General features: G+C 59.1%; 44 protein-coding genes (2 of these 44 cut by a window edge). 19 read left to right on the top strand and 25 right to left on the bottom strand.

The genetic code is table 11. From position 1 onward, the window contains the following. Positions 1–551: the final stretch of an MFS transporter gene (locus AC6I79_RS21105; protein WP_058775064.1), read on the top strand. Its footprint begins 817 nt before the window's first position; 551 of the gene's 1368 nt are visible here — the last part of the coding sequence; its start codon lies off the left edge, out of view; the stop codon is at positions 549–551. Positions 552–674: 123 nt separating this feature from the next. Here the strand turns inward: AC6I79_RS21105 and AC6I79_RS21100 are convergent, their stop codons facing one another. Then, positions 675–2015 carry an MFS transporter gene (locus tag AC6I79_RS21100; protein WP_021509507.1) on the bottom strand — a complete coding sequence of 447 codons (1341 nt, stop codon included), beginning with the start codon at positions 2013–2015 and terminating at the stop codon, positions 675–677. A 335-nt stretch (positions 2016–2350) separates the two neighbouring features. Here AC6I79_RS21100 and AC6I79_RS21095 point away from each other — a divergent pair, with 335 nt between their 5' ends. Further along, positions 2351–2737: an acyl-CoA thioesterase gene (locus AC6I79_RS21095; protein WP_021509508.1), complete on the top strand. Its 387-nt coding sequence runs from the start codon at positions 2351–2353 to the stop codon at positions 2735–2737. A 29-nt stretch (positions 2738–2766) separates the two neighbouring features. On the opposite strand, the gene AC6I79_RS21090 is transcribed toward AC6I79_RS21095, so the two are convergent. Beyond that, positions 2767–3825 (bottom strand): NAD(P)H-dependent flavin oxidoreductase, encoded by a 1059-nt coding sequence (locus AC6I79_RS21090; protein ID WP_264444558.1) that lies wholly within the window; start codon positions 3823–3825, stop codon positions 2767–2769. Positions 3826–4234: 409 nt separating this feature from the next. Here AC6I79_RS21090 and AC6I79_RS21085 point away from each other — a divergent pair, with 409 nt between their 5' ends. Next, entirely contained in the window at positions 4235–5521 is a 1287-nt protein-coding gene (locus tag AC6I79_RS21085; RefSeq protein ID WP_498027863.1) for a methyl-accepting chemotaxis protein, read from the top strand. A gap of 32 nt (positions 5522–5553) precedes the next feature. On the opposite strand, the gene AC6I79_RS21080 is transcribed toward AC6I79_RS21085, so the two are convergent. Continuing rightward, positions 5554–6621 carry an acyltransferase family protein gene (locus AC6I79_RS21080; RefSeq protein WP_136545543.1) on the bottom strand — a complete coding sequence of 356 codons (1068 nt, stop codon included), beginning with the start codon at positions 6619–6621 and terminating at the stop codon, positions 5554–5556. A 449-nt stretch (positions 6622–7070) separates the two neighbouring features. On the opposite strand from AC6I79_RS21080, the gene AC6I79_RS21075 reads away from it, so the two are divergent. Continuing rightward, positions 7071–9665, top strand: coding sequence for a bifunctional diguanylate cyclase/phosphodiesterase (locus AC6I79_RS21075; RefSeq protein ID WP_498027862.1), 2595 nt, complete (start codon positions 7071–7073; stop codon positions 9663–9665). Between the two features lie 30 nt (positions 9666–9695). On the opposite strand, the gene AC6I79_RS21070 is transcribed toward AC6I79_RS21075, so the two are convergent. The 4 genes from AC6I79_RS21070 to AC6I79_RS21055 are packed head-to-tail and all read right to left on the bottom strand — an operon-like array spanning position 9696 to position 13674. Beyond that, positions 9696–11009 carry an MFS transporter gene (locus AC6I79_RS21070; protein WP_498027861.1) on the bottom strand — a complete coding sequence of 438 codons (1314 nt, stop codon included), beginning with the start codon at positions 11007–11009 and terminating at the stop codon, positions 9696–9698. Continuing rightward, entirely contained in the window at positions 10996–11637 is a 642-nt protein-coding gene (locus tag AC6I79_RS21065) for a hypothetical protein (RefSeq protein WP_498027860.1), read from the bottom strand. The genes AC6I79_RS21070 and AC6I79_RS21065 overlap by 14 nt, the downstream gene beginning before the upstream one ends. A 2-nt stretch (positions 11638–11639) precedes the next feature. After that, entirely contained in the window at positions 11640–12989 is a 1350-nt protein-coding gene (locus tag AC6I79_RS21060) for an amidase (protein ID WP_498027859.1), read from the bottom strand. A gap of 4 nt (positions 12990–12993) precedes the next feature. Next, on the bottom strand, positions 12994–13674 hold the full coding sequence (locus AC6I79_RS21055) for a DUF2848 domain-containing protein (RefSeq protein ID WP_127834846.1): 681 nt from the start codon (positions 13672–13674) through the stop codon (positions 12994–12996). Positions 13675–13788: 114 nt separating this feature from the next. On the opposite strand from AC6I79_RS21055, the gene AC6I79_RS21050 reads away from it, so the two are divergent. After that, positions 13789–14463, top strand: coding sequence for a GntR family transcriptional regulator (locus tag AC6I79_RS21050; protein ID WP_498027858.1), 675 nt, complete (start codon positions 13789–13791; stop codon positions 14461–14463). A gap of 2 nt (positions 14464–14465) precedes the next feature. On the opposite strand, the gene AC6I79_RS21045 is transcribed toward AC6I79_RS21050, so the two are convergent. Then, complete coding sequence (locus AC6I79_RS21045; RefSeq protein ID WP_021509518.1) at positions 14466–15485, bottom strand: LacI family DNA-binding transcriptional regulator; 1020 nt, start codon at positions 15483–15485, stop codon at positions 14466–14468. Between the two features lie 263 nt (positions 15486–15748). Between AC6I79_RS21045 and ascF the strand changes: the two genes are divergently transcribed. The 5 genes from ascF to yfiB all read left to right on the top strand — a co-directional run bounded on the left by ascF (position 15749) and on the right by yfiB (position 21222). Next, a complete protein-coding gene (gene ascF / locus AC6I79_RS21040) occupies positions 15749–17188 on the top strand; it encodes a PTS cellobiose/arbutin/salicin transporter subunit IIBC (RefSeq protein WP_498027857.1) in 1440 nt (479 codons plus the stop codon). Positions 17189–17213: 25 nt separating this feature from the next. After that, complete coding sequence (locus tag AC6I79_RS21035; protein ID WP_104187222.1) at positions 17214–18650, top strand: 6-phospho-beta-glucosidase; 1437 nt, start codon at positions 17214–17216, stop codon at positions 18648–18650. A 322-nt stretch (positions 18651–18972) separates the two neighbouring features. Then, the gene (gene yfiR, locus AC6I79_RS21030; RefSeq protein ID WP_021509521.1) at positions 18973–19536 is read left to right on the top strand and encodes a regulatory sequestration protein YfiR; all 564 of its coding nucleotides are present in this window, start codon (positions 18973–18975) and stop codon (positions 19534–19536) included. Position 19537: 1 nt separating this feature from the next. Continuing rightward, on the top strand, positions 19538–20752 hold the full coding sequence (gene dgcN / locus AC6I79_RS21025) for a diguanylate cyclase DgcN/YfiN (RefSeq protein ID WP_498027856.1): 1215 nt from the start codon (positions 19538–19540) through the stop codon (positions 20750–20752). After that, complete coding sequence (yfiB, locus tag AC6I79_RS21020) at positions 20749–21222, top strand: outer membrane lipoprotein YfiB (RefSeq protein WP_104093570.1); 474 nt, start codon at positions 20749–20751, stop codon at positions 21220–21222. Before dgcN ends, yfiB begins: the two co-directional genes overlap by 4 nt. 8 nt (positions 21223–21230) lie before the next feature. Here yfiB and AC6I79_RS21015 read toward each other — a convergent pair whose 3' ends face one another. Both AC6I79_RS21015 and AC6I79_RS21010 read right to left on the bottom strand, forming a co-directional pair. Beyond that, positions 21231–22187 carry an apurinic/apyrimidinic endonuclease family protein gene (locus AC6I79_RS21015; protein WP_498027855.1) on the bottom strand — a complete coding sequence of 319 codons (957 nt, stop codon included), beginning with the start codon at positions 22185–22187 and terminating at the stop codon, positions 21231–21233. A 105-nt stretch (positions 22188–22292) separates the two neighbouring features. Continuing rightward, the gene (locus AC6I79_RS21010) at positions 22293–24323 is read right to left on the bottom strand and encodes a choline transporter (protein WP_021509525.1); all 2031 of its coding nucleotides are present in this window, start codon (positions 24321–24323) and stop codon (positions 22293–22295) included. A gap of 241 nt (positions 24324–24564) precedes the next feature. On the opposite strand from AC6I79_RS21010, the gene betI reads away from it, so the two are divergent. From betI to betA, 3 genes are read left to right on the top strand one after another with little or no spacing between them, the layout of a single operon-like run. Continuing rightward, a complete protein-coding gene (betI, locus tag AC6I79_RS21005) occupies positions 24565–25161 on the top strand; it encodes a transcriptional regulator BetI (protein WP_058758824.1) in 597 nt (198 codons plus the stop codon). Positions 25162–25174: 13 nt separating this feature from the next. Further along, the gene (gene betB / locus AC6I79_RS21000; protein ID WP_498027854.1) at positions 25175–26647 is read left to right on the top strand and encodes a betaine-aldehyde dehydrogenase; all 1473 of its coding nucleotides are present in this window, start codon (positions 25175–25177) and stop codon (positions 26645–26647) included. A gap of 25 nt (positions 26648–26672) precedes the next feature. Next, positions 26673–28352: a choline dehydrogenase gene (gene betA / locus AC6I79_RS20995; RefSeq protein WP_104187213.1), complete on the top strand. Its 1680-nt coding sequence runs from the start codon at positions 26673–26675 to the stop codon at positions 28350–28352. Between the two features lie 174 nt (positions 28353–28526). Here betA and AC6I79_RS20990 read toward each other — a convergent pair whose 3' ends face one another. Continuing rightward, a complete protein-coding gene (locus tag AC6I79_RS20990) occupies positions 28527–29444 on the bottom strand; it encodes a LysR family transcriptional regulator (protein WP_104187211.1) in 918 nt (305 codons plus the stop codon). A gap of 99 nt (positions 29445–29543) precedes the next feature. Here AC6I79_RS20990 and aptA point away from each other — a divergent pair, with 99 nt between their 5' ends. Continuing rightward, positions 29544–30875, top strand: coding sequence for an omega-aminotransferase AptA (gene aptA, locus AC6I79_RS20985; protein ID WP_159377770.1), 1332 nt, complete (start codon positions 29544–29546; stop codon positions 30873–30875). Here aptA and AC6I79_RS20980 read toward each other — a convergent pair. The 4 genes from AC6I79_RS20980 to AC6I79_RS20965 are packed head-to-tail and all read right to left on the bottom strand — an operon-like array spanning position 30868 to position 35785. Next, positions 30868–33180 (bottom strand): molybdopterin-dependent oxidoreductase, encoded by a 2313-nt coding sequence (locus tag AC6I79_RS20980; protein WP_021509531.1) that lies wholly within the window; start codon positions 33178–33180, stop codon positions 30868–30870. The genes aptA and AC6I79_RS20980 overlap by 8 nt on opposite strands. 34 nt (positions 33181–33214) lie before the next feature. Next, the gene (locus AC6I79_RS20975) at positions 33215–33976 is read right to left on the bottom strand and encodes an amino acid ABC transporter ATP-binding protein (protein ID WP_058758829.1); all 762 of its coding nucleotides are present in this window, start codon (positions 33974–33976) and stop codon (positions 33215–33217) included. Next, on the bottom strand, positions 33969–34892 hold the full coding sequence (locus tag AC6I79_RS20970; RefSeq protein WP_021509533.1) for an amino acid ABC transporter permease: 924 nt from the start codon (positions 34890–34892) through the stop codon (positions 33969–33971). The genes AC6I79_RS20975 and AC6I79_RS20970 overlap by 8 nt, the downstream gene beginning before the upstream one ends. After that, positions 34889–35785 (bottom strand): ABC transporter substrate-binding protein, encoded by an 897-nt coding sequence (locus tag AC6I79_RS20965; protein ID WP_021509534.1) that lies wholly within the window; start codon positions 35783–35785, stop codon positions 34889–34891. Before AC6I79_RS20965 ends, AC6I79_RS20970 begins: the two co-directional genes overlap by 4 nt. A gap of 492 nt (positions 35786–36277) precedes the next feature. Here AC6I79_RS20965 and AC6I79_RS20960 point away from each other — a divergent pair, with 492 nt between their 5' ends. Further along, positions 36278–38458 carry a TonB-dependent siderophore receptor gene (locus AC6I79_RS20960; protein WP_104093564.1) on the top strand — a complete coding sequence of 727 codons (2181 nt, stop codon included), beginning with the start codon at positions 36278–36280 and terminating at the stop codon, positions 38456–38458. A gap of 32 nt (positions 38459–38490) precedes the next feature. Here AC6I79_RS20960 and AC6I79_RS20955 read toward each other — a convergent pair whose 3' ends face one another. The 4 genes from AC6I79_RS20955 to AC6I79_RS20940 form a co-directional block, all read right to left on the bottom strand. Then, positions 38491–39942, bottom strand: a complete 1452-nt coding sequence (locus AC6I79_RS20955) for an MFS transporter (RefSeq protein WP_201449155.1) — start codon at positions 39940–39942, stop codon at positions 38491–38493. Positions 39943–39990: 48 nt separating this feature from the next. After that, positions 39991–40587: a TetR/AcrR family transcriptional regulator gene (locus AC6I79_RS20950; RefSeq protein ID WP_136546562.1), complete on the bottom strand. Its 597-nt coding sequence runs from the start codon at positions 40585–40587 to the stop codon at positions 39991–39993. 132 nt (positions 40588–40719) lie between these two features. Continuing rightward, positions 40720–41634 (bottom strand): alpha/beta fold hydrolase, encoded by a 915-nt coding sequence (locus AC6I79_RS20945; protein ID WP_058775084.1) that lies wholly within the window; start codon positions 41632–41634, stop codon positions 40720–40722. Between the two features lie 208 nt (positions 41635–41842). Then, positions 41843–42736 (bottom strand): MurR/RpiR family transcriptional regulator, encoded by an 894-nt coding sequence (locus tag AC6I79_RS20940; protein WP_058770525.1) that lies wholly within the window; start codon positions 42734–42736, stop codon positions 41843–41845. A 408-nt stretch (positions 42737–43144) separates the two neighbouring features. Here AC6I79_RS20940 and AC6I79_RS20935 point away from each other — a divergent pair, with 408 nt between their 5' ends. After that, entirely contained in the window at positions 43145–45277 is a 2133-nt protein-coding gene (locus tag AC6I79_RS20935; protein WP_159377771.1) for a TonB-dependent siderophore receptor, read from the top strand. After that, positions 45267–46427, top strand: coding sequence for an ABC transporter substrate-binding protein (locus AC6I79_RS20930; RefSeq protein WP_413230757.1), 1161 nt, complete (start codon positions 45267–45269; stop codon positions 46425–46427). Before AC6I79_RS20935 ends, AC6I79_RS20930 begins: the two co-directional genes overlap by 11 nt. A 551-nt stretch (positions 46428–46978) precedes the next feature. Here the strand turns inward: AC6I79_RS20930 and AC6I79_RS20925 are convergent. The 4 genes from AC6I79_RS20925 to fdhF are packed head-to-tail and all read right to left on the bottom strand — an operon-like array spanning position 46979 to position 52755. Continuing rightward, positions 46979–47923 carry a cytochrome d ubiquinol oxidase subunit II gene (locus tag AC6I79_RS20925; RefSeq protein ID WP_498027853.1) on the bottom strand — a complete coding sequence of 315 codons (945 nt, stop codon included), beginning with the start codon at positions 47921–47923 and terminating at the stop codon, positions 46979–46981. 11 nt (positions 47924–47934) lie between these two features. Next, positions 47935–49305, bottom strand: a complete 1371-nt coding sequence (locus AC6I79_RS20920) for a cytochrome ubiquinol oxidase subunit I (RefSeq protein ID WP_159377499.1) — start codon at positions 49303–49305, stop codon at positions 47935–47937. Then, positions 49298–49783, bottom strand: coding sequence for a DUF1641 domain-containing protein (locus tag AC6I79_RS20915; protein WP_498027852.1), 486 nt, complete (start codon positions 49781–49783; stop codon positions 49298–49300). The genes AC6I79_RS20920 and AC6I79_RS20915 overlap by 8 nt, the downstream gene beginning before the upstream one ends. Beyond that, complete coding sequence (gene fdhF, locus AC6I79_RS20910) at positions 49783–52755, bottom strand: formate dehydrogenase subunit alpha (RefSeq protein ID WP_498027851.1); 2973 nt, start codon at positions 52753–52755, stop codon at positions 49783–49785. The genes AC6I79_RS20915 and fdhF overlap by 1 nt, the downstream gene beginning before the upstream one ends. A 303-nt stretch (positions 52756–53058) precedes the next feature. On the opposite strand from fdhF, the gene AC6I79_RS20905 reads away from it, so the two are divergent. Both AC6I79_RS20905 and AC6I79_RS20900 read left to right on the top strand, forming a co-directional pair. Next, positions 53059–53952: an SDR family oxidoreductase gene (locus AC6I79_RS20905; RefSeq protein ID WP_498027850.1), complete on the top strand. Its 894-nt coding sequence runs from the start codon at positions 53059–53061 to the stop codon at positions 53950–53952. 74 nt (positions 53953–54026) lie between these two features. After that, complete coding sequence (locus AC6I79_RS20900) at positions 54027–55841, top strand: glycoside hydrolase family 15 protein (RefSeq protein WP_498027849.1); 1815 nt, start codon at positions 54027–54029, stop codon at positions 55839–55841. A gap of 29 nt (positions 55842–55870) precedes the next feature. On the opposite strand, the gene AC6I79_RS20895 is transcribed toward AC6I79_RS20900, so the two are convergent. Then, positions 55871–56734: a DMT family transporter gene (locus tag AC6I79_RS20895; protein WP_021509548.1), complete on the bottom strand. Its 864-nt coding sequence runs from the start codon at positions 56732–56734 to the stop codon at positions 55871–55873. A gap of 213 nt (positions 56735–56947) precedes the next feature. Beyond that, positions 56948–57671, bottom strand: partial view of a LysR family transcriptional regulator gene (locus tag AC6I79_RS20890; RefSeq protein WP_104093558.1) — the 3' portion only. It continues 182 nt past the right edge of the window; 724 of the gene's 906 nt are visible here — the last part of the coding sequence; its start codon lies beyond the right edge, outside the window; the stop codon is at positions 56948–56950.

The raw sequence follows: 57671 nt of genomic DNA, 5'->3' as shown, positions 1-57671 counted from the left end.
CGTTTATTAACTTTTGCGGCATTGTGGGTTCGATCGGCGTGGGACTGTGGATGCCGCAGATCATTAAACAGCTCGGCGTGAGCCATACGGCAACCGGCTTTCTTGCCGCGCTGCCCTATGTCTGCGGTGCCGTGAGCATGCTGTTGTGGGCGCGCCGCGCTAATGCATCAGCGCACCGTATTCGCTGGATCAGCGGCGCGCTGGTGATCGCCGCCTTAGCCCTGATGTGCAGCGCGCTGAGCGATGCGCCGGTGATCAAAATGCTGGCACTGTGCTGCACCGTCAGCGGTATTCTGGCGTTTCAGGCCTCCTTCTGGGCGCTGCCTTCCGGCTTTTTGACCGGCAATGCCGCGGCAGGCGGCTTAGCTATGATTGTCTCGATTGGTAATCTCGGCGGCTTCTTCGGCCCGTCGCTGATCGGCTATGTGCGTCAGTCTACCGGCGGCTTTATGTGGGCGCTGCTGGCGGTGGCGGCAGTCCTGATGATTGGCGCACTGGCGGTCGCCATGGTGAAAGATCCGTGGCGCCAGCGCAGCGCTGAGCAGAGATAATAACGCCGCGTTTCCCGGTGTGCCTGTGGCGCATCGGGAAACGGCTGTTTTAAAGGATGAAAGCAGGATAACGTCAGACGTGATGAGCCAGATGCGTGCCCTCCCTGGCACAGGCTCATGAGATTATTTCCCGGTGCTGGCCACCGGCTGTTCCGCTTCAACGTGCAGCTTTTTGCTGCGTCCCATCAGCAATACCGCAATGCCGCCCGCCGCGCACAGCAGCGCCAGAGGAATCATCGCCATCGCATGGCTGCCGGTTTTCTCATTGATGATGCCGTAAACGTTCACCATCAGCCCACCACCAATCAGGTTGGCCATCGCGCCGATAGCAGCCAGACCGGCCGCAGCGGTGGTTGAGGACATCCAGCCCGAGGCCAGCGCCCAGAATGGCCCTTTCATCGAGTAGGCACCAATCAGCACCAGTGACAGAATCACCACGCTGCCCGCCAGCGTATCGGTCAGGAACGCCGCCAGCAGTCCACCGGCAATCAGGAACAGCGTCAGCGCGGTGTGCCAGCGACGCTCACCGCTGCGGTCAGAGCTGCGGCCCCAGACAATCATCAGAATCGATGCCAGACCGTACGGAATCGCATTCATCAAACCGGTGGTGAAGTTATCCAGACCAAATGATTTCAGCAGCTGCGGTGACCAGACGCTCAGCGTCGAACCCGCTGCCGACGCGCCGGCGTAAATCAGCGCCATCACCCAGATATGCTTGTGGCGCAGCAGCTGCCACAGGGTGATATGACCAATTGCTTTACGCTGGGCATTCTCTTCAGCCAGTTTGCCGCTCAGCCAGTTGCGCTGTTCGCTGGTCAGCCAGTGGGCATTTTCCGGACGGTTGCTGAGCAGGAAGAAAGCCAGCACCCCCAGCACAATCGCCGGGAATCCTTCGATGATAAATAGCCAGTGCCAGCCGCGCAGGCCGAACCAGCCGTCCATCGTCAGGATTGCGCCCGAGATCGGCGAGCCAATAAAGTTGGCTGCCGGGATCGCCACCATAAAGGTCGCAATCACGCGCGCGCGATATTTCGCCGGAATCCAGTAAGTCAAATATAGGATCACGCCGGGAAAGAAGCCGGCTTCGGCAGCGCCCAGCAGAAAGCGCAGCACGTACAGCATTTCCGCACTGCTGACGAACGCGGTGCACACCGAGACAATGCCCCAGGTCACCATGATGCGCGAAATCCAGATTTTGGCGCCAATCTTCTGCATCGCGAGGTTGCTTGGCACCTCAAACAGAAAATAGCCAACAAAAAACAGGCTGCTGGCCAGGCCAAACACCGCTTTGCTCAGCCCGAGGTCTTCATTCATTTGCAGGGACGCCATGCCGATGTTGCCGCGATCAATAATGGCGATCAGATAGCAGACGATCAGGAACGGCAGAATGCGCCAGATGACGCGTTTTACGGTCTGCTGCTCAATATCGGGCACAGCGGCCGCGCGGGTTATCTTGTCAGACATAGAGTTCCTCACAGAGTCATGGCTTAACGCAAATCGGCCAGTGTTGTTGTTTTACTCTGTACAACATGTGTGTACATAGTAAAACCATTATGTTTGGCCGCGCGACCCTGCGCAGAAAAATGTGTCCGGGCTGCGTGATTTGTCACAAAAAGGTAGCCAGTTGATTATGGATATGTGATGCAGCTGTCAGTTTCTGCTGCAGCACGGGAAAATACCAGCATTCATTCCGTCAGGCGACAGTGGAATTACTTTGCAACATCTTGCCGTTTTCCCGCGGCGTCATTCTGCGGTATACCCATTGCCTCACCGCATAACGCGCTTATCAGGATGCAAAAATGTTCGTAAAGCACTATGACGTAGATGAAAGCCATATCGATTTTCAGGGCGTGGTCGACGGGCTGTACTACCCGTTTTACATGGAGTGGACGCGCCACGCTTACATGCGCGAGGCGCTGGGTATCGACATTGAAGAAGAGTTCAGTCAGGGCAAGATTTACATGGTGCTGGAGTACACGCTGCGCTTCCGCAAGAGCCTGGTGAAAGGCGATAAGGTGGAAGTCACCTGCGCGCTGGAGCAGAATGAGAAGCGCAACCGCGTGAACTTCGTGCAGCAAATCAAGGTCGACGGCGTGGTGTATGCCGAGGCCACGTTTGTCGCCACCTGCCTCGCCAATGGGCGCCCGTCAATGCCGGAAGCGGTAACGCGCGCGCTCGGCCTGTAACGTTACACACTATGTGGCAGCAGCCTGCTTTATGCCTGCTGCCACTCTGCAATCAGCGTCTCCACCAGCTGTGCCGCCGGCAGCGCGCGCACCCGCGCCACGCCCTGACCGGCCCACTGGGCACCGAAGCCGTCCTCGCCGTGCGCAGCCGCCGCTGCCGCCAGGGCTTTTCCCAGCGCATAGGTCAGCGGATAGTCGGGAATCTCCTCCGGCGTTACGTCATGGCACAATTCACAAAATGCGTTGCGCACGCAGCGCGCCTGACGCCCGGAGATCGACGCCGTCATTACCGTGCCACGCTCGCCGGCCGCCAGCAGCGCGCGACGATAGGCCGCACTGGCCGCCGATTCGGGACACAGCACAAACGCCGTACCGAGCTGAACGCCGCTGGCACCCAGTTTCATCATCGTCGCGATGCCGGCACCGTCCATCACGCCGCCCGCTGCCACCACCGGCAGCGCGGTGTGCTGACGAATCGCCTGCACCAGCGCAACGGTCGAAAGCTGCTGGTCTGGCGCGCCCGGATCAAAATGGCCGCGATGGCCACCGGCTTCATAGCCCTGCGCCACAATGATATCGATACCGCTGCGCGCAACTGCCCGCGCTTCCTGCGGACTGGTGGCGGTCGCCAGCGTGACAATGTCACGTTGTTTAAGCCGGGCGATGGCCGTGGCATCGGGAATGCCGAAATGGAAACTGACCGCCGCCGGCCGCGCCTGCTCCAGCACCGTCAGCATCGCCTCATTGTGCAAAAAGCTCTGATAGATCTCCGTTAGTGCCGGCGGCAGCGCCGTCTGGTACTGCGCAAACTGCGGGCTGAACCGGCTGATCCACGCCGCCTCGCGCGCGGCATCCCGCCTTGCCGGCGCGTGACAAAATACGTTGACGTTGATCGGGCCACGCGTCAGCGCCTGGGTGTGGGCAATCATTTCTGCCGCCTGCTGCGGTGTCACCGCGCCAACGCTAATCGATCCCAGCGCCCCGGCATTGGATACCGCTGCGGCCAGCTGCGGCGTGGCGACACCGGCCATCGGTGCCTGAATCAGCGGATACTGCAGTTTTAACAGCTGGCACAGCGCGGTCGTCATGGTGATTTTTCTCCAACCCGTCATCGGGCGTTGATTGCGTCACGTCTCGGGCATTAACATACATTTAACATGCATCTTTTAACAAGTCCGCTGGACACTTTTCTTACCCGCGCGCGCGCCGTTGATCACTTTTTTCTCACATTTTTAACGCCACGGTCGATAATCAAAGTTGCATAGCAAAAACAGCTTTCAGCTTGCGCTGTAACAACATCAGGCAGGTAACACCATTACACACCCCACCTGCGCACATCGGTGCGCAGCGAGACAGCAGCCTGTGCCTGTGGCACGGCTGTAATGGACAACCGGGGAAATCATGCGGTGCCGTCCACTGGACGCGCCGAATGCGTTAGCACGCGCGCATCTGCGCCTGCATTTCGTTCAACAGCATACCAAGCGCCTGAGGTCTCTCATGTTCGGGGTGAAAAAATCGAGCCTTTCTCTGCCATTTGCCAAAAGTGGCGACATTGCTAAGGATATTGAAGCGATAAAGCAGCATGTTGCGTGGATTGAGTTTTCACCGGCCGGTGAAATCCTCAGCGCCAATGCGCAATTTTTACAGGTCACCGGCTATCAGCTGCATGAAATTCAGGGACAGCATCACCGGATTTTCTGCAGCCCTGCTTACAGCCAGTCTTCCGACTATTACGCCTTCTGGCAAACGCTGGCCGCCGGCGAATCGGTGAACGGCATTTTTGAGCGTTTCAACAAGCAGCATCAGCGCTTCTGGCTCAGCGCGACCTATTTTCCGGTGAGCGATGAGCGCGGCAAAGTGTACAAAGTGATCAAGGTCGCGAGCGACATCACTGCGCGTCATCAGGAGCTGGAACATAAAGAGGCGGTGATAACGGCGCTGGACCGTTCGATGGCGGTGATTGAATTCACGCCGGACGGTCACATCATTACCGCCAACGCCAACTTCCTCACCCACATGGGCTATACCCTGCCAGCCATTACCGGCCAGCATCATCGCCTGTTCTGCTTCGACAATTTTTACCGCGAGAATCCGGACTTCTGGCGCAAAATCGGCAACGGTCAGCATTTTGTCGGTCGCTTTGAGCGTAAGACCGCCAGCGGCGAGCGCATCTGGCTGGAGGCGAGCTACAACCCGGTGTTTGACGGCGATGGTAAGGTCTACAAAGTGATTAAGATCGCCTCGGATATCACCGCGCGCGTCGAGGCAGCAAAGCGCGTGGCGGATATCGCGCTAACCACCTCTGAGCAGACCTCACAAATTACCGATAACGCTAATGAAGTGCTGGACGAAACGGTGCGTAACTCCGGACTGGTGGCGCAGCAGGTGAATGCCGCCGCCGAAATTGGCGCGCAACTCACCGCCTCGGCCAGGAGCATCAGCGACGTGGTGGAAACCATCAACCTGATTGCTTCACAGACCAACATTCTGGCACTGAATGCCGCCATCGAATCCGCACGCGCTGGCGAGGCCGGACGTGGCTTCAGCGTGGTGGCAGGTGAAGTGCGCCGCCTGGCGGCCTCGACCGCCAGCGCCACCAAACAGATTTCCTTGGTCGTGGAGCAAAATGCCGACCTGATCCAGCAGATGTATCAGCAGCTGGATGAGGTCAGGCAATTTGTGGTGACCGAACAGGAGAAGATCAGCGTGCTGTCGCGCAGCCTGCGGGAAATCAACAGTGGCGTACACGAGTTTGTGAACGTCATTCACCGGCTGGATGTGTAACAGCGTACGCGGGAGCGCTGGCTCCCGCGCGATTACAGCCCGCTGCCCGCCTGCGGCGCGGGCTGCCGCTTCCACTTCAGCGCATTACGCAGCGCCGGTTCGGCATATTTGCTGATCAGCCAGGCAACATAATAGAGTACGCTGGCCACCACCACCGGCAGCATCGTCATCACCGCTTCATTTTTGATATAGCCATTAAGCTTTATCAATATCGCGATCATTAAATTTTCATGAATCAGATACAGGGCGTAACTGACAAATCCGATGGCGGTGAAAAAGCGCAGGGAAAGCCAGCGCTCAATCTGTCTGGAATAAAAGCTGGCGATAAAAAACAGCATTACCAGTAACAGCGGCACCACGGCGACCACGCCGCTGTTTTTAACGTAGTAGCTGAAATTAATCAGCAAGGCCAGCGCGGTCAGCGCGTAGTGATAACGTTTATCGCGCCCGTGCAGACGTTCATAAACCAGACAGCCGACCATAAACCAGGCATAGTGAATAAAACCGAATTTTGAAATTACATCGATTAATAATGGATGGCCGAGTGATTTCAATACCGATGAGGCGGAAAGTAATAACATCGGCACAATCAGCGCCGGCAGACAATATTTACGTCCAAAGGTAAAATAAACCGCGCCAATAATCAGATAAAACAGCGCTTCAACATAGAGAGACCAGAACGATCCGGCCATGGAGCGGAATTCAATGCCGGTCAGTTGCGTCAGCGTTTCAGGATTAACAAAGATCAGGCCGGGCAGCAGGTTGCGGCTTTCCGGTGTCATCAGCGACCACTCCGGAAAAAAGCCGCCGGCAACGTACAGCAGCAGACTGGCTATCAGCATCGCCGGAAACAGGCGCAGCCAGCGTTTTTTGAGAAAACTGAGGTAGCCGGACGATTTATCCAGCGTCATAAATATGACAAAGCCGGAGATCATAAAAAACAACTGCACGCCGACCCAGCCAAATGCCAGCAGCGGAATATGCTGGGTAGTGGCGGCATACGGCAACAGTTCGGGCCAGCGGGCATAGGCGTGATAAGCAATCACCAGCAGGATCGCTAATCCGCGCATGCCATCAAGATGCGTGATACGTGGTTGCATAAGTGGTCTCTGGAAAGAGGAGCAGATGGGTTTCAGCAAATTAGCACTGACAAAGATTTACACTCAACAAGAATAGTCCTGGATAACGCAGCATTAATTAAAGATAAAACTCTGCCAGCCTGAACGTTAAATCATGCTCTGATAAATTATGGCTGTAATATATTCACAGTCATAATTCTTAAATAAACACTAAGCTATTAGCGCAACGGGAAAAATTTACCGGCACTCGCCGAATTGCCCTGGTGCAAACGCAGCGGCAGGGCCTTTTATTAACAGACCTTATGCAGATCTGATTGCGCCACGGCATCGTCGGGCTTCTGGCCGAATATGCGATCTGTTTTTGCCGCTCCGCTCACGCTTTTTTTACTTTTTCGCCCAGGTTCGGCGCAGTCATGCCGATACTCATAACGTACTTATGAAATATCATTTTACTGGTTTGTGATAAGTCTATGATGGCGAAACGTTCACTGATGGATTTCCCGACCGATGATCGGATGCGCGGACTGATGCGCCAGCCGATGCTGCTGATGGTGCTGCTGATTTTTCTTTCCTTTATGGTGGCGCTGGTGACGCTGTGCTTTATCGCCAGCGATCTCAACCAGCAGGAGGCGCGGCAAAACCGCCTGCTGCTGGAGAAGGCGTTGCAGACGCGTCAGGAAGTGATGCAGTTTCACCTCTCCGATAATGCAGAATGGGGCGAAGCCTACCAAAACCTGCACCGCACGCTGAATACTGACTGGGCGTGGACGCGGCAGAATCTGGGTGAGTCGCTGTTCCAGACCTTTGCCTACGAGGGCGTGTTTGTCATCGCGCCGCGCGGCGATACGGTTTACAGCGTGATCGACGGTCAGCTGCAGCAACGCGATTTCACCGACTGGCTCGGTCGCCAGCAACTGCCCGCGCTGCGTCAGCAGTTACAGCACAATGACGGTAAGGCGCTGTCGCGCTTTGTGGTGGTAAACCAGCAACTGGTGCTGCTGTGCGCCGCATGGATCACCACCGGTGGCGATAACAGCGTGCCGCAGGAGCCCGGCCCGCCATCGCTGATGATCTTTGCCGATCGCCTGACGCCGGACAAGCTGCTGCAGCTGGGGCATGAATACGGCATCAACGCGCTGCGGGTGGAATTCGCTGCACCCCGCGCGCCAGTGGCGGAAAGCCTGCGCCTCGCCGCCGACGGCCATGACGCCACGCTGCGCTGGACCAGCAGCAACCCCGGCGGTAAATTGCTGACCGCCCTGCTGCCGCTGCTGGTGATCGCCATGCTAATCACGCTGTATGGCGCCATCATGCTGATGCGCAACGCGCTGCGTAAAGCGCAGCTCAATGATGAAAATACGCTGCTGCTGGCGCAAAGCCAGCGGGCGCTCAGCGCCAGCGAACGCCGCTTCCGTGATATCGCCGAAATTACCACCGACTGGATTTGGGAGATGGACGAACAGCTGCGCTTCAGCTGGGTTTCCGGCCGTTTCCCGGTAGTTACCGGGTTTACCAGCGAGGAGTGGCTGCAGCGCACGCTACTGGATTTCCTGCTGTGCGATGAACACCAGCGCGCCCGGCTTTTGCAGCTGGCAGACTCTGGCGGTCAGCTTACGCTGAACGGCTGCCGCTATCTCTCCGCTCAGCATCAGCCGCGCTACTGCAATCTGACCCTCAAGCGCGTCAGCCTGGCGCATGGCGTCAGCGGCTTTCGCGGCAGCGCCAGCGACGTAACGCTGGAAGTTGAAGCGCAGGCGCGCGCGCACTATCTGTCGCACTTCGATGAACTGACCGGACTGGCCAACCGCGTGCAGATGCGCGAATTCCTCACGGGGCAGCTGAGCCTGCCGCTGCCGGCGCAGCCGCTACTGGCGATGATTATGATCGACCTGGATAAATTCAAACCGGTCAATGATCTCTACGGTCATGCGGCGGGCGATCAGGTGCTGCATGCGGTATCAGATCGTATCCGGCGCACGCTCAACGGCAACGGCCTGGTGGCGCGGCTCGGCGGCGATGAGTTTGTGGTGATTCTGCCGGAGGCGGGCAGCCGCGAGCAGGTCGACGCGCTGTGTCAGCAGCTCATCGCCCAGCTCAATCTGCCGTTCCCGGTGTACGACAACGACATCCACATCGGCGGCAGTCTCGGCATCGCGCTGGCCCCGCAGGATGCCGACAACGCCAGCGATCTGCTGCGCTTCGCCGACATCGCGCTGTATAAAGCGAAAAACAGCGGCCGCAACCAGTGGATATTTTTCGACCGTGACATGGAAGAGAAAATTGTGCAGCGGCGCGAAATGGAGCATGAGCTGCGCGCAGCGCTGCAGGAGAACCAGCTGCGGCTGGTGTATCAGACGCGCTATGACCTGATCGCGCAGCACATCAGCGCGGTCGAGGCGCTGGTACGCTGGCAGCATCCGCGGCTGGGCTTACTGATGCCCGATCAGTTTATTCCGCTGGCCGAAGAGACCGGCCTGATCAGCGCACTGAGCGACTGGGTGCTGCTCAATGCCTGCGAGGATATCGCCCGTTACCGGCCGGAAATGGCGGTTTCAGTGAATATTTCCGCCAGCGAGTTGCAGGATAGCGCCTTAGCCGAACGCATCACCCGGGTGCTGCAGCTCAGCGGCTTGCCGAGCCAGCGGCTGGAAATTGAAGTCACGGAAAACGCGCTGCTGAGCGATCCGGATAAAACCCTGGCGGTGATGCAGGCGGTAAAAGCGCTGGGGGTGAGATTTCTGATTGATGATTTTGGCACCGGCTATGCGTCGCTGTGCTACCTGCGCGCCTTCCCGTTCGACGGCATCAAAATCGATAAATCCTTTATTTTTCCGCTGGCCGATTCGCCCCAGGCGCGCCAGGTGGTGGAAAACATGATTGGACTCGGCAAAGCCTATTCCCTCTCGGTAACCGCGGAAGGCGTGGAAACGCCGGTGCAAATGTCGCAGCTGCAGGAGCTGGCGTGCGATGCCATTCAGGGTTACTACATCGGACGACCGCTGCCGCTGCCGCAAATCTCGACCGAGCCGCCGCAGAGTGAACCGGCGCTGCACATGAATATTTGATAAAAGGTGGCGATCCTTCGCCAGAGGTGATTACAGCGACTGGTGCGCGGTTTCTTTGGCTTTCCATAAGGCAAACAGGGTGATCGCCAGCGCCAGCGTCACATATAGCGACACCCACAGCGTGCTGCCCACCTCTTTATACAGCGAGGTAATGATCAGCGGGGCAAAACCGCCGCCGATGATGCCGGCCAGCGTATAGGCCAGTGACGAACCGGCATAGCGCACGTGACTCGGGAACTGCTCGGTGACAAACGCCGCCTGCGGACCGTACATCATGGCGTGAATCAGCAGGCCAATCACCACCGCCAGCACAATCAGCCACGGCTGAGTGCTGTCGAGCAGGACAAAAAACACAAACGACCAGACAATAGCCAGCAGCGCGCCGGCAATGTACACCGGACGGCGGCCGAGGCGGTCGGACAGCGCGCCAAACAGCGGCACCGTCAACGCGTTGCCAATCGCGCCGACCATCGTCGCCATCAGCGCCAGCGGACGCGGCAGCTGTAACACGGTGGTGACGTATGTCAGGGTGAACACCACCACCAGCGCGTACAGCACGTCAGAGCCGATGCGCGAGCCGCCGGCGATCAGCAGTTCACGTGGATAGCGCAGGAACACCTCTTTCAGCGGGGTGTGGCTGGTTTTCTCCGCCTGCTGCATCGCCACGAAAGTCGGGGTTTCTTCCACGCCACGCCGCAGCCACAGGCCAAACATCACCAGCAGCAGACTGAGCAGGAACGGGATGCGCCAGCCCCATTCCTGAAACTGTTCGCCGCTGAGTGACAACGTCACTAAAGTGATAAAGCCGGTGCCAATCAGCGTACCGCAGGAAGGCCCGACCTGGGCGAACGAGGCGTTACGCCCGCGCTTACTGGCTTCGCCGTGCTCCATGGAGAGCAACACCGCGCCGGCCCATTCGCCGCCCAGCGCGATGCCCTGCACAAAGCGCAGCGTCACCAGCAGAATCGGGCTCCAGATGCCCCATAGCGCATAACCGGGCAGCATGCCCATCAGCGCCGTGGTCACGCCCATGATCACCAGCGTGGTGATCAAGACCGCCTTGCGTCCGGCGACATCCCCGAGATGGCCAAAGATAAAACCGCCCACCGGACGCGACACATAACCCACGGCGTAAGTTGAAAACGCCAGAATGGTCCCGACCAGCGGGTCGAAGCTGGGGAAAAACACATGGTTAAACACCAGCGCCGCCATGATGTTGTAAACGGTAAAGTCGTACCACTCCAGCGCGGTGCCGATGGAGCTGGCCGCGGCAAGACGTCCGGTGTGGGTTTTTCCTGCTGCGGCACGCGCGGCGTGCGGCAGAGTTGAATCAGTATTCGCCATGAGCCATCTCCTGTTTAGTGAGCTGCCAGCTGAGCGCATAAAATTCAGCGCGGGCATTGAGCGCCTGTGCCGCGGCGGCCGCCAGTGTCTGGCAGGCATCGGCGCACGAACAGCTGAGCAGCAGCATCGGCTGCATGGCGCGCTGCACCCGATCTTCCTGCGGCAGCGGCGTGCTCAGCGTGGTGTCCGGCGTGAGTAAGCGCGAGGCGATATAGCCCGGCACCGTGGCAACCTGCTGCTGCCAGGCGTTGAGCGTTGCAGTTTCAATGCCAGCCTGTAGCGTCAGCACCGCAAGGTGGCTGCCGCTGCCCTGACCGTGCTGCTGAGTGATGGCGCACACGCGGCGCATCGGTTCGATCATCCGCTCCAGGTTTTTAACCGACCACGGCGTCTGGCGCGTGAAGGCGGCGTAGTAATCGGCGCTGGTGAAGGTTTCCAGCGAGCGGGTTTCATACAATCCGAGGTACTTGCGTTCAGCATCCAGCGCCTGATAGCGCGTGCCGCTGAGAAAGCCGTCGATGGCGACGCGCTCGGCGACATGTTCATGGTCATACCATTGATTGAAATCAGCTTCGTTTTCAGCGGCGACGTTGGTGGCGACGAACAGCATGCCGTGAGGATGTGTCATTTTCAGAGACTCCGTTGCAGGATGGATTCAAGCGCCAGCGCCCAGCTGAGCAGCGCGGCATCGTGGCCATGGGTGGCGGCCAGCATCAGACCCACCGGCGCACTGCCGGGCTGATGACAAGGCAGGGAGATGGCGCAGCCGTCCAGCATGTTGATCACGCTGGTGTTGCGCAGCATCAGCAGGTTGACCTGGCGATAGCGCTCCGGGTCGTCGAGTTCGGCGATGGTCGGCGCAATCAGCGGCACGGTGGGCAGCAGCAGGCCATCGAACGGTGCCACCGCCTGCTCCACCCGCTGCCGCCAGTCGGCGCGCTGCTGATACAACAGTTGTGCGTCGGCCTCGTTCAGCAACGCGCCGCGCTCAATGCGCATCCGTACCTGCGGGTCATAACCCGTCGCGTGCGACTGCAGCAGCGACTGATGCCACTGCCAGGCTTCCCAGGCGGTGATGCCGCCACGGGCGTTCATGGTTTCCAGTTCTGCCAGTTCAGGCAGCGGCAGCTCGGTGAGCGTGGCACCCTGCGCGCGCAGCTGTGCCAGCGCGTGGTGCCACGCCTGGCTGACCGCGAGATCCAGCCCGTCCAGCACCCGGGTCTGTGGAATCGCAAAGTGCGCCCGCGTGTTATCACGCTCTGCCAGCTGCAAAGGCCGATCGGCGATGACGCTGTCGAGCAGCCAGCAGCTGCGCACGTCATGGGCAATTACGCCAATACTGTCGAGTGCCGCCGATAGCGGTAGCGTGCCAGCCTGATTGATGCGGCTGGCGCTGGGTTTGAAGCCGGTCAGCCCACACAGCGCCGCCGGTATCCGCACCGAGCCGCCGGTGTCCGTGCCGACCGCCGCGAGGCACATGCCGTCGGCCACCGCCACCGCCGCGCCGGATGAAGAACCGCCGGGAATGCGTTTTTCGCCGCGCTGCCATGGGTTAGCCGGCGTGCCGTAGTGCGGATTGATACCGAGCCCGGAAAAAGCGAACTCGGTCATGTTGGTTTTGCCGACGATAGCGGCACCAGCCTGTTTCAGCTGCTGCACGATATGCGCGTCGCGCGCGGCGGGCGGCGCATCCGCCAGCACGCGCGAGCCGGCGCAGGTGGGTTCGTCCGCCACATCAAACAGGTCTTTGATGCTGATTGGCAGTCCATCAATCGGGCTGTGCGGCTGCTGCTGTTGCCAGCGCGTATCAGCCTGCTGCGCCTGCTGAACGGCGCTGTCGGCGTAGGTCCGCGTAAACACGCGTGCGCCTTCGCCTGACGGCTGCTCAGCGGCGCGTAGTGCCTGTTGCGTCGCGGCGCTTGCGGTGAGGTCTCCGGCGCGCAGTTGCTGGCTCGCCTGCCATAAGGTGGTCATACGCATCTCCTCAGGCAATCACCGGCAGCGCGCCGGTGACATAGTGATGTTCCAGCGTGCGATTCAGCAGCGGATCGTGCAGCGCCATACGGAACTCGCTGGCCGGACGGATGCCGCCAATCGCGCTCAACGTGCCGCATGACATCGCAAAGCCTTCACTGACCGGGCGATCGCCAAAGTAGCGCGCCAGCAGATCCATCGGCGTGAGCAGAGATGCCAGCGTGCCCTGCTGATAAGTCACCCAGTCGCCGTTGACTTTGATCCACGCGCGCAGCTCCAGCCGATCCCAGTGCGGCTCAACCTCTGCCATACGCCACGCATGACCGGCGACCGGCTTAACGCAGGCCTGCTTCGACAGTGCCACGCTGAAGGTTTCCAGGTGACGGTCGGTGTGATCGGAAATCAGCGACACCCAGTATTCGCCGCGATGGAAAAACACAAACGGCTCGGCTTCGCCGGAGGTTTGCTCGCCCACCACTTCCAGCGGGCTGTGCTGCGCCAGCTGCTGGGTGGCTACGCGATAAAACAGCGGGACTGCACCAGGTGCGGGCACGCCCAGCGCCTCCAGCTCCCTGATATGGTGCAGCACCGCCGCCTGGTCGCGGCCTACCCACCCGGCAATGACCAGCTGCTTAATGTCGACATCCAGCACCGGGGCGGCTTGTGAGTCGGTTGTAAAGCGTAAATGCATGCGATGATCTCCTGATGAAAAATGCGTGTGAAATATCACTGCAATTTCAAGATAGCCATTTTCATGCCAGTTTTTTGTGTAAGATGTCTCAGTACCCAAATAAGGATCTGCGTGATGAGTGATTCAGTTGCTGAAAATGTGAAGTCACAGGCCGGACAAAAAAGCGTTTCATTGAATGAACAGGCCTATCTGGCGTTCAGGCATCGCCTGATTACGCTGCGCTATAAGCCAGGTGAATATCTCAATACCGCGCAGGTGATGGAGGATCTGGCAATGGGCCGCACGCCGGTTAATCAGGCGGTACACCGGCTGGCGACCGAAGGGTTACTGCAGATTATCCCGCGTAAAGGGGTGATGGTGGCACCGCTGTCGATTGACGATGCGCTGGAGCTGATTGAGGTGCGGCTGGTGAATGAAGCGCTGTGCCTGCGGCTGGCGACGCAGCGCGTGAATCCGGCGCAGGTTGCCCAGCTACGGGCGCTGAATCAGCGCATCGCCGACGCCAGCATGGCGCGCGATCGTGAGCAGATGATGCTGCTGGACCGCGAGTTTCATCAGGTGCTGGCTGACATCGCCGGCAACGGTCGTCTGTCAGATATTCTCAGCATCATTCACGCCCAGGCGCAGCGCTTCTGGGCAACCACTCTGTCGAGCGCGCAGCACATGCAGGAGGTGATTGCCGAGCATGACGCGATCATTGCGGCGCTGGCGCAGGGTGACGTAACACGGGCAGAAGACGCCGCGCGCGTGCACATCTATTCGTTCAAGCAGGCGCTGCTGAACGCCTGATTTTAGCCAGGGTAAAACGGGCCGGGACCGACGGATTCGCGCAGAATTAGTTCGCCGGCAAAGGTTTTGCGGTTACGCATTTCGCCGCCGTCGAGCATCGACACCAGGCGTTCAATGGTCTCCTCGATCATGCCGGTTACCGGCATGCGCACGCTGGCCAGCGCCGGAATGGTATAGGGCGCCAGCGGAATATCGTCGAAACCCAGCACCGCCACCTGCTGCGGCACGCGGATGTTATGCGCCGCCAGCGCTTTCAGCGCGCCTACCGCCATCTCATCGTTACTGGCGACCAGCGCGCTGAACGGTTTACCGCGCGCCAGCAGCGTTTCCACCGCCGCCGCCCCATGCTGCGCCTGCCATTTGCCTTCCACTACCAGCGCGTCATCTGCCACCAGCTGATGCTGCGCCAGTGCCGCGTGATAACCGGCCAGGCGCTCGCGCCCGGTCGGCGAGTCAAGCGATCCGGTGATAAAAGCGATATCGCGATGGCCGAGCGCAATCAGCTGCGCCACCGCCTCGGCGCTGGTGCGCTGCTGATCGGAGTAGATGCAGTAACTGTCGTGCTGACGCAGTCGCCGGTTGATCACCAGAATCGGATGGCGGTGCTGGGCAATGATGCTGTCCATCTCATCAATGGTGAGAAAACGCGGATAGATGATCACGCCATCGCAGCGCAGATCGAGCAGAAACTGAATCGCCGCACGCTCCTCTTCGGCGCTGTGTTTGCCATCCACCAGCAGTAGCTGACGGCCCTGCTGCTCAAGAATACGCGCCGAATGCTGCATCATTTCGCTGAAATAGCTGCCGGTATACAGCGTGTTGGTGATCACCAGGCCGATGGTCTGGCTGGATTTAGTCGCCAGATTGCGCGCCAGCAAATTCGGCCGGAAGCCGGTCTCGGCAATCGCCTGGTACACCCGATCGCGCTTCTCCTGGCTGACGTAGCCGTTGCCGGACAACACGCGCGACACCGTCGCTTTTGACACGCCGGCCTTTTTTGCCACCTCAAGTATGGTTGCCATGCTTCACTCTGCTTCGCTGCTCATCGCCTCAGTGTACCTAAGCGATGAATAAGACGGGGAATTTTCTTGTCGCCCTGCGCCTGCGGGTGAAGATCCCGCCGCACGTCAGCCGATCAACATCACAAAATTAAAACGAAGATAGCGATTTTTCTTGTCTGAATGAATGTGCCTGTTCATGATTTTGTGAAACCGGTTTCTCATGAACACATAACAGCCAGACGAAACCGACGTTTCCTCTACCCTACAATCAGAGACAAACATTCATGGCGACCAACTACGCTGACGCCGCACGAGCCATTGTGGCCTCGCTCGGCGGATTAGAGAATATTGAAGCCGTTACCCACTGCATGACACGTCTGCGCTTCGTGGTGAAAGACAGCGCGCGCGTCGACAACGCCACGCTGAAAGCCATTCCCGGCGTAATGGGCGTGGTGCACACCGACAGCCAGTGTCAGGTGATCATCGGCAACAACGTCAATCTCGCCTTTCAGGAAGTGATGAAACTCGGCACGCCGGGTAACAGCGGCAGCGCGCCGGTGAAACGGAAAATCACGCTGCGCAGTATCGGCGCGGGCATTCTCGATGCGCTGGTCGGCACCATGTCACCGCTAATCCCGGCGATCATTGGCGGATCAATGGTGAAACTGCTGGCGATGATGCTGGAGATGAGCGGCGTGCTGCCCAAAGGCTCGTCGACGTTAATCATCCTGAATGTGATTGGTGACGGCGCCTTCTTCTTCCTGCCGGTGATGGTGGCGGCTTCAGCAGCGCTGAAATTTAAAACCAACATGTCGCTGGCGATTGCCATTGCCGGCGTGCTGGTGCATCCCAATTTTATCGACCTGATGGCCAAAGCGGCGCAGGGTCAGGTGGTGGAATTCGCCTCGGTGCCGGTCACCGCAGTGAAATACACCTACACGGTGATCCCCGCGCTGGTGATGACATGGATTCTGTCGCACATCGAATACTGGGTTGATCGCTTTACCCCGGCGGTGGCCAAAAACTTCCTTAAACCGATGCTGATTGTGCTGATTGCCGCGCCTATCGCCATCGTCCTGATTGGCCCGCTCGGGATCTGGATCGGTAGCGGTATTTCGGCGCTGGTGTACACCATACATGGGTATCTCGGCTGGCTGTCGGTGGCGATCATGGGCGGTCTGTGGCCGCTGCTGGTAATGACTGGCATGCATCGCGTGTTTACCCCAACCATCATTCAGACCATCGCTGAGACCGGCAAAGAAGGCATGGTAATGCCGTCGGAAATTGGCGCCAACCTGTCACTGGGCGGCTCATCGCTGGCGGTGGCGTTCAAAACCAAAAATCCGGAACTGCGGCAGACGGCGTTCGCGGCGGCAGCTTCCGCTATCGTCGCCGGCATTTCCGAACCGGCGCTGTACGGCGTGGCGGTGCGCCTGAAGCGTCCGCTGATTGCCAGCCTGATCAGCGGCTTTATCTGTGGCGCGGTGGCCGGCATTGGCGGCCTCGCCAGCCACTCGATGGCCTCACCGGGCCTGTTTACCAGCGTCCAGTTTTTCGATCCCACCAACCCGATGAGCATCGTCTGGGTGGCTGGCGTGATGGTGCTGTCAGTGGTGCTGTCGTTCATTCTGACGCTGATTCTTGGCTTTGAAGATATTCCGGTGACGGAGACCGCGCCGCGCCCCGGTAAGCCGGAAGCGGCAAAGCCGGTCAGCGCGAATTAATAATGGACTGTGATTGAGGTGAGTGATGTCTGAAGTGACATTTCCTGCGGGATTTTTATGGGGCGGCGCATTAGCCGCCAACCAGTCAGAGGGGAGCTATCGCGCCGGCGGTAAAGGCTTAACCACGGTGGACATGATTCCCCACGGCGAGCACCGCATGGCGGTTAAGCTGGGGCTGGAGCCGCGCTATACACTGCGCGACGATGAGTTCTATCCGAGCCACGACGCCATCGATTTTTATCACCGCTATAAAGAAGATATCGCCCTGATGGCGGAAATGGGCTTCACGGTGTTTCGCACCTCCATCGCATGGAGCCGCATTTACCCCAACGGTGATGAGCTGACGCCGAATGCGGAAGGTATCGCCTTCTATCGCAGCGTATTTGAAGAGTGCCGCAAATACGGCATCGAACCGCTGGTCACGCTGTGTCACTTCGATGTGCCGATGCATCTGGTCACCGAATACGGCTCGTGGCGCAACCGTAAAATGATCGATTTCTTCGCCCGCTACGCCCGCACCTGCTTCGAAGCGTTTGATGGTCTGGTGAAATACTGGCTGACCTTCAATGAGATCAATATCCTATTGCACAGCCCGTTCTCCGGTGCCGGTCTGGTGTTCGCGCCGGATGAGCATCACGAACAGGTGAAATATCAGGCAGCGCATCATGAACTGGTCGCCAGCGCGCTGGTAACCAAAATCGCTCATGAGATCAATCCGCAGAATCAGATTGGCTGCATGCTGGCCGGCGGCAACTTTTATCCGTGGTCCTGCAAGCCGGAAGATGTGTGGGCCGCGTTACAGAAAGATCGCGAGAACTTATTCTTTATCGACGTCCAGGCGCGTGGCGCTTATCCCGCTTATGCCGCCCGGGTATTCCGCGAGAAAGGCGTGGAGATTGTCATGGCGGAAGGCGATAGCGAACTGCTGCGCCACACCGTCGATTTCATCTCCTTCAGCTATTACGCCTCGCGCTGCGCGTCGGCAGAGATGAATGAACAGAACAGCAGCGCCGCCAACGTGGTGAAGTCACTGACCAATCCGCATCTGGCGCGCAGCGCCTGGGGCTGGGGCATTGATCCCCTTGGCCTGCGCATCACCATGAATATGATGTACGACCGCTATCAGAAACCGCTGTTTCTGGTGGAAAACGGTCTCGGCGCGCACGATGAAATCAATGCCAGCGGGGAAATTGCAGACGATTACCGCATCAGCTACCTGCAACAGCACATTCGCGCCATGGGTGAAGCGATTGCTGACGGCGTGCCGGTGATGGGCTACACCACCTGGGGCTGCATCGATCTGGTCGCGGCGTCGACCGGTGAAATGAGTAAACGCTACGGATTTGTCTATGTCGATCGCGACGATCACGGCAACGGCACGCTCAACCGGCTGCGCAAAAAATCCTTCTGGTGGTATCAGCGGGTCATTGCCAGCAACGGCCGGGATTTGGATTTTAATTAAAAAAATGCGGTGAATGGCGCTGAATGATTGTTCAATTCAGGGCCATTGCGCCACAAAGGGAATATCCGGCGGCGCCGGGCAAATCATTTTACGAAAAATCGCGCCGCTGCGCTAATTTTGCTGCGGGCATATCCGGCAGAATTCAGCCTTAATAGGCTTATTATGCTGCGTTTTTATTCATTACTCTTTTAACTCTCTATTTAAATCCGGTCCTGACGAATTTATTCTACCCTGCCTGATCGCGGTATCAGCGCCTGTACGGCGGTACTCTTTTGTACAGCGCGATGGTACTATTTCCCGGTTGCTGTTCAGAGATAGCGCTATGTTACAACTACAATTAAAGGTGAAGGGCGACAGCCAGCTGCTCTATTTATTGCAGGGCTTACGCGCATTTCTTCCCGTATTTTCTCTCATTTATCTCCTCTGTTTTCCTGCTGCTCAGGCGGCAAACAGTGCGGTTCAGCGTGACGATCAGGCTAACCGCATCGTCAGCGGCATCATCAGTTTTAGCCACTGGCCACAGTTAACACAGCCGCCACAGCTGTGCGTATTCGCTTCAGCACAGCACCTTGCGCAGCCTCAGGGCCCGACGCCGTTCAGCGTGGTGTGGATTAACCAGACCAGCGAACTCAGCCGCCAGCGCTGCGATGCCATTTACTTCGGCGATCAGACGCCGCAGCAGCAAACTGAACTGCTGGCGATGCTACAGGGTAAAGCCGTCCTGTCCATCGCGGAAAACAACCCGGACTGTACGGTTGGCGCGGCCTTTTGTCTGATCTTTAACCGCGATCACACCGCATTTTCCGTCAACCTTGACTCGCTGGCGCGCAGCGGTGTCAGAGTGAGCCCGGACGTGTTGTTGCTGTCCCGCAAAGGAAGCAAATAAGATGAAGTTTGATAGCATAAAAAAAGATAAATCATCGATTCGCAATAAGTTGCGTCGTATCAGCACCGTCAATGCCGCCGTGATATTACTGCTGTGCTGGCTGCTGCTGACATCGACGTCTTTACTGTTTATTAAACGCTATGAGAAAAGAAACCTCGAACTCATTGCCGCCACACTCAGCACCAGCCTGACCGCCGCGACGGTATTTGAAGACAGCTATGATGCCCGCAACAAAATAGCCCTGCTCGGCAATGAAGGGATGTTTGCCTCCGCGAAGCTGGTCACGGCGGGCAATACCGTACTGGTGGACTGGCACGATCGCCAGCAAGAGAGCGGCTGGTATGAAACGCTACTGCGTCGCTGGATCTATCAGCAGCCGCTGACGGTGGAAATTAATCACGCCGAAACCCAGGTCGGCCGTTTAATGCTGGCCGGCACCGTCAGCGGTGCGGCCGATTTTATTCGCTATTCGGTGATGATTTTATCCATCGGTATGCTGTGCGTGCTGGTGATTTCCTGCCTGCTGAGTGAATTTCTGCATCGCGGTATTCTGCGCTCGCTGCGCAATATCACCAGCGCCATCCATTACGTGATTCGCTCTGGCGATTTCTCGACGCGCATACCGCAAAATCCGACCAAAGAGTTTCAGCTGTTTTCCGAAGATCTCAACTCGCTGCTGAGTGAAATGCAGACGCTAAAAGCCTCGCTGCTGCGCGATAACCGTTCACTGGCGGCCAAAGCGCTGGAGGATCCGTTAACCGGACTGGCCAACCGCTCGGCGTTTGTTGGCCGCCTGTCGCAGCTGCTGGATCAGCAGCTGGCGCATGAGAATTTTGTGCTGCTGTTTCTCGACGGCGATCGCTTCAAGAGCATTAACGACAACTGGGGCCATGCCGCCGGTGATGAAGTATTGAAGGCCATCGCGGCGCGCCTCAGCGCGCTGGCGTATCAGGACGATCTGGTGGCGCGGCTGGGCGGTGACGAGTTTGCCATGCTGATCACCAGCCGCACCTCAGAAGCCGATCTGCAGCAGCTGACGGAAGATATTCGTACCGCAATCGCGCAATCGATTGTGATTTCGGAAGGCACGCAGATCACCACATCGGTGACCATCGGCTACGCCTGGTCGCAGCATGGCGATTCGGTGGCGTCGATTCTGGAACGCGCCGATATGCACATGTATAAAAACAAAGGAATGAGTAAGGTACGCGTATGAAACTGAAATCATGTTTGCTGGTTATGGTGCTGGCCTGTGTCGGCTGTCAGTCAACCGGGCGTTTTAGCGACGCGCAGATTAAAGCGATGCGCGACGCCGGCTTCAGCGAAAACACTGAAGGCTGGGGACTGGGCCTGTCCGATAAGATCCTGTTTGGCATCAATGAATCTGACCTGACGCCCGCCAGCAAAGCCAGCATTGCGCAGATGGCGAAAAACCTGGCCGCCACCGGCATCGAACATCTGCGCATAGACGGCCACACCGATAACTACGGCAAAGCGGATTACAACCAGCAGCTGTCGCTGAAGCGCGCCAACGCGGTGGCCGATCAGTGGGCCACCGGCGCGGCGATTCCACGGCAAAACATCGTGACGCGCGGGCTGGGCATGAGCGCGCCGGTCGCCAGCAATAACACTGCGCAGGGCCGGGCGCAAAATCGCCGCGTCGCCATTGTGATCACGGCGCCGTAAGCGGTTAATCAGCGCGTCTGCGTATAGTCATACAGGCGATCGCGCGCGAGGTTCTTCATTTTGACTTCGCACATGATGTCGAAGCGATCAAACGACAGCGCCCAGTCATTCAGCGTCTGGTTGAAATAGTAGTCAGAATGGGCGCGCAGCTTCGGCTTTGAGGCGGTGAGTTGCTCCTGATCGGGAAAGCCGCTCTCCGGGATCAACCCTTCCTGGGCGATCGAATAGTGCAGCACCGGCCGCACGCCGCGCCACGACTCCAGAATCAGTGCCACGCGCGCATCGCTGGCCTGAATAAACTGATTCTCTTTCACCCAGTGATGGTGAATATCCAGTACCACCGGACACAGCGCACGCGCCTGCAAGACGTCATCCAGCGAGCAGGAAATTTCGTCATTTTCCACCGTCAGCATATTGCGGGCTTCCGGGCTGAGGCGCATAAACGCCGCGCGAAAACCCTCAATACCGCGTTTGCCGTTCATGTGGATGTTGATTTTGAAATCCTGAAACTGCCTGCCGTAGCCCATCAGCACCGCGCACAGCGTATGGTACTCGACATCCTCCAGCGCCCGATCCACCACGTCATCATTATCCGAAGCCAGCACCGTATACTGGCCGGGATGGAACGACAGGCGAATGTTGTGCGCGCGGGCCAATTCGCCGCAGCGGCTAAACAGCGGCTGCAGCTCGGGCAGAATATCGCCATACAGTTCAGTGGCCAGCGGCACGGTGTACAGCGGCAGCAGATCGCTGCCGATGCGCATCATGCGCAACGCATCCGGCTGCTGCGCCAGCTGTTCCAGCGTCAGAGAGAGGTTCTGCAGGTTATTTTGTGCCAGTGTCAGCAGCAGCGTGGCCGCCGCGTTACGCTCCATAGCGAGAAAGCGTGTGCGGGTGGTGGTTTTAAATGGAAATGGCTGTTTAGCCTCAGAATCAAAGTACTTACACGCAAAACCCAATTTCATTATGTTCCCCTTCAGGTCAGCTAGTGAGTCTAGCTGCCGCTGGCAATTATGCGAGGAACGCCGCGTGATTAAACGGGCAGCCGCCTTGCACGGCTGCCCGCACTGTTACACACTCGGGTAAGTGATATTGCTGCCCGGCGCTTCACGATGCAGATGGATAAAGTTCAGGTGTCGCTCGTACTGATCGAGAATGTCGATGATCACCTGCTCCTTGTTGTAGTCCATCAAATCGTTGCCCTGGCTGCCCTCCAGCAGGAAGGTTTCCAGCCGGTAATAGTGGGACTTACCGCTGCGGGCGCGATAGGTAAAGCCCGGCACCGAGTACTGCTGCGGCCACACCTGATAGACGAAATCCTGCTCCTCGCCGAGGTGCACGCGCAGATCAAGGTAGCCCAGCGGCTGGCCCTCTTCCGGCGCAACGCTCTCCAGCGATACGCGACCGCCGCGCAGCTCCAGCTCTTTGGCGACATCCTGCATCGCCGGATAGATCACGGTTTCCATCATCTGCTGGGTATAGCGCGTGCCCGGGTAGTTCATCAGGCGCGACAGCCGCTTTTTCCAGCTCAGACGATCATTGCTCGCCGGAATATAGGGCGCGGTATCACGGCTGGCGCTGGCGCGGCGGTGATCTTCCACTTTGAGTGATTTATACAGCCCGGCCATCACAAAGAAGATCACGAAGCTGAACGGCAGACCCATGATCACCGTGGTGTTTTGCAGCGCAGAGATGCCGTTGGTCATCAGCATGCCCATGGTCAGCACGCCAATCGCCACCGACCAGAAAATGCGCAGCCAGTTTGGCGCATCGCTGTTGATATCCTTCAGCTTCGAGGTGAAGTTCCCCAGCACCAGCGAGCCGGAATCCGCCGAGGTAACATAAAACAGCATGCCGGTAATGGTGGCGACCGAGGCGCTGAACTTAAACGCCGGATACTGCGCCAGCAGGCTGTAGAACCCGCGCTCGGCATGCGCCATCACTTCCTGGGCAAAACCGGCATCGCCGTGGATGATCTCGTACAGCGCCGCGTTACCGAACACCGACAGCCACAGCAGCGTGAAGGTGAACGGGATAATCAGCGTGCCGAGCACAAACTCACGGATGGTGCGGCCACGGGAAATACGGGCGAGGAACAGGCCGACAAACGGCGACCACGCCACCCACCACGCCCAGAAAAACAGCGTCCAGCTGTTCATCCACTGCGTCGGACGATCAAACGCAAAGGTGTTGAGCGTCATGCCCATAAAGCGGTTGATGTAATCACCGACGTTCAGCACCAGCGCGTTGAGCAGGAAATCCGTCTTGCCCATAAACAGCACAAACAGAATCAGACCGAGCGCCAGCGCGACATTCAGCTCCGACAGGATGCGGATGCCTTTATCCACGCCCGAGGTCACCGAAATGGTGGCAATCACCACCGACAGTACAATCAGCGCCATCTGCGCCGTCAGCCCTTCCGGCACATCAAATAACACTTTCAGCCCGTAGTTGAGCTGTACCACGCCGATACCCAGCGTGGTGGCGATACCAAAAATGGTACCGATCACCGCCGCGATATCCACCGTGTGGCCAATCGGGCCGTTAATGCGCTTGCCGAAGATCGGATAGAGCGCTGAGCGAATGGTGAGCGGCAGATTATAGCGGTAGCTGAAGTAGCCGAGCGCGATGCCCATCAGCGCATACATCGACCAGCCGGTCAGACCGTAGTGGAACAGCGTCCACACCATCGCCTGACGCGCCGCTTCCAGAGTCTGCCCGGCGCCTTCCGGCGGCTGCATATACTGCGTGACCGGTTCCGCCACCGAGAAGAACATCAAATCGATGCCGATGCCAGCGGCAAACAGCATCGCCGACCAGCTCAGCAGACTAAATTCGGGTTTGGATTGCTCCGGGCCCAGCTTGATGGCGCCGTAGCGTGAACAGGCCATATAGATGACAAAGACGATATACAGCGTAGCGGCCAGCATGTAGTACCAGCCAAAAGTGGACGATACCCAGTTGACGGCGCTCTGGATCCAGCCGGCAGCGAGATCGCTGTACAAAATGGTGACAAGTGAAAATGTCAGAATCAGTCCGGCAGAGGTGTAAAACACCACGGGATTGATTCTGTCTTTTTCACTGGCAGGTGGATTAATCATCGGTTACCTCTGGTTAATTTCCTGTAATTATTCAATGAAGTAGCAGGGCCGTAGCGATCGGCCTTATCGGTATCGTTCTCCTGTTTTCCCTCCTGATTGTTCGGCACGGTTCAGTATTCACCTTCCCGTTGCGCTTTCATAACAACCGAAGCACAGTATCCTAACAAGTTTCTTTTTTATATTGAACGTGCAATCAAAAAAAGTTTTAATAGGGGTCTTACATTGCGGTGGAGCTGGAGTCATGCCAAAGGTGGGAATGCAGCCGATACGTCGTCGGCAACTGATTGATGCGACCCTGAGTACCATTAACGAAGTCGGGATCAATGACGCGACCATTGCGCAGATTGCGCGGCGCGCCGGCGTCTCGACCGGCATCATCAGCCACTACTTCAAAGACAAAAACGGTTTGCTGGAAGCCACCATGCGCGACGTGACGCGTCAGCTGCGTGATGCGGTGGCGGCACGACTGAAACCGCTGGCGGGAGCTGGCACCGAAGCGCGCCTGCTGGCGATTGTCGAAGGTAACTTCGACGACACCCAGGTGCACAGCGCAGCGATGAAAGCGTGGCTGGACTTCTGGGCCAGCAGCATGCATCAGCCGCAGCTGGGTCGCCTGGAACGCGTCAGCAGCCGTCGCCTGTTTTCTACGCTCGCTGCCGAGTTTCGCCGCGAGCTGCCGCGTGAGCAGGCGCGGCTGGCCGCGCACGGTCTGGCCTCGCTGATTGATGGCCTGTGGCTGCGCGCTGCGCTGAGCGGCAAACCGTTTGATCTGGCGATTGCCAGAACGCTCACCACCCAATTCATTCGCCAGCAGCTGGCTGGTGCCGCGAATCACTGAGGAAGGAGCAACCATGTCCCGATTCACCGAGCAGCATTTATACATTGATGGTCAATACGTTGCCGCAGCAGCGGGCGACACATTCCAGACCATCAACCCGGCCAATGGCGAAGTGCTGGCCGAGGTCCATGAAGCCGCGCAGGCGGATGTCGATCGCGCGGTCGCCGCCGCGCAAAAAGGCCAGAAAATCTGGGCGGCCATGACGGCGATGGAGCGGTCACGCATCCTGCGCCGTGCGGTGGATATCCTGCGCGAGCGTAACGATGAGCTGGCGGCGCTGGAAACCCTCGACACCGGTAAACCGCTGAGTGAAACCCAGGCGGTGGACATTGTTACCGGTGCCGATGTGCTGGAGTACTACGCCGGCCTAATTCCGGCGCTGGAAGGCCAGCAGATCCCGCTGCGTGATACCTCCTTCGTCTATACGCGCCGCGAACCGCTTGGCGTGGTCGCCGGTATTGGCGCATGGAACTATCCGATTCAAATCGCGCTGTGGAAATCTGCGCCGGCGCTGGCGGCCGGTAACGCGATGATCTTTAAACCCAGCGAAGTGACGCCGCTGAGCGCGCTGAAGCTGGCAGAAATCTACAGCGAAGCCGGCGTACCGGATGGCGTGTTCAACGTGCTGAACGGGCGCGGCGCGGTGACCGGTCAGCTGCTGACCGACCATCCGGGCATCGACAAAATCTCCTTCACCGGAGGCGTGGCCAGCGGCAAAAAAGTGATGGCCAACGCGGCCGGCTCCACGCTGAAAGAGGTAACCATGGAGCTGGGCGGCAAATCGCCGCTGATCGTGTTTGACGACGCTGACCTCGATCTCGCCGCCGACATCGCCATGATGGCGAACTTCTACAGCTCCGGCCAGGTGTGCACCAACGGCACGCGCGTGTTTGTGCCGACAGCATTGCAGCAGGCGTTTGAAGCAAAAATCGCTGAACGCGTGGCGCGCATCAAAGCTGGCGATGTCAACGATCCGGCCACCAACTTCGGCCCGCTGGTCAGCTTCCCGCACCGTGACAATGTGTTGCGCTATATCGAATCCGGCATCAGCGAAGGCGCGCGCCTGCTGTGCGGCGGTAAACGTCTGAGCGGCGCAGCGTTTGATAACGGTGCCTGGGTAGAACCGACCGTGTTCACCGATTGCCGTGATGAGATGACCATCGTACGCGAAGAGATTTTCGGACCGGTGATGTCGATCCTGACCTACGACAGCGAGGAAGAAGTGGTGCGCCGCGCCAATGCCACCGAATACGGCCTGGCGGCAGGTCTGGTCACCCAGGATCTGAATCGCGCGCACCGCGTCATTCACCAGATTGAAGCGGGCATTTGCTGGATAAACACCTGGGGTGAATCCGCCGCTGAAATGCCGGTGGGCGGTTACAAGCACTCCGGTATCGGCCGCGAGAATGGCCTGATGACGCTGCAGAGCTATACCCAGGTGAAATCTGTGCAGGTCGAACTGACCCGTTTTCAGTCGGTATTTTAATCAAGCTTAACCTGAGGAGCGACTAATGGAATTTGATTACATCATCATCGGAGCCGGATCCGCAGGGAACGTTTTGGCAACAAGACTGACCGAAGACAGCAGCGTTAACGTCCTGCTGCTGGAGGCCGGCGGTCCCGATTACCGCTTTGATTTCCGCACGCAAATGCCGGCGGCGCTGGCCTGGCCGTTACAGGGCAAACGCTACAACTGGGCGTACGAAACCGAGCCTGAGCCACACATGAATAACCGCCGCATGGAGTGCGGACGCGGTAAAGGGCTGGGCGGTTCGTCGCTGATCAACGGCATGTGCTACATCCGCGGTAACGCCATGGATCTCGACAACTGGGCGCAGCAGCCGGGACTGGAAAACTGGACTTACCGCGACTGCCTGCCCTACTACCGCAAGTCGGAAACGCGCGATATCGGTGCTAATGATTATCACGGTGGCGAAGGCCCGGTGAGCATCACCACCTGTAAGCCTGGCAACAACCCGCTGTTCGCCGCGATGATTGAAGCCGGCGTGCAGGCGGGCTATCCGCGTACCGACGATCTCAACGGTTATCAGCAGGAAGGATTTGGTCCGATGGACCGTTTCGTGACGCCGCAGGGCCGCCGCTCCAGCACCGCGCGCGGTTATCTGGATACGGCAAAACAGCGTCCGAACCTGAAAATCATCACCCACGCCACCACCGATCGCATTTTGTTCGAGGGCAAACGCGCGGTCGGCGTGCAGTATCTGCACGGCGCCAGCGATACGTCGCACACCGTGCATGCGCGGCGTGAAGTGCTGCTGTGCGCTGGTGCTATCGCCTCGCCGCAGATTCTGCAGCGCTCCGGCGTTGGCGCGGCGGCATTGCTGAAGCAGCACGACATCCCGCTGGTGCATGATCTGCCGGGCGTCGGTGAAAACCTGCAGGATCATCTGGAGATGTACCTGCAGTACGAGTGCAAAGAGCCGGTATCGCTCTATCCGGCCCTTAAGTGGTGGAACCAGCCGAAAATTGGTGCCGAGTGGCTGTTCAAAGGCACCGGTATCGGCGCCAGCAACCAGTTTGAGGGCGGTGGCTTTATCCGCAGCCGGGAAGAGTTTGCCTGGCCCAACATTCAGTACCACTTCCTGCCGGTGGCGATTAACTACAACGGCTCGAATGCGGTAGAAGCGCACGGTTTCCAGTGTCACGTCGGTTCGATGCGTTCGCCAAGCCGCGGTCACGTGCGCATTAAGTCGCGCGATCCGCGCCGTCATCCGGCGATTCTGTTTAACTACATGGCGCACGAGCAGGACTGGCATGAGTTCCGCGATGCCATCCGCATCACGCGGCAAATCATCAACCAGCCGGCGCTGGATAAGTATCGCGGCAAAGAGATCAGTCCGGGGCTGGAGTGCCAGAGCGACGAGCAGCTGGATGAGTTTGTGCGCAACCATGCTGAGACCGCTTACCATCCGTGCGGCACCTGTAAAATGGGCAGCGATGAGATGGCGGTCGTGGATGGCGAAGGTCGCGTGCGCGGCCTGCAGGGGCTGCGCGTAGTCGACGCCTCAATTATGCCGCTGATCATCACCGGTAACCTGAACGCCACCACCATCATGATTGGTGAGAAGATCGCCGACAACATTCGTGGTCGCCAGCCGCTGCCGCGCAGCGAAGCAGACTACTTCGTGGCGGGCGATCGCCCGGTGCGCGGCGAGCCGCTGCGCGCATAAAGCAGTGATATCTCAGGGGGAGAACGTACGGTTCTCCCCTTTTTTTCGCCCTCTTCTCTCTCGTCACCCCGCCTGCCATCAAGGCCTGTCAGACTTTACGCCGCACGGTGCTGGCACCCGGGTTGATGTAGCAAACTAACAGTATGTTGTAACTAGATAGCCTTAGCACCTCCGCTAAGCGCCGTGCTCGTCCAGCGCCAGCGCCTGCAAAAAGCGTTGCAGGATGGCGTTGTGACGCGGGCCCTGGCGGGTGACGAGCGCGATTTGACTGTGGTAATGGAACTGCTGCGGCGCGAGGGCGCGCATCTGCTTTTTCTCCACCCACTGCGCGGCGTAGTGGTCCGGCAGGAAACCGATATAGCGCCCGGTGAGAATGAGAAATGCGATCCCTTCGCGATCGGAAGCGGTGGCGCTGCAGTTCAGCTGCTGATGCAGCGCAATCGCCTCCGCCGGCATGCGAAACAGCGGCGCTATCGCATCGCAGGCCGCCAGCGCGTGGTGTTCCGGCCGCTCCGCCTGGTTAAATAGCGGGTGCGCGTGGCTGCAATAGAGCTGCGCATGTTCATCATACAGCTGTGCGTACGCCAGCCCGGAGACCGGCGCCGCCATCGGCAGCGCGCCCACGTGCAGGCGTCCTTCCAGCAGGCCTCGCTCGATGTCCGCCGCGGTTAACATACTGATGTTGATCCGGATCCCTGCCCCGCTCTCCCGCAGCGCCGCCAGCGCATGGGTGAGACGCATGCGCGGCTGCGTCACCAGATTATTGATGATGCCGATGTTGAACTCCCCGCGCAGCTGCTGATGCATCTGGTTCACCTGCTGGCGAAAATCTTCCACCGCCGCCATCATGGTCTCGCTGTGTCGTAAAATTTCACGCCCTTCCTCGGTGAGCGCAAACCCGGCGCGACCGCGCTGGCACAGGCGCATGCCCAGCCGTTTTTCCAGATCGCTCATATGCAGGCTGATGGCCGAGCGCGTAATACCGAGCAGGCTTTCGGCGGCGGAAAAGCTGCCGCACTCGCTGACGGTTTTGAAAACGCGCAGCAGTCTGAGGTCGAAGTCGGTCACCTGGGCCAGCGTTTTCTTTTTCATTCAGGTGAGTAAATCCATAAGTGAAGACAAGTTAATTAGCATTTAACTTAACCGGCGGCGGATTGCAAACTCTGCTTAACACATGCCGGAGAAAACCCGATGTCACAGCCGATCAATACCGCCGACCTGAATTTACAGGCGCACTGGATGCCGTTCACTGCTAACCGCTATTTTCAGCAGGATCCCCGTTTTATTGTCGCCGCGCACGGCCACTGGCTGACCGATGGCGACGGCCGCCAGATTTTCGATAGTCTGTCCGGTTTATGGACCTGCGGCGCGGGCCACACGCGCCGTGAAATCCAGCAGGCGGTCGCGCAGCAACTCGGTACGCTGGATTACTCGCCGGGCTTTCAGTATGGCCATCCGCTGTCGTTTCAGCTGGCCGAGCGCATCGCCAGCCTGATGCCCGGCCATCTCAACCACGTGTTCTTTACCGGTTCGGGGTCGGAGTCGGCGGATACTGCGGTGAAAATGGCGCGCGCCTGGTGGCGGGCCAAAGGCCAGCCCAATAAAAACCGGCTGATTGGTCGCGCGCGCGGCTATCACGGCGTGAACATTGGCGGCACCAGCCTTGGAGGAATCGGCGGCAACCGTAAGGCCTTTGGTCAGCTGCTGGAGGTTGATCACCTGCCGCATACGCTGCAGCCAGAGCTGGCGTTCACCCCCGGTCAGCCCGCCACGGGGGGCGAGGAGCTGGCGGACGAGATGCTGAAGCTGATTGAACTGCATGATGCTTCGACTATTGCCGCGCTGATTGTTGAACCGCTGTCCGGATCTGCCGGCGCGATTATTCCGCCGCACGGCTACCTGCAGCGCCTGCGTGAGATCTGTACGCAGCACGATATTTTGCTGATATTTGACGAGGTGATCACCGGCTTTGGCCGCATGGGACGCTGGAGCGGCGCGGAGTATTTTGGCGTCACACCGGATCTGCTCAACTTCGCCAAACAGATTACCAACGGTGCCATTCCGCTGGGCGGCGTGGTGGCCAGCAGCGAAATCTATCACACCTTTATGTCTCAGCCGCTGCCGCAGCACGCGGTTGAGTTTGCGCACGGCTACACCTATTCGGCGCATCCGGTGGCCTGCGCGGCCGCGCTGGCGACGCTGGACGTGCTGGAAAACGAGGCGCTGATTAGCCAGTCGGCCGAACTGGCACCGCATTTTGAACGCGCGCTGCACGGGCTGCGCGATTGTCCGCAGGTGGTGGATATCCGCAACTGCGGGCTGGTCGGTGCCATTCAGCTGGCACCCCGTGAAGGCGACGCGACCGTGCGGCCGTTTGAAGCGGGCATGGCGCTGTGGAAAGCCGGCTTTTACGTTCGCTTTGGTGGCGATACGCTGCAGTTCGGCCCGATGTTTGATACCCAGCCGGCCGAACTGGACCGGCTATTTGATGCGGTAGGCGAAGCCCTGCACGGCCTCAGATAATCTCAGTGCTGTAGCTGACCGGCTGCGGCGGAATAAATGCCTGCACCGGCGTCAGTTCGCCGCGGTATTTGCGCAGCTGCACCACGGTGATTTGTCCGCTACAGCCCTGCGCCAGCGATGAAGTGCCGATATCCAGCGTCAGCACATTCGGATTGCCGTGGCGGCACAGCGGTCGCAGCGCGGTGGGATCGACCGGATCGTACCAGGCGCCGGTCGGCAACTGCACCACACCCGGCATAATGCTTTCGGTAACGCGAGCGCTGGCCAGCACGTGACCGCGCTGATTGTACAACTCGATAATGTCGCCGTCGGTAATGCCGCGCGCGGCGGCATCGTGTGGATGCAGGCTGCACACCTCACGTCCTTCGCGTTTGCCGCTCAGGCTGTAGTCACCAAAATCCAACTGGCTGTGCAGACGCGTGGCCGGCTGATTCGCGATCAACCACAGCGGATGTTCCGCATCCGGCTGCTGCTGCGGCGCGCGCCACACCGGATGGCCGGGGCAATTTTCATAGCCAAAGCTGGCGATGGTGGCGGAAAAGATTTCGATTTTGCCGCTCGGCGTCGGTAGCGGTGCCGCCGCCGGATCGGCCCGAAACGCATTGATCATCCGCCCGCCATCTTTCAGCTGCGGCAGTTCAATCACGCCCTGCAGCCAGAACTGGTCGAAGTCAGGAATCGTCACCTGATGCGCGGCCAGTTTTTCCTGCAGCTGCGCATAGTGATGGCGCAGCCAGCCGCGGGCGTCGCGTCCTTCGGTGAACGCCTCTTCACGGCCTAAACGACGCGCCAGTTCAGCAAAAATGGTGTAGTCATCCTGCGCCTGCGCGTAAGGTTGCGCCACCGGCTGCATGGCAAACAGATGACGATCGGTCGGCGCACCGCCGATATCTTCACGCTCCAGCGTCATGGTGGCAGGCAGCACGATATCCGCATGGCGCGCGCTGGCGGTCCATGCGGTCTCGTGCACAATCAGCGTATCCAGCTGGCAAAACGCCTGCCGCAGCCGCGCCAGATCCTGATGATGATGGAACGGATTGCCGCCCGCCCAGTAGGCCAGACGGATGTGCGGATAGGTCAGACGCCGGCCGTTGTAATCAAACTGCGTGCCGGGATGCAGCAGCATATCGGCGATGCGCGCCACCGGAATCAGCCGGTCAATACCGTTCCTGCCCTGCGGCAGCGCCGGGAAACTCACCAGATTATGATGCTTACCGTAATGGCCGAGTGCGCCGAGCGCATAGGTGTATCCACCGCCCGGCAGCCCCGGCTGTCCCAGCGCGGCCGCCAGCACCAGCCCCAGCCATACCGGTTGCTCACCGTGTTCCGCGCGCTGCAACGCGTGCGCCACGGTAACCAGCACGCGCTTGCCGTGCAGCTGGCGGGCAAAATCGGTGATTGTTGCCGCGCTGACGCCACAAATCTCAGCCGCCCACTGCGCGTCGCGTCGCGTACCGTCCTCTTCGCCGCGAATATAGGCGACCATTTGCTGCCAGCCGACGGTGTAACGCGCGAGGAAAGCCTCATCGGTGCGCTGCTCGTCAATCAGCACCGACAGCAGACCGAGAATGAAGGCCGCATCGGTACCGGGGCGCAGCGCCAGCCACTCTCCCTGCGCCTCATCGGGCAGATCGCTCTGCAACGGGCTCACCGAAATAAAGCGTGCGCCGCGTTCTGCCGCCTGCTGCATAAAGCCGCGTTCGGTATGTTCGCTCAGACCACCGCTTGCTACCTGCGAGTTTTTCAGCGCCAGGCCGCCGAACGCCAGCACGATCTCGCTATGCCGGGCGATCTCTTCCCAGCTGACGCCGCGACGGGCGATCTCATTCATGTCGCCAACGATATGCGGTAACAGCACCGAAGCCGAACCGGAACTGTAGCTGTTCACCGAGCGCACATAGCCGCCCATCACCGTGTTAAGAAAGCGGTGCACCTGGCTCTGCGCGTGGTGAAAGCGGCCGGCACTTGACCAGCCATATGAGCCACCAAAAATGCCTTCCGGCCCATACGCGTCACCGACGCGCTGCAGTTCTCGCGCTACCAGCGTGTAAGCCTGCTCCCAGCTCACCGCCACATAGTCGTCATTACCGCGACGAGGATCCGCGCCGGGCCCGTTTTCCAGCCAGCCACGGCGCACCATCGGTTGCGCCACGCGCGCCGGATGATGCAGGACGTTGTGAAAGTTTTGCAGCAACGGGCTGGGATCGGGATCGCCGTGAAACGGTTCGATGGTCAGCCGATCGCCCTGCTGGCGGGCAGTAAAAGCACCCCAGTGGGCGCTGTGCATCACCGGTTTTTGCGTCATCATGCTTCCTGGAGTCAAAAATGAAAAACGGTGCTTACAGCACCGTTGCAATAAAGTTTCTTACCCGTCCGTTTTCCGGATCGTCGAGCACCTGCTGCGTCGGCCCCGCCGCCACAATCCGCCCGCCTTCCATAAACACGATGTTATCGGCCACCTCGCGCGCAAAACCGATCTCGTGTGTCACGATCACCATGGTGATGCCGGAGTGCGCCAGCTGTTTGATCACCTGCAGCACTTCACCCACCAGTTCCGGATCGAGCGCAGACGTGGGCTCATCAAACAGCATCACGCCGGGATCCATCGCCAGCGCACGGGCGATCGCCACGCGCTGCTGCTGACCACCGGAAAGATTTTGCGGCCACTCTTCTTCGCGCCCGGCCAGCCCCACCTGCTTAAGCAGCGACAGCGCTTTGCTGGTCGCCTGCTGGCGGCTCTGTTTTTTCACCCGCATCGGCGCATCGACAATGTTTTGCAGTACGGTGCGGTGCGGGAACAGGTTGAACTGCTGAAACACCATGCCGATTTCGGCACGCTGACGCGCAATCTCGCTGCTGCTCAGCTCGTGCAGCGCCTGGCCTTTCTGTTTGTAACCGATGATCTCGCCACCGATACGAATCGTGCCGCCATCCAGTTTTTCCAGATGGTTGATGCAGCGCAGCAGCGTCGATTTGCCTGAGCCGGACGGTCCTAGGATCACCGTCACCGAGCCGGCCGGGATATCAAGATTAACTTCATCCAGAATGGTGACGCCGGAAAAACGTTTGGTCACCTTACGTAAGGCGATCGCTTCAGCCATTGCTTACGCTCCTTTCGGCTTTAGGCGCGGAGAAACCGGGCAGCGACTTGAGTAAACTGCGCTTTTCTCGGCGCGTGACGCCACGGCCAAAGTAGCGCTCGACATAGAACTGACCAACCGACAGTACCGAGGTCATCAGCAGATACCACAGCGTCGCCACCAGCAGCAGCGGGATCACTTCATAGGTGCGCTGATAGATGATCTGCGCCGAAAACAGCACATCCTGCAGGGAGATCACCGATACCACCGCCGTGGTTTTCAGCTGGCCGATGATTTCGTTACCGGCCGGCGGCATGATGGCACGCATCGCCTGCGGTAGTACGGTATGACGGAAAATCTGCGCCGGACGGTAACCCAGCGCACGGGCGGCTTCCAGCTGGCCGTTGCCAACGCTCTGAATCCCGGCGCGCACGATCTCAGCCGCATAGGCAGACTGATGCATTACCAGCGCGATCACCGCCGCGCTGAACGGACTGACCAGCGCATTAGACTGAGTACTCCATATTTCACCCAGACCCGGCAGCGACAGCGAAATGGTCGGGTACAGCGCCGCGATGTTGTACCACAGGAACAGCTGTACCAGCATTGGCACGCCGCGGAAAAACCAGGTATAGAACCAGCTGACGCCGACCAGCACCGGGTTGGATGACAGGCGCATCAGCGCCAGCACCGTGCCAAAGGCGAAGCCCAGCACCACCGAAATCGCTGTCAGCTGCAGCGTCATCAGCACGCCCTGCAGGATCGACTCGCCGGTGAAGTTTTCCGCAATCACGCCCCATTCGAAGCGCGGATTGTTGATCATCGAATGCGCCATCGCCACCACGCACAACAGCACCACCAGCGCACTGAGCCAGCGTCCGTAGTAGCGTTTACCGACGATTTTCAGATCGTCGGTGTGGTCGTGAAAGTCACTCATTGAAAGATATCCTGATTACGTTTTGACTCTTTAACCGCGCCAAAGCCGATGCCCCAGTTATCCAGGATCTTCTGGTAGCTGCCATCTTTAATCAGCGAGTTCAGCGCTGCCTGTACCGCAGGTTCAAGCGCGGAATCTTTCGGGAAGGCGACCGATACCGGCGCATCATGCACGGTGATTTCGCCGCTCATGGTCAGCGGTTTGATCACTTTCACCTGCCACAACAGGCCTTCGTACGGACCGAGGAACATCGGCACACGCCCGCTGACCACGGCCTGAACACCCGCCGGGCGATCCGGGAACACTGACACTTTAATCGGTTTTTTCCCGGCCGCTTCACAGGCTTTGCTGGCCTCTTCCAGACGGGTCACCTGAGTGGTGCCGGAACCGGCGCCGACTTCTTTACCGCACACCTCGTCGAGGGTTTTGAACGGCGCGACGTTGGCGTCTTTCCGCGAAATAATGCCGAGACGGCTGGCGTCGTAGTAACTCACAAAGTCGATAATTTTGGCGCGCGCCGGCGTGGCGTTGATGTTGGACAAGGCCACATCGTAGCGGCCGGTTTTCAGTCCCGGAATGATGTTGTCGAAGCCGCCGGTATCGCGCCATTGCACCTGAATGCCGAGACGCTCACCGACCGCGTTCATGATGTCAATTTCACGACCAGCCAGCGTTTTGTTGTCTTCTTTATAGAAGGTGGTGGGCGGCGTGTTGGGGTTGGTTCCTGCCACAATATAGCCGCGCTTCGCCACGTCGGCGGGCACCAGGCTTTTCAGCGCGGCATCAGCCTGAACATGCAGTGAGCTGTCGGTTGGGACGGATTGTTCGGCGGCAAACGCGGTGTGCGCACTGAGAGCGAGTGCGAAAAGGGTGATACCTTTTGCGAATTTCACTGGAACCTTTCTCCTGATATTTAAAATGTTTCCCGGCAGGGAAAAGGCGTCGAGGTAGCGATGTATTTTTCCCTTTGCTCATGTCGCGTAAAGCCGCGCGGCGCAAAGGATTGTCATCCTCAAAACGTCCCGCAGCCATTCTCAGGAAGATAGGCAGCGATCACAAATGCGAAAAACAGATATCTATTGCCGAAATCCGGCAATAGGTTTCTTTGCTGGCCTGAATGCGGCCCTGTCGTCGCGCAAAAATCAGATTGTTGCCGCAAATCAGGCACCTCCTTATCCTGCCACGCTGAATGATTTGCTTATTAGCCATAACGTTCCTGTCTAAGCCAGCGTATCGCCCTGCTGACAAAAACTGACAAAAAAGCGGCCCGTCGAGGCGATTTGCGCAGGAATGTAAAGAAGTTGCACACCAATATACAATGCAAACCATTCTCATTATCATGCGCATTTGCTTACAAATGTTAACGCATCAGGGAGATGATATAAGTGAATGTAACTGTATGTAGCAAAAAGCATCCGGTCGCACTGTGCCTGGCGGGCCTGTTAACCTCACCGGTGTTTGCCGCTGAACCCACGGAGAAGCTGGCCGACGATGAGTCGATGATTGTGACGGCAGAGCAGGAGCTGAAGCAGCAGCCGGGAGTCTCCACCATTACCGCTGAAGACATCAAAAAAAGTCCGCCCGTTAACGACCTCGCGGACATCATCCGCAAAATGCCCGGCGTTAACCTCACCGGTAACGGCGCCAGCGGCAGCCGCGGTAACAACCGTCAGATCGACATTCGCGGCATGGGCCCGGAAAACACTTTGGTGCTGATCGATGGCGTGCCGGTCACCTCCCGTAACTCGGTGCGTTACAGCTGGCGCGGTGAGCGCGACTCACGCGGGGATACCAACTGGGTACCGCCGGAAATGGTGGAACGCATTGAGGTGATACGCGGTCCGGCCGCTGCCCGTTATGGCTCCGGTGCCGCCGGCGGTGTGGTCAACATTATTACCAAACGCCCGACCAATGACTGGCACGGTTCGCTGTCGCTGTTCACTAACCAGCCAGAAGATGACAAGGAAGGCGCCACCCGCCGCGCGAACTTCAACCTCAGCGGTCCGCTGGCCGGTGAGGCACTCACCATGCGGCTGTACGGCAACCTGAACAAAACGGATGCCGACGCATTCGACATCAATACCGCGCAAAATGGCGCTTACGCCGCCGGACGCGAAGGGGTGCGTAACAAAGACATCAACGGCGTGCTGTCGTGGAAAATCACCCCGACGCAGATTATCGATTTCAGCTATGGCTATAGTCGCCAGGGCAATATTTATGCCGGCGACACGCAAAACAGCAACAGCAATGCCAGCGCCAACGGGCTGGTGGAAGCGCTGTACGGCAGCGAAACCAACCGCCTGTATCGCCAGAACTATGGAGTGGTGCACAACGGCATCTGGGACTGGGGCACCTCTAAGCTCAACTTTAGCTATGAGAAAACCAATAACACCCGCCTGAAAGAAGGCTCCGGCGGCAGCACCGAAGGGATGATCAACAGCGATACGTACGCTACCAGCCGGCTGGAGAGCTATCGCGCCGGCGGCGAGATCAATTTCCCGCTGCAGCTGCTGGTCGATCAAACCGTTACGCTGGGTGCTGAGTGGAATCGCGATGAGCTTAACGATCCGGCATCGGTACAGGCCACCAGCGCACCGGGCGTCGATTTCGGCGGCGTTTCCAGCGACGGTTCGCAGCGTGACAGTAAAAACAGCGCCACCATCAGCTCGCTCTATTTCGAAGACAACATCGCCGCCACCGACTCCACCGAAGTGATTCCCGGCCTGCGCTTCGACTATCACGATCAGTTTGGCGCTAACTGGAGCCCGAGCCTCAATCTATCGCAGGGCCTCGGTGATTACTTCACGCTGAAAGCCGGTATTGCGCGCGCCTTTAAAGCGCCAAACCTGTATCAGTCCACTGAGGGCTATATCCTGTCGACGCGCGGCAACGGTTGTCCGATTGGCCTGTCACGCTGTTACCTGCTGGGCAGCAAAGACCTCGATCCCGAGATCAGTGTGAATAAAGAAGTAGGCATTGAGTTCAGTCATCAGGGCTATGTGGCGGGCATCACCTGGTTCCGCAATGATTACAAAAACAAAATCATCTCCGGCACCACGCCGGTGGCTTCAACCGGCTCGTATAACCTGCTGCGCTGGGAAAATGGCGGCAAAGCGATCGTCGAAGGGCTGGAAGGCAATCTGAGCATCCCGCTGATTGCCGACACGCTGGAGTGGCGCACCAATGCCACCTATATGTTCCGCTCGGAGAGCAAAAAAACCGGCAACCCGCTGACGGTAATTCCGGAATTCACCATCAATTCGCAGCTGGAGTGGCAGGCGACCGAGGCGCTCAGCGCCAACATCAACTGGACGCAATACGGCCGGCAGAAGCCACGCCAGTATGCGGAAACCAGCCTCGAGGCCAGCCGTGGTCTGTCGCAGCGTGAAATCAGCCCGTATTCCATTGTCGGGCTGAACCTCAACTATGACATCACTAAAAACCTGAGCGCCAACGCCGGTATCAATAACCTGTTTGATAAGCGCGTTTATCGCGAAAATGCCGGGGCATCGACCTATAACGAACCGGGCCGCGCCTGGTACGCCGGTGTCACGATGTCGTTCTGAGGAATGGACGCGATTGATTTGAGCGACCGAACTTAGCTGAGGGATTTAAGCACCGCCGCCTGTGCGGCAGGCCTGCGCGCTAGCCGGATGCTCAGCAGCGCGCCGGCCGCCAGACAAATCGACATACACACTATCGCCACGATGAAGGCATGGGTAATCTCTCCCGGCCCCTTGCCCGTGCCCAGCACGGCATAAAAGATCCCGCCGATAATGGCCACGCTCAGTGCCGTGCTCAGTTGCAAGGTGGAGCTGGCGATACCGGCAATCATCCCGGCCCAGGCGGGTGCCACGCGTCCGGTGACGATGTGCATCAACGTCGGCAGCGCCAGCCCCTGACCAAACCCCACCACAAACAACCCCAGGGCCAGCGGCAGCGCCGCCGGTGACACCCCGACCGGCGTGCTGGCCATCAGCCACGCCAGGCCCAGCAGGCCGACCACTTCCAGCACCATCCCAGTGGCGTTAACGTAAGGCCCAATCAGCCGTCGCGCAGCGGGCGTGGATAATGGCCCCAGCAGAAAACCCGCACCAAAGGGCAGGAAGATCAGCCCGGCGCTCAGTACGCCCTGATGCAGCGCGCCCTGTAAATAGATCGAGAACAGCAGGAAGAATACGCCAATCGAGTAGAACAGCAGCGCCAGCAGCAGGGACAGCCCAAGACCCGGCACGCTAAAAATCGCCGGATCGATCAGCGGATCGCCGCCCTGCTTTGCCAGCCGGCTTTCATAGCGCCAGAACAGAGTGCCTAGCACCGGCACCAGCAGCAGCGATAGCCAGGCCCACAGCGGCCAGCCCGCTTCCCGTCCTTCAATCAGCGGCACGATCAGCAGACCCAGCGTCATCATCGACAGTCCCATTCCGCCAAAATCCAGCTTGCGCGCGTGCTGAGCACGCGTCTCTTTAATCAACGGGATGCCAAACAGCACCACCAGCAGCGCTACCGGCAGATTGACCAGGAAAATGGCGCGCCAGCCGCTATTGAACAGGTTGAGTGAGATCAGGATGCCGCCCAGCGCCTGGCCAATCACCGAGGCCAGGCCAAATACCGCGCCGTACAGGCTCAGCGCGCGCGATTTCTCCGCCTCCGGGAAAATCGCCTGAATCGAGGCCAGCGCCTGCGGTGCCATAATCGCTGCAGTGATGCCCTGCAGCACGCGACCAGCGATCAGCGCGCCCGGTGACCAGGCAAAGCCACACAGCGCAGAAGCCGCTGCAAAACCGGTCAGTCCAGCGAAGAACATGCGCCCGCGGCCAAACAGATCGCCGAGGCGACCGCCGGTGATCAGCGTGACGGCATAAAACCCGGCATAGGACGAGATGACAAATTGCTCCGCCGAGCCGGACGTGGCCAAATCGCTCTGAATCGACGGCAGCGCCACATTGACAATAAAGAAGTCCAGCGGGGGTAAAAATGCGCCTGTCAGCAGGACGATAAACATCGCCCAGCGGCGTGGCTCGGGATTTAACGCGTGCGGATCGGACATCACAACACCTCACTAAGGAACCGATCAGTTCCAATATGGATAAAAAAATTAGTCGAGCAGACGCATCGTGCAGTCCACTACTGCGTTCATTTCTGCTACCGTTGCCCCGGTTTTACCGAGGATACGCATCCCTTCAATCTGGCAAACCAGTAAGCGGGCCAGCACCTGCTCATCACGCTCGGGCAGTTCTCCGCTCAGCTGACCGCGCACCAGTGTTGCCGCATACAGCTGCTGCAAACGCCGGAACATGCGTCCCGTGCGTTCGGCAATCTGTTCATCATGCGCGGCCATCTCGGTGGTGAGTGACACCACCAGACAACCGCGCCGCCCTTTCTCGCCGCTGGAGAGCGCGGCATAACGCAGCAGCGAGGCGCGAATCGCCGCTTTAACCGCGCCGGGCTGCGCCAGAATATCCGAGGTGGCTTTCAGACCTTCGGTCATGTAGATATCCAGCGCGGCCAGCAGCAGCCCTTTTTTATCGCCGAACGCCTTGTAGAGACTGCCGCGCGATAAACCGGTTCCGGCGATCAAATCCGGTAGCGACGCCGCTTCATAGCCGCGATCCCAGAAAACGTGCATGGCGCTGCGGGCGGCCTCTTCCAGCTCGAACTCGCGCGGGCGACCGATGACGGTCAGGTTCTTCATCACTGCCCTCCCCTTTAATTATAAACCAACTGGTTCCTATCTTAGCCGCAATGCAGTGGCTATTGCAAGTCAGCCGCCCCCCCCTTCACGGCTCGGCCGCTTACACATGGATAATCAGGGTTAAGTGATGCGTCACACAAAGAACTGACGTAACGCGTCGGCCAGCGCCTGCGGTTGCTCATCCGGGATAAAGTGACCACAGTGCGCGAGGCGAATCCCGCTGACGTCGGCCGCAAAAGTGCGCAGCGGCTGTGCCATATCGGCAATTGAGCCCTGATCGGCGCTCACCGCCAGCAGCGGGATCGCCAGTTTTCCCCGGGTTTGCAACAACTGACGATTCTGCTCCGCTGAGGTGCTGACTTCACGGTACGCCGCCATGCCGGCGCGCAGCGCGCCGTTTTGCTGCAGCAGCCGCACATATTCCGCCATCTCTTCGTCACCAAACACCATCGGGCTGGCTGCTTTGCGCTGCAAAAACCACTGCAGATAGAGCGCTTCACGACCGGCGATCAGCGCTTCCGGCAGATCCGGCAACAGGTGAAAAGCAAAGTGCCAGGTTTTCCAGGCTTTGTCCGGCGTCGCAGGCAGCGCATCCGGCAGCGTCACTCCGGGAATGCCGGCATCCAGCAGCGCCAGTTTGCTGATGGCATCACCGTGCAGCATCGCCAGCGGCCAGGCAACCCAGGCACCCACGTCATGCGCGGCCAGGTAGTAACGCTCAACACCCAACTGCTGCAACAATCCCTGCACGCTGTGCGCCAGTGAGGTGGTGTCATAACCGCTGGCAGGCTTGTCGGAGTCGCCCTGGCCGGGCAGATCCGGCGCAATGATGAAATAGTCTGCCGCCAGCTGCGCCATCACCTTACGCCAGGCAAACCAGCTCTGCGGAAAGCCCGCCAGCAGTACCAGCACTGGTCCCTGCGCATTGCCGCCGCTGACATAGTGCAGCCGCACGCCCGCGACCGTGGCGTAAGCATGGTTAAATTGCGGCAGGTGATCGACGGGCTGTGACCAGCGCGGCGCGGCGTCCAGGGCAGGCAGTGACATAAGCGTTCTCCGGTTATTTTGGTAAAGAGTGTTTCCTTATTGGATGCGATTCTGCGCTACCGCGCCGTTAACGCGGACTCATTAAGGAAATGTTTATTTCCTTAATGTTAACGACAGCCACGCGCGCCTTGCAAGCGAGTCTGTGAAATAGATCCGGAAGCGAACGGCGGAGTGAATCGCCCCGCCGCCGCGCCTGAGCGATGCGCGGTTATCCCGCCTTCTTCGACGTGGGTTTCAGCGATCGATTGAGATCCTGAATGCGTTTCATGGTTTTAACCGTGCGTGCCGAACTGGCGGAGGCCACCGCCAGAATCAGCATTTCGAGGCACACCAGCACCGTGCCGTGCAGCGGCATGCGACCATTTTCACCGCCGCGCGGCACGTTAATCACCACATCCGCCTGCTGCGCAAACGCCGAATCCAGCGCGTGGGTCAGCAGAATCACCGGCATACCCAGCCGCTGCGCCTCTTTCAGCGTCGTCATGCCCTCACGGTGCGCCGATTTCTGCGCCATCATGATCAGTACATCGCCGCGCTGTAGCGTTATCAGCTGTTCCGCCAGCGCAATCCCGGCACGGTTAAGCGTCACCGCCGGCAGGCCGATGCGCCGGAACAGTCGCGCGCTGTACTCCGCCAGAATGCCGGAAGCGTTGATGCCAAACAGCGCCACCTGACGCGCTTCCAGCAGCAGTGTCACCGCAGCCGCTACCGCCTGGCGGTTGACCGGTTCTGCCAGTACTTCGCAGGCGCGCTGATGGCCGCCCAGCACAAAATCGATGCCGGAGTTGATGTCACACGACAGTTCGCTGATGGTCGCGCTCATCTTCTCTTCCGAGTTTTGCGCCGGGCCAAACCACGCGGCCAGCGTGGTTTTCAGATCGCGCAAACCGGCAAAGCCCAGCGCCTGCACGGTGCGCACCACGGTGGCGTCAGAAGTTTGGGTGGCCTGGGCGATATCCAATGCAGTCGCGTCTAATATAGCCTCACGATGTTCGTGGATATATCGCGCCACCGTTTGCAGGCTGGCCGATAATGTCGTGACGCGCGCACGGTAGCGTTCACCGAATACATCCACCCGATTTTTAATGTTATTTGCCGCCATTATGTTGCCTGTTAGTAATACCGCATCGTTGTGAACCGCGTCGGCAGGCCGGCTTGTAGTAAAAATTTGCGCCGCTACCGCTGCCCACTCCCTTCACGCCTGGCTTAACCCGGCCAGCCTCAAACTACAAAAAAAAGCATAATCGACTGATTGTAAATAAATTTTCTGACAATCCCGGTTCAAAATTTTCTACCGCGTTCTGCTGTAGTATCCACACCATCATTTACGTTTACTACTACATTTTTTCATGTTTGAATGATTCTCAATTACATCTCAGCCGCCTTTTTCCGCTGACTGATGGCATAACAATGCCGGGCCGCGAATGTCCTGTTCGTCAACGGCAGTATTTTACTGATAGCTTCGTTGCGCGGAATAAATAATCCCGCAATTACACCAGGTTTATATTCGATGCAGAACAACTCACCGCGGGCGGTTAAATTACTGTGCCATCCGGCTATCCTTGCCGCTATTTACGGCGTAACGGCACTCAGCAGTACTGACAGCCTTGCCGCTGAACAAAACAGCACCCTCACCGTGACGGCGCAGCAGCAAAACAGTGACGACGGCTATAGCGCCACCAGCAGTTCGGTCGCCAGTAAAACGCCGGTGTCGCGCCTCAATGAAGCACAATCGGTGAGCGTGGTGACGCAACAGCAGCTGGAGGATTATCAGGCCGCCAGCCTCGTCGACGCGCTGCGCTTTGTCAGCGGCGTAAGCGAAGGCAATACGCTGGCAGGTACCGAAGATGGCTTTGTACGCCGCGGCTTTGGCAGCAACTCGGATGGTTCCATCTATCGTGATGGCGTGCGCAGCAGCCAGGGGTTGAATTTTGATGCCACCACCGAACGTGTCGAGGTGCTGAAGGGCTCGGCTTCGCTGCTGTACGGTATCCAGAATCCCGGTGGCGTGATCAATATTGTGAGCAAAAAGCCGCAATACACCTGGCACACCAAAGTCAGCGGTCGCGCAGCCAGCGAGGGCGGCGGCGCCGGCACGCTGGACGTCACCGGCCCGCTCGGCAACGGTTTTGCTTTCCGCCTGATTGCCGAAAAGCAGAATCAGGATTACTGGCGCAATTTCGGCAGCGATAAACACACCTTAATCGCCCCCTCGCTACAGTGGTATGGCGAGCAGGCCAGCTTCCTCATCAGCTACGAAGATTATCAATACGATATTCCCTACGATCGCGGCACGGCGTTTGTTAACGGTAAGCCGGTAGCGATTGGCTATAAAGATCGCCTGGACGATAAAGCTAACCATGCGTGGGGCCACAATAAAACCCTGAACGCGCACTACGACTGGCAGTTCAATGAGGCGTGGAGCACGCGCCTGACTTTTGGCTGGAACCAGCGTCAGTACGACAACAACGAAGTGCGGGTTACGGCGATCAACCCCACCACCGGCGTGGTGACGCGCCGCGCCGACGCCAACCGTGGCTTCAACCATAAAACCAAATACGTGGCGTGGGATGTGATCGGTTCACCGCAGCTGTTTGGCATGACGCACGATGTGGTGTTCGGCACTGATTATGAAATGAACCAGACTTACCGTGCGCACCAGTATCAGGGTAAAGCGAACACCGGCTTCAACCTGTACGATCCGCAATACGATATGCTGGCACCGATCACCAACAGCAGCAGTGAAAACAGCGCCAACGCCAACCTGCTTAACCGCCTGCACAGTCGCTCGGTATACGCCAAAGACAGCATTTCGCTAACCGACGACTGGATTGCGGTGCTGGGCGGACGCTATCAGCACTATGAACAGCGCGCGTCAAAGGGCTTCGATCCGGTGGTGCAAACGCTGGACAGCGAGGGCAACAAGTTCCTGCCGCAGGCCGGGCTGATTTACAAACTGACGCCGGATGTCTCACTGTACAGCAGCGTGAGCAAATCCTTTACGCCGTCGACTGACGTCGACGATGACGGCAACGTCGGCAAGCCGGAACAGGGCACCACATGGGAAGTGGGCAGCAAGTGGCAGATTTCGCCCCGGCTGTTTGCCAGCGTAGCGCTGTACCGCATCGACGAACGCGATATGTCCCTTAATATCAACGGCACCACGCGCGCCATCAATAAAGCGCGTTCGAGCGGCGCTGAATTTGAGCTCAATGGTGAAGTGCTGCCGGGCTGGGATCTGAGCGCCAACTACAGCTACGATAAGGCCGAAATCGTCGACGATGGCGTCAACCCGGCGAACAAGGGCAACCGCCTGCAGAACGCACCGCGTCACGCCGGGGCGCTTTACCTGAGCCATAATCTGACGCTGAACGGCATTCCCGGTGACTTCCGCGTCGGCGGCGGTGCGCGCTACGTTGGCTCACGCGCCGGCGATCCGGAGAACAGCTTTACGCTGCCGGATTATGTGGTCGCCGACAGCTTTATCGCCTGGAATAATCAGCTGTTTGGCGAGAAAACCCAGCTGAAGCTTAACCTGAATAACCTGTTCAATAAGCACTATTACACCTCCAGCGGCGGCAACCTGCGCGTGCGCGAAGGGGAAACCCGTAACCTGATGGTCGAGGCCAGCGTTGAATTCTGATCGAGCGAAAAAGCCGCTGACGTGGCGTGCCTGGCTGGCAGCCCTCCTGCTGCTGGCGTTCAGCACCAGCGCGCTGGCCAGGGTGATCACCGATATTGACGGCAATCGGGTGGAGATTCCCGATAATCCGCAGCGCATCGTGCTGGGTGAAAGCCGCATGCTGTATACCCTGGCACTGCTGGCGCCGGATGACCCGTTCCGCCACATCGTCGGCTGGCCGCGCGATCTGCAAAAGTATGACAGCCAGACGTGGAACAGTTTTGCGCAGCGGTTTCCGCAGATGCTGAACATCCCGACGCTCGGATCGGGCGGCCCTCAGGCGATCAATCCGGAGCAGATTCTCGCCCTGCGGCCGGACGTGGTCATTCTGCCCAGCCTGGCGCGCTACGATGATGCCGATCTGAGGCTGGTCAGCATCCTGAATGCTGCGCATATTCCGGTAGTGAAGATCGATCTGCGCGTACATCTGTTAAAGAACACCCGGCGCAGCGTAGAGATTTTTGGTGAGGTGCTGAATCAGCAGGCGCGCGCGGCGGCGTTCAACCGCTTTTACAGTGCGCATCTGCAGGTGATCGAGGAACGGCTGGCGCGCTATCACGGGCCGAAACCCACGGTGCTGTTGCAGTTGCATCTGGGACGGCGCAACGAGTGCTGCGTGACGGCGATTAACGGCAGTCTGGGCGAGCTGCTCAACGCCGCCGGCGGCGACAATATTGCAGGCAAAACCCAGCACGGCGTGTTTGGCCGTTTGGGTGAGGAGCAGGTGATCGCAGCCCAGCCTGAGTATTACTTTGCCACCGGCTTTGGCGATAACGCCAGCGCAGGCCTGCTGCGCCTCGGGCCGGACGTCGCGCCCGACGCGGTGCTGAGCAGTTTTCGTCAGCTCACCGCGCAGCAGAACGGCTTGCGTGAGCTGAAGGCGATTCGCAACGGCCATGCGGCGGCAATCTGGATGAATTTTTATCTCAGCCCGTGGCATATTGCGGTGACCGAGTTCATGGCAAAAACGCTGTACCCGCAGCTGTTCGCCGACATCGATCCGCAGCAGACGCTGGAAACCCTGTTCCGTGATTTCCTGCCGATCCCCTATCGCGGCACGCTGTTTATGCGGATTCCGGCGGTGGATTCATCCAGCCAGCACAAGCCATAGCGGCGCAGCGGTTGGATCAGCGCGATAAATCGCGCCGCTACAAAGCGTGCCAGCGAATAATTCCGTTATTACATACTGCACCAATCGTAGCGGCGCAATTTATTGCGCAAAAACACAGCGGCGCAGCGTTTAGATCAGCGCGATAAATCGCGCCGCTACGAAACGTGCCAGCGACCCGTACCGTTATCAAATTCTGCACCAATTGCAGCGGCGCAATTTATTGCGCGAAAACACAGCGGCGCAGCGGTTGGATCAGCGCGATAAATCGCGCCGCTACAAAGCGTGCCAGTGACCAGTACCGTTATCACATTCTGCACCAATCGTAGCGGCGCAATTTATTGCGCAAAAACACAGCGGCGCAGCGGTTGGATCAGCGCGATAAATCGCGCCGCTATGAAACGTGCCAGCGACCAGTACCGTCATCACATTCTGCACCAATCGTAGCGGCGCAATTTATTGCGCAAAAACACAGCGGCGCAGAGGTTTGATCAGCGTGATAAATCGCGCCGCTACGAAACGTGCCAGCGAATAATACCGTTATAAACACTTATTTATGCCTGCGGCTGGCGCTTAAACACCCAGAACGCCCAACTGTGGTACAGCAGCGTCAGCGGCAACACAATCAGCAGCCCCGTCACCACGACCCCCTGTGTCACCGGCGAGGAGGCCTGCTGGTGCATCTCCAGCTGCCACGGCAGCAACCACGGATAAAGCCCGCACGCCAGCGCCGCGACCACCACGCCCGTCTGTACCAACGTGATCATCAATAACGCCACCATCGCTTCCCGCCACAGCGTGAGCAACTGCAGCAGCCACAGCGCAGGCAACAGGCTCAGCAACACTTTTCCCGGCCAGCACTGCCAGCTCTGCTGCCACAGCGCCGGCTCCAGCAGCAGCACGGCAATAAAGCAGGCCAGCGTCACCACCCACCACAGCATGGCCAGCGCCCGCGCCCGCTCCACCACCGGCTCGCCAATGCGCCAGCACAGCCAGCAGCAGCCCAGCAGCAGATCAACCGCCACCAGCCCGAGGCCGCACAGCAGCGGCACCAGCGAAAAATCAATCACAATCCCGCTGGGCGGACGCGACACCAGCATCAATCCGCTCATCCAGCCTGGCAGAAACGCCGCCAGCAGCGAGCTGACCATCAGCAGCCGGTCCAGCCAGCGTCGTCCGGTCTCGCCAGGCTGACCGCGATACGCCAGCGCCAGCCCGCGCAAAAACAGCGCCAGCAGGAAGAGAAACAGCGGCACCTTCAACGTTTGTAACAGCAGACTGTACAGCGGCGGAAACAGCGCCAGCATGCCGCCCGCCAGCAACACCAGCCAGGTTTCATTGGCATCCCACAGCGGCAGCAGGCTGTGCACCATCCACTGCCGTTCTTGTGGCTGGTCGAAACTGTACAGCAGCATCCCCACGCCGCTATCCGTGCCATCCAGCGCCAGATACATCAGCAGGGCAAACAGCAGGAGCACCGCAGAAAGTTCGACCAACATTCTCACCCTCCTCAGGCTGGCGTCTGTATGGTTTCCGCTACCGCCGTCGCCTGCGGATCCGGCAGCGGTGCCGCCAGGTGGCGCAGCAGATAACACAGGCCAAAGGCAAAACTCAGTGCGTAAATCACCACCACCGACACGAAAATGGCGACGCTGCTGCCGAGGGACATTGGCGCCAGGCTGTCGGCGGTACGTAGCATGCCGTATACCGTCCACGGCTGCCGGCCGACCTCCGTCACCACCCAGCCCGCCAGCAGCGCAATGAAGCCAGCCGGTGACATCAGCGCCAGCAGACGCAGCACGCGCCGCGACTGATCAAGACGACCGCGCCAGCGCTGCACATTGCCCGCCAGGCTGCTCAGCAGCATCAGCAGCGCCAGGCCCACCATCAGGCGAAAGGCAAAAAACACCGGCAGCACCGGCGGCAGGCTGTCGCGCGGAAATTCACGCAGGCTTTTGATGTGGCCACTGAGGTTATGGCGCAGGTAGAGCGAACCGATAGCCGGGATCGCCAGCTCGGCGTGATTCCGCTGCTGCGCCTGATCGGGCAGCGCAAACAGCCGCAGCGGCTCGCCCTCCCCTGGCGCAGGCGGCTGCCAGCTGCCCTCGATCGCCGCCAGTTTGGCGGGCTGATAGTCACGGGTGTTTTCGCCGTGCAAATCGCCCACCACCATCTGCAGCGGCAGGATGCACAGCGACACCGTCAGCGCGCTGCGCAGCATCAGCCGGCTGGCGGCCTCGCCAGCATTACGCAGCAGGCGCCACGCTGCGACGCCACCCAGCAAACACGCCACGCTGATCCACGAGGCCAGCAGCATATGCGCCAGCCGCCAGCCAAACGAGGGCGCGGAAATCAAACTCCAGGCGCTGTCCGGCGTGAACTGGCCGGCGTCATTGAGCGTAAAACCGCGCGGCGTTTGCATCCAGGAGTTAGCGGCAAGGATCCAGAAAGCGCTGAAAATCGCGCCAAGCGCCACCAGACAGGTAATGGCGAAATGCACGCCGGGTTTCACCCGATCGATGCCAAACAGCATCACGCCGGTCAGCGCCGACTCGAGGAAAAAAGCGATCAGCACTTCATACAGCATCAGCGGACCGATAATGCCGCCCGCTTTGCTGGCAAACACCGACCAGTGGGTGCCGAACTGAAACTCCATGATCACGCCGGAAACCGTGCCAATCGCCACGGTGAGCGCGAATACCTTGATCCAGAAGTGCAGCGCCTGATGCGCTTCCGGCCGTCTGCTCCATAGCCAGCGCGCTTCAAACCATACCAGAAACGGGGCCAGCCCCAGCGTCAGCGCTGCCAGGGTAATGTGCATGCCCATTGTCAGGGCAAACTGACCGCGCGCGATCAGCAGCACCCACTCCTGGCTACTCACGGCTCGGCTTACCGCTGTAGCGGATTATCGGCTTCTCCTCATCACCCTGCATGGCGCGTGCGAAGGTTTCCAGCGCCGCCAGCAGGGGCCGGATGCCCTGCCACAGCGCCTCATCATTCAGCAGTTTGAGCACACCGCTGACGCCCGGCGCGCTTTTTTCCTGCTGCGCCGTGTCGCTGGCCGGCTTCATCGCCAGCAGGGCATCGCGCAGCGCCAGCAGTAAATGGTTGAAACGCTCCGGCGGTACGGTGCTGAGCGTCATAAACAGCAGCGACAGGTTCTGAACCGCATTCTGCGTGCCGGGCCGGTTAAGCCCGGCGGCGACGATTTTGCCGATGTCATTGTTGGCTTTTACCATGTCATTAGCCAGGCGCAGGAAACCGTGCTGATGCAGATTCTCCAGCAGTTCGTTCAGCGCCTCCTGCGCGCTGGGTTCGGTGCGCGTCGGAGTGGGTTGATAGTGCAGCGGTTCGGCCATTAGCTTTTCTCCGGATGCGAAACGTGTTCAGGCGGCAACCGGTATTCAGGCTGCTGCCATTTTTGTTCAACGGGCAGATGATCCAGCGGCGTGCGCTGGCCGTGGCGGAAGTTGTGCAGCGGAATCGGGTGCGGCTGTGGCGCATGCGCCAGTTTACGCATCGTCACCGCAATCTCTTTATAGGCCGGGGTGTTGACGTCGGGATCGTGGTGTTCACCGGTCAGCCCGTTCACCCCCGGTTTGCCATGGTGGATAGGAATGAACAGCACATTGCCGGCCATCCGTTCGGTCACCACCACTGGCACCTCTACGCTGCCCCGGCGCGAACGCAGCTCCACCCAGTCGCCCTGCTGTAGTTGCCGCTCCTGCGCCAGCTGCGGCGAAATCTCAACAAACCAGTTGGGCGACAGCGATTTGATGCGCCCGCCCTGCCCGGTCTGATTAGTCGACTGGAAATGCTCCAGCATACGGCCATTGTTCAGCAGCAGGTCGTACTGCTCATCGGGCGCTTCCATCGGCGGCTGCCACGTCAGCGGGTACAGACGCGCTTTGCCATCAGGAAAGGCGAACGCCTCGGTATACAGCAGCGGCGTGCTGCTGCCGTCGGCGTTTACCGGCCACAGCTGTGACTGCCAGCCGACGAGATTCTCATAGCTGACCCCGGCAAACAGCGCGGCGATACCCGCAGCTTCTGCCATGATGGCGCCGGGATTTGGGTAGTGCCAGTGATGACCGAGACGCGCCGCGACATCAGTCAGTATCTGCCAGTCAGGCCGGCTGTCGCCGAGCGGCGCAAACGCAGGCGAGAAGTGCTGAATGCGCCGTTCGGTATTCACGAAGGTGCCCTCTTTCTCCAGGCTCGGACAGCCAGGCAGCACCACATCCGCGAACTGCGCGGTACGGCTCATGAAGATGTCCTGCACCACCATGAAATCCAGCCGGCTAAAGGCTTCGTGCACTTTGGTCGAGTCCGCATCGGAAAAGGCGGTCTCTTCGCCGATGATGTACATGGCGCGCACCCGCTGTTTATGCGCGTCTTCCACCATCATGAAGTTATCCAGCCCGGCCTCTGAGGAAAGCGCTTCCGGTGCCACGCCCCAGGCGCGCGCCCACTTTTCCCGCACCTGCGCATCGGTCACTTTTTCATAGCCGGGATATACATTGCTTAAGCAGCCAAAATCACTGGCGCCCTGCACATTATTGTGACCGCGCATCGGGTAACCGCCGGTGCCAGGGCGGCCGTAGTTGCCGGTGACCAGCAGCAGATTGGAGAGCGCGGTGCTGGTATCCGCACCGTGGCTGTGCTGCGTAATGCCCATCGCCCACAGCAGGCAGGCGCTGCCCGCGTTGCCAATCATCTCGGCGGCTTCGGTCAACTGCGCCACGCTCAGACCGGTGACTTCACTGGCCATCTCAAGCGTAAACGGAGCCAGCGAGGCGCGATATTCCGCCACCTGATTAACGCGCGTGCGCAGGAATGCTTCATCGGCATAACCGTGATCGAACATGTAGCGCGCCATCGCCGATGCCCACACCATGTCGGTACCGGGACGGATGCGCAGATAACAGTCGGCGCGCTCAGCCATTTCGTGACGGCGCGGATCGACCACCAGCAGCTTTTGTCCGCGATGTTTGTGGCTCTGCTTGATATGTGAAGCGAAAACCGGGTGGTTTTCCGCCAGGTTGCTGCCAACGGTGATGATCAGGTCGGTCTGCTGCAGATCGCGCAGCGTACCGGCATCGCCGCCGTAGCCCACAGTGCGAAACAGCCCTTCCGTCGCCGGGTTCTGGCAATAGCGCGAGGAGTTGTCCACGTTACTGGTGCCGAAAATCAGACGGGCGATCTTCTGCGTCAGGTAGGCTTCCTCATTGCTGGCTTTACTGGAACCAATAAAACCAATGGCGTTACCGCCGTGCTGGCGCGCCACCGCGCGCAGGCCGTCGGCCACGCGCTGTAGCGCCTCTTCCCAGCTGGCCGGGCGGAACTGGCCGTTTTCACGAATCAGCGGCGTGGTCAGCCGGTTCGGGCTGTTCACAAAATCCCAGCCAAATTTGCCTTTGACACAGGTTGAGATGCCGTTAACCGGCGCATCAGCCACCGGCTGGATTTTGAGGATGTGGCGATCGCGCGTCCAGACTTCAAAACTGCAGCCGACGCCGCAATAGGTGCAGACGGTTTTGGTTTTTTTAATTTCGACTTTGCGCAGCGCATCATCGATCAGCGAAATTCCGGTGATCGGCTCCATACCGATGCTGTTTTCCAGCGATTTGACGAAATCAATCAGCGGCCGCTTCAGGTCTTCATCCATTGCGGTGAAGGGACCGGCGTCGGGCTGCATGGTTTTTTCCAGCAGCGCGTTGCACGGACAGACGGTCACGCAGTGCCCGCAGCTGACGCAGCTGGAACCGGCAATCTGCGTCCCGCCATCCCACAGCACGCGCGGGTGATCGGCGTTGTAATCAATCGACAGCGTCTCATTCACCTCGACATTCTGGCAGGCCTCCACGCAGCGTCCGCACAGAATGCACTGATCCGGATCGTAGGTATAAAACGGATTACTGTGGTCTTTGCTGTCCGGTTTGCGCTGGTAGGGGTAATACTGAATCGGAATGTGCATATCCGCGACGGTGTTATGCAACGTGCAGTCGCCGGTATTGTGTTCACATACCGTGCAGTAGAGTTCGTGGCGATTGAGGATGCGGTCCATGCCCTCCTGCTGTGCCGCCTGCAGCACCGCGCTCTGGCTGACCACGCGTAAGCCCTCGGCGCTGCGTAACGTGCAGCCGCGCACCGCTTCGCCATCCACCTCCACCCAGCAAACATCACAGGTTTGCAGCGGCGGCAGCGCCGGGTGATAACAGACATGAGGCAGTTTTTTTCCCTGCTCCTGCAGAAAATCAATTAACGGTTGATTTGCGGTTCCGCTTAAGCGCTCACCATTAAATATAATGGTACATTGTGCTTCGCTCATTTAACGCCTCGTTTAAGCCATCGCTCATAATTATTCGGACCGGCCAGCGCCGGTTATTATGTAAAGTTATGCTTAGAGCTTAGAAACAAATATCTTTAGTGCAAGCAGGCCGATTCGCTTAATAACTCGCATGGCTTACGCAGCGTTAAAATAATCATTACGTTAGTGATTTTGTAACTAAAAATATCATTTCAGTTACGCCCGTCCCGCTTTAATAAATCGCGACTGCTTATTTTTTGACGTGACAAATATCACATCTCTGCCAGGCTTAATTTACACGTTCCACTGTACAAGGAGATAGGTATGACTTCATTTACTAACAAAACGCTGATTACCCAGGAATATCCAAAGCCGCCATTCAAAAAGCAGCATCAGCCCATTCCGGGATTAGCCAGTAAGATGGAACCCCGTCCCGATCACGGTGAAACCAGCTATCGCGGCACTGGCCGTTTAACCGGGCGCAAGGCGCTGATTACCGGTGGCGACTCCGGTATTGGTCGCGCGGTAGCCATTGCGTATGCCCGTGAAGGGGCAGACGTGGCGATCAACTACCTGCCGGAAGAGGAGCTGGACGCCGCTGAAGTGGTGCAATTAATCGAAGCGGAAGGCCGTAAAGCGGTGGCTATTCCCGGTGATATTCGCTCAGAATCTTTTTGCCAGCAGCTGGTAAAAGAGGCAGCAGAAAAACTCGACGGCCTGGATATTCTGGTGAATAACGCCGGTCGCCAGCAATTTAATGAGTCTATCCGTACGCTCTCAACGGAAGATTTTGACGCCACCTTTAAGACCAATGTTTATGCGATGTTCTGGATCACCAAAGCGGCACTGGAATATCTGCCTGCCGGATCATCCATTATTAATACCTCGTCGGTTCAGGCGTATGAACCGAGCGCCATCCTGCTGGATTATGCGCAAACCAAAGCCGCGATCGCCGCCTTTACTAAAGCGCTGGCGAAGCAGCTGGGCGAGCAGCAAATTCGCGTCAATGCTGTAGCACCAGGACCGTACTGGACAGCGCTGCAGGTGTGCGGCGGTCAGCCGCAGGAAAAAATCGAGAAGTTTGGTGCCAGCGCGCCACTGGGGCGTCCGGGTCAGCCGGCTGAAATCGCACCGTTGTACGTGACCTTCGCTGAAACCACCAACAGCTTCACCTCAGGTCAGGTGTGGTGCTCCGATGGCGGTACCGGTACCGTCTGACCGGGGAATTCCACCCGTATTACGTGGCTGCCAGCAGGCGGCCACGTTGCCGTTTCTGCTGACAGGGAAGATCCATGAATAATCAAACGTTCCAGTCGCCGGTGCGCGAACGGGGCTTCGCGCGTCTCGGTGACTACGCGGCCATCGGCGAGGGCCGGTCGGTGGCGCTGATCGCGCCCGACGGCGCCATTGACTGGTGGTGCGCGCCCAACCTCGACTCAGCCCCGCTGTTTGACCGCCTGCTCGACCCGGAGATTGGCGGTTTTTTCCAGATTGAACCTGACGTCCCTTACCGCATCGAGCGCGCTTATCGCGCCGACAGTAACGTACTGGAAACCCGCTTTTTTACCGATGACGGCAGCGTGCTACTGACCGAATCGCTGAACAGCACGCTGGCCGGCCGTCTGCCGTGGAGTGAACTGGCGCGGCGCGTAGAAGGCGTTGATGGCGAAGTGACGCTGCGCCTGACGCTGCGCTTTGGCACCGTTGCCGAAACGCGCTCGCCGTGGCAGGACAGCACCGAACAGGGCGACGTGTACCACATCGGCGATCTGATGGCGATGCTGCGCACCAGCGAGGACTGGCAGATTGAACAGCGTGACGATGAGCAAATCTGCGCCACGCTGCGTACGGCTGCGGACAGTCGATCGCTGGTGGCGTTGCTGGTCACCGAGCGCGAACCGCTGGCGGTGCCGCCGCTGGAGGCGATCGATACCCGCATCGAAACCAGCCATACCGCCTGGTGCGACTGGACCCGCAGCCTGAGCTATCAGGGGCGCTTTGCTGAGCACGTGCGCCGCTCGGCGCTGTCGCTGAAATTTTTATGGTATTCCCCCACCGGCGCGCTGGCGGCGGCAGCCACTACCTCGCTGCCGGAAGGCATTGGCGGAGAGAAGAATTATGACTACCGCTACGCATGGGTGCGCGATGCCTGTCTGATCATCAAAGCCTTTGTTTTTCTCGGTGCGCTGGAAGATTGTAAAGCGGCGTTCTCCTGGCTGTCGAAAACCATCATTCGCCACGGTACCGCGCTGCGCACCTGCTACACGCTGGAAGGCGACGAAGTGCCTGCCGAACGCTTCGTGCCGCTGCGTGGCTATCATCATTCCCAGCCGGTACGCGTGGGCAACAACGCCCGCGACCAGCTGCAGCTGAGCATGTACGGCGATATGCTGGCGACCGCCGAGCTGTTTATTCGCGCCGGGCACGTGCTGGACTTAGCCACCTCACGCATGCTGGGTGCGCTGGCTAACCACTGTGCCGATTTATGGCGTCAGAAAGACAGCGGCATCTGGGAACTGCCGGAACAGCAGCATTATACGCATTCAAAGATGGCCTGCTGGCTGGCCCTCGACCGTGCCGTGGCGCTGGCCGAAGCGCGCCACATTGAACCGACGTGGCTGAAACGCTGGCAGCGCGAGCGCGACCGTATCAGCAGCTGGATTGAAGCGCACTGCTGGAACGAAGACAAACAGGCGTATGAATTTTATCCCGACAGCAACGGCAGGCTGGACGCTGCGCTGGCGCTGGTGCATCCCTATGGCAGCCGCGTCAACCCGGCACGTATGCAGGCCACCTACCGTGCCATTGAGCAGGAACTGGGACACGGTAGCGCCATGCTGTATCGCTACAGCGGCACGGAACAGGAAGAGAGCACTTTTATCGCCTGCTCGTTCTGGCTGGTGGAAGCCTGGGCGGCGCTGGGCGAGACAACGCGTGCCGAAAGCGCCATGCAGCAGATCCTCGGCAAACTGTGCCAGCGCGGCAACGTGGAAACTTTCAACGAAATGTTTGATGTGCGCAGTGACGAATGGCGCGGCAATATGCCGCAGGGCCTCAGTCATCTGGCATTAATTTGCGCCGCACAGGCGCTGACCGATCATGGCTGAAATGCCCCGCCGGCTGGCGGGGCATGATACTAACGCGAAGGCTGTGGCGCACGAAACACCAGCAGGATACCCGCCAGAATCGCCGCCATGCCCAGCAGGCTCAGCCACGGCAGTCGGTTACCCAGCAGCAGATAGTCGAGCAGCGCGGTAATCACCGGCACCAGATAAAACAGGCTGGTGACGTTAACGATACTGCCCGCGCTCAGTAAGCGATACAGCAGCAGCTGGGCCACCACGGAGATCATCACGCCGAGGAACAGCGCGGCTAGCCAGAAATGCAGCGTGAAGCTGACATGAAACGGTTTAACCGGCAGCAACAGCAGGCACAGCAGTAAACTCACGCCGTACTGCAGCGGCAGCACCTGCGCCGGATGCTGCGTCACCCGCTGCTGCATGATGGCACCGAAGGTCATGCACAGCAGCGCGGCCAGCGCAAACAGCACGCCGCTGAGCGGCAGCTGCGACGCCGCCAGACTGCGCCACACCAGCAGTATCAGCCCCGCCAGCGCGACCGTTAAGCCCAGCAAGCGCCTGCCCGGCAAACGCCGCTCCACCAGGCACAGCGTCAGAATAGGCTGGATGCCCATGATGGTGGCGATCAGCCCTGGCGTCACGCCCTCCGCCATCGCCTGGAAATAACACAGCGAATAAGCGCCGATCAACACCAGGCCGGTCAGCATCACGCGCGGGCGCGTACCGGGCTGCGGCAGCCAGCGGCGGCGAAACAGTCCCACCAGCAACAGCGCAACCAGCGCGATGCTAAAACGCACCACCAGCAGTGCCAGCGGTGAGGCATTATCCAGCCCGAGACGCGAGAAAATGGCTGCGCTGCCCCACAGCAGCACAAAGCCTGACGTCGCTGCCTGCGAAGTCAGCGAAGAAGAAGAACGCATAGCATTGCTCCTGAAACAAACGTTGTTAGCGCGCTCGCTAAGCGAGGCGCAGAAAGTTCGATACTTAGCGAATCACAACGCGTGCCGGAGGTGGCGGGCAGCAAGGCGCATACAGGCGAAAGTCAGATGACGATGCGGAATCAGCAGAGAGTGTCATAAACGCGCCTGTAGCATGGGGTTGAGGCCAAACGTTAACAGATTGTTTACACCCTGTCATCCATTCAGCCGTTGCGGAAACACCTCACGCAGCCAGTCGATCAGCACCCGCAGGCGCTGGGTGAGATGGCGGCTCTGCGGATAAACCACGTGGAACGGATAGTCGGATGGACGCCAGTCGGCGAGGATCTCCACCAGCCGTCCGGCCTGCAAATCCGCGGCCGCAGCGTAACGGAACGTCTGAATGATGCCCAGACCCGCCACCGCCGCGGCAAGGTGCGCGTTGCTCTCATTGACGCCAACGCGGTGCGCGGTCTTGACCTCGATTCGCTCTTCGCCGTGGCGGAAGCGCAGCGGAAAGGCGCGCCCGCTCTGCGGCGAAAGATAGCTGATGATGCGGTGGCCATTGTTCAGCTCCTGCGGATACGCCGGAATGCCGTAGGTCCGCAGATAGCCGGGCGTGGCACAGGTGATCATTTGCGCATTGCCTAAGTGCCGTGCCACCAGTGACGAATCGCTCAGCGGACCGCCGCGCACTACGCAGTCCACGTTATCACTGATGAGATCCACGGTGCGATCGGACACGCCAAGGTCCAGGGTGATATCGGGAAACCGGGCGACAAAATCGGGCAGCGCCGGCAGCAGTACATCACGCGCCGTTGAACCGCCGATATCCATACGCAGCTGACCGCGCGGCTTTGCCGTGACGCTATTGAACGCACAATCGATATCTTCCAGATCGCGCACGATGCGCAGCGCCCGCTCGTAGTAATCGCGCCCT

The sequence above is a fragment of the gamma proteobacterium symbiont of Scutellera amethystina genome (genome assembly GCF_059730845.1).
The sequence above is the reverse complement of the archived record's forward strand: the minus strand, read 5'-3'. Positions and strand labels throughout refer to the sequence as shown.

Bases quoted from the DNA above. Each gene is read 5' to 3' on its own strand.
- AC6I79_RS21100 (WP_021509507.1), bottom strand. From the start codon at position 2,015: ATGTCTGACAAGATAACCCGCGCGGCCGCTGTGCCCGATATTGAGCAG.
- AC6I79_RS21095 (WP_021509508.1), top strand. From the start codon at position 2,351: ATGTTCGTAAAGCACTATGACGTAGATGAAAGCCATATCGATTTTCAG.
- AC6I79_RS21090 (WP_264444558.1), bottom strand. From the start codon at position 3,825: ATGACGACCGCGCTGTGCCAGCTGTTAAAACTGCAGTATCCGCTGATT.
- AC6I79_RS21085 (WP_498027863.1), top strand. From the start codon at position 4,235: ATGTTCGGGGTGAAAAAATCGAGCCTTTCTCTGCCATTTGCCAAAAGT.
- AC6I79_RS21080 (WP_136545543.1), bottom strand. From the start codon at position 6,621: ATGCAACCACGTATCACGCATCTTGATGGCATGCGCGGATTAGCGATC.
- AC6I79_RS21075 (WP_498027862.1), top strand. From the start codon at position 7,071: ATGATGGCGAAACGTTCACTGATGGATTTCCCGACCGATGATCGGATG.
- AC6I79_RS21070 (WP_498027861.1), bottom strand. From the start codon at position 11,009: ATGGCGAATACTGATTCAACTCTGCCGCACGCCGCGCGTGCCGCAGCA.
- AC6I79_RS21065 (WP_498027860.1), bottom strand. From the start codon at position 11,637: ATGACACATCCTCACGGCATGCTGTTCGTCGCCACCAACGTCGCCGCT.
- AC6I79_RS21060 (WP_498027859.1), bottom strand. From the start codon at position 12,989: ATGCGTATGACCACCTTATGGCAGGCGAGCCAGCAACTGCGCGCCGGA.
- AC6I79_RS21055 (WP_127834846.1), bottom strand. From the start codon at position 13,674: ATGCATTTACGCTTTACAACCGACTCACAAGCCGCCCCGGTGCTGGAT.
- AC6I79_RS21050 (WP_498027858.1), top strand. From the start codon at position 13,789: ATGAGTGATTCAGTTGCTGAAAATGTGAAGTCACAGGCCGGACAAAAA.
- AC6I79_RS21045 (WP_021509518.1), bottom strand. From the start codon at position 15,485: ATGGCAACCATACTTGAGGTGGCAAAAAAGGCCGGCGTGTCAAAAGCG.
- ascF (WP_498027857.1), top strand. From the start codon at position 15,749: ATGGCGACCAACTACGCTGACGCCGCACGAGCCATTGTGGCCTCGCTC.
- AC6I79_RS21035 (WP_104187222.1), top strand. From the start codon at position 17,214: ATGTCTGAAGTGACATTTCCTGCGGGATTTTTATGGGGCGGCGCATTA.
- yfiR (WP_021509521.1), top strand. From the start codon at position 18,973: ATGTTACAACTACAATTAAAGGTGAAGGGCGACAGCCAGCTGCTCTAT.
- dgcN (WP_498027856.1), top strand. From the start codon at position 19,538: ATGAAGTTTGATAGCATAAAAAAAGATAAATCATCGATTCGCAATAAG.
- yfiB (WP_104093570.1), top strand. From the start codon at position 20,749: ATGAAACTGAAATCATGTTTGCTGGTTATGGTGCTGGCCTGTGTCGGC.
- AC6I79_RS21015 (WP_498027855.1), bottom strand. From the start codon at position 22,187: ATGAAATTGGGTTTTGCGTGTAAGTACTTTGATTCTGAGGCTAAACAG.
- AC6I79_RS21010 (WP_021509525.1), bottom strand. From the start codon at position 24,323: ATGATTAATCCACCTGCCAGTGAAAAAGACAGAATCAATCCCGTGGTG.
- betI (WP_058758824.1), top strand. From the start codon at position 24,565: ATGCCAAAGGTGGGAATGCAGCCGATACGTCGTCGGCAACTGATTGAT.
- betB (WP_498027854.1), top strand. From the start codon at position 25,175: ATGTCCCGATTCACCGAGCAGCATTTATACATTGATGGTCAATACGTT.
- betA (WP_104187213.1), top strand. From the start codon at position 26,673: ATGGAATTTGATTACATCATCATCGGAGCCGGATCCGCAGGGAACGTT.
- AC6I79_RS20990 (WP_104187211.1), bottom strand. From the start codon at position 29,444: ATGAAAAAGAAAACGCTGGCCCAGGTGACCGACTTCGACCTCAGACTG.
- aptA (WP_159377770.1), top strand. From the start codon at position 29,544: ATGTCACAGCCGATCAATACCGCCGACCTGAATTTACAGGCGCACTGG.
- AC6I79_RS20980 (WP_021509531.1), bottom strand. From the start codon at position 33,180: ATGACGCAAAAACCGGTGATGCACAGCGCCCACTGGGGTGCTTTTACT.
- AC6I79_RS20975 (WP_058758829.1), bottom strand. From the start codon at position 33,976: ATGGCTGAAGCGATCGCCTTACGTAAGGTGACCAAACGTTTTTCCGGC.
- AC6I79_RS20970 (WP_021509533.1), bottom strand. From the start codon at position 34,892: ATGAGTGACTTTCACGACCACACCGACGATCTGAAAATCGTCGGTAAA.
- AC6I79_RS20955 (WP_201449155.1), bottom strand. From the start codon at position 39,942: ATGTCCGATCCGCACGCGTTAAATCCCGAGCCACGCCGCTGGGCGATG.
- AC6I79_RS20950 (WP_136546562.1), bottom strand. From the start codon at position 40,587: ATGAAGAACCTGACCGTCATCGGTCGCCCGCGCGAGTTCGAGCTGGAA.
- AC6I79_RS20945 (WP_058775084.1), bottom strand. From the start codon at position 41,634: ATGTCACTGCCTGCCCTGGACGCCGCGCCGCGCTGGTCACAGCCCGTC.
- AC6I79_RS20940 (WP_058770525.1), bottom strand. From the start codon at position 42,736: ATGGCGGCAAATAACATTAAAAATCGGGTGGATGTATTCGGTGAACGC.
- AC6I79_RS20935 (WP_159377771.1), top strand. From the start codon at position 43,145: ATGCAGAACAACTCACCGCGGGCGGTTAAATTACTGTGCCATCCGGCT.
- AC6I79_RS20925 (WP_498027853.1), bottom strand. From the start codon at position 47,923: ATGTTGGTCGAACTTTCTGCGGTGCTCCTGCTGTTTGCCCTGCTGATG.
- AC6I79_RS20915 (WP_498027852.1), bottom strand. From the start codon at position 49,783: ATGGCCGAACCGCTGCACTATCAACCCACTCCGACGCGCACCGAACCC.
- fdhF (WP_498027851.1), bottom strand. From the start codon at position 52,755: ATGAGCGAAGCACAATGTACCATTATATTTAATGGTGAGCGCTTAAGC.
- AC6I79_RS20905 (WP_498027850.1), top strand. From the start codon at position 53,059: ATGACTTCATTTACTAACAAAACGCTGATTACCCAGGAATATCCAAAG.
- AC6I79_RS20900 (WP_498027849.1), top strand. From the start codon at position 54,027: ATGAATAATCAAACGTTCCAGTCGCCGGTGCGCGAACGGGGCTTCGCG.
- AC6I79_RS20895 (WP_021509548.1), bottom strand. From the start codon at position 56,734: ATGCGTTCTTCTTCTTCGCTGACTTCGCAGGCAGCGACGTCAGGCTTT.